This window comes from Bacillus timonensis, from assembly GCF_004799755.1.
In the GTDB taxonomy this organism is placed as follows: Bacteria; Bacillota; Bacilli; order Bacillales; family Bacillaceae_L; genus Ferdinandcohnia; species Ferdinandcohnia timonensis_A.
Window position 1 is genome coordinate 1 of the sequence record NZ_SLUB01000018.1, and the last position, 57,671, is coordinate 57,671.

At 36.7% G+C, this 57,671-nt stretch carries 45 protein-coding genes and 3 pseudogenes (1 of these 48 running past the window's edge); 42 read left to right on the forward strand and 6 right to left on the reverse strand.

The features are described 5' to 3' along the window. Positions 1-175 precede the first annotated feature (175 nt). A complete protein-coding gene (locus tag E1I69_RS11370) occupies positions 176-1,411 on the forward strand; it encodes an IS91 family transposase (protein WP_161974881.1) in 1,236 nt (411 codons plus the stop codon). After that, entirely contained in the window at positions 1,386-1,634 is a 249-nt protein-coding gene (locus E1I69_RS11375) for a hypothetical protein (protein WP_136379735.1), read from the forward strand. The genes E1I69_RS11370 and E1I69_RS11375 overlap by 26 nt, the downstream gene beginning before the upstream one ends. 32 nt (positions 1,635-1,666) lie before the next feature. Here E1I69_RS11375 and E1I69_RS11380 read toward each other — a convergent pair whose 3' ends face one another. After that, positions 1,667-2,407, reverse strand: a complete 741-nt coding sequence (locus tag E1I69_RS11380; protein WP_136379736.1) for a hypothetical protein — start codon at positions 2,405-2,407, stop codon at positions 1,667-1,669. Positions 2,408-2,594: 187 nt separating this feature from the next. Between E1I69_RS11380 and E1I69_RS11385 the strand changes: the two genes are divergently transcribed. From E1I69_RS11385 to E1I69_RS11450, 15 genes and pseudogenes are all read left to right on the forward strand, one after another. Next, complete coding sequence (locus E1I69_RS11385) at positions 2,595-4,718, forward strand: metallophosphoesterase (RefSeq protein ID WP_136379737.1); 2,124 nt, start codon at positions 2,595-2,597, stop codon at positions 4,716-4,718. A 245-nt stretch (positions 4,719-4,963) separates the two neighbouring features. After that, a pseudogene (locus E1I69_RS24935) lies at positions 4,964-5,875 on the forward strand (N-acetylmuramoyl-L-alanine amidase); the annotation flags it as partial. A gap of 489 nt (positions 5,876-6,364) precedes the next feature. After that, a pseudogene (locus tag E1I69_RS25465) lies at positions 6,365-6,928 on the forward strand (N-acetylglucosaminidase); the annotation flags it as partial. Positions 6,929-7,154: 226 nt separating this feature from the next. Beyond that, positions 7,155-8,432: a nucleotide sugar dehydrogenase gene (locus E1I69_RS11395; RefSeq protein ID WP_136379739.1), complete on the forward strand. Its 1,278-nt coding sequence runs from the start codon at positions 7,155-7,157 to the stop codon at positions 8,430-8,432. A gap of 29 nt (positions 8,433-8,461) precedes the next feature. Then, positions 8,462-9,169 (forward strand): WecB/TagA/CpsF family glycosyltransferase, encoded by a 708-nt coding sequence (locus E1I69_RS11400; RefSeq protein ID WP_136379740.1) that lies wholly within the window; start codon positions 8,462-8,464, stop codon positions 9,167-9,169. Beyond that, positions 9,115-9,957 (forward strand): LicD family protein, encoded by an 843-nt coding sequence (locus tag E1I69_RS11405; RefSeq protein ID WP_161974882.1) that lies wholly within the window; start codon positions 9,115-9,117, stop codon positions 9,955-9,957. Before E1I69_RS11400 ends, E1I69_RS11405 begins: the two co-directional genes overlap by 55 nt. A gap of 76 nt (positions 9,958-10,033) precedes the next feature. Next, entirely contained in the window at positions 10,034-11,491 is a 1,458-nt protein-coding gene (locus tag E1I69_RS11410) for an oligosaccharide flippase family protein (protein WP_136379742.1), read from the forward strand. A 183-nt stretch (positions 11,492-11,674) separates the two neighbouring features. Beyond that, positions 11,675-13,021: a polysaccharide deacetylase family protein gene (locus E1I69_RS11415; protein WP_136379743.1), complete on the forward strand. Its 1,347-nt coding sequence runs from the start codon at positions 11,675-11,677 to the stop codon at positions 13,019-13,021. 370 nt (positions 13,022-13,391) lie between these two features. Further along, positions 13,392-14,840 (forward strand): flippase, encoded by a 1,449-nt coding sequence (locus tag E1I69_RS11420; RefSeq protein ID WP_136379744.1) that lies wholly within the window; start codon positions 13,392-13,394, stop codon positions 14,838-14,840. Positions 14,841-14,956: 116 nt separating this feature from the next. Next, positions 14,957-16,051: a glycosyltransferase family 4 protein gene (locus E1I69_RS11425; protein ID WP_136379745.1), complete on the forward strand. Its 1,095-nt coding sequence runs from the start codon at positions 14,957-14,959 to the stop codon at positions 16,049-16,051. A gap of 11 nt (positions 16,052-16,062) precedes the next feature. Further along, on the forward strand, positions 16,063-17,502 hold the full coding sequence (locus tag E1I69_RS11430; RefSeq protein WP_161974883.1) for an O-antigen ligase family protein: 1,440 nt from the start codon (positions 16,063-16,065) through the stop codon (positions 17,500-17,502). A gap of 80 nt (positions 17,503-17,582) precedes the next feature. Continuing rightward, on the forward strand, positions 17,583-18,695 hold the full coding sequence (locus tag E1I69_RS11435; protein WP_136379747.1) for a glycosyltransferase family 4 protein: 1,113 nt from the start codon (positions 17,583-17,585) through the stop codon (positions 18,693-18,695). Then, positions 18,695-19,576, forward strand: coding sequence for a UTP--glucose-1-phosphate uridylyltransferase GalU (galU, locus tag E1I69_RS11440; RefSeq protein WP_136379800.1), 882 nt, complete (start codon positions 18,695-18,697; stop codon positions 19,574-19,576). Before E1I69_RS11435 ends, galU begins: the two co-directional genes overlap by 1 nt. Before the next feature lie 42 nt (positions 19,577-19,618). Beyond that, positions 19,619-20,767: a non-hydrolyzing UDP-N-acetylglucosamine 2-epimerase gene (gene wecB / locus E1I69_RS11445; RefSeq protein ID WP_136379748.1), complete on the forward strand. Its 1,149-nt coding sequence runs from the start codon at positions 19,619-19,621 to the stop codon at positions 20,765-20,767. Positions 20,768-21,113: 346 nt separating this feature from the next. Next, positions 21,114-22,172, forward strand: coding sequence for a glycosyltransferase family 4 protein (locus E1I69_RS11450; RefSeq protein ID WP_136379749.1), 1,059 nt, complete (start codon positions 21,114-21,116; stop codon positions 22,170-22,172). Between the two features lie 107 nt (positions 22,173-22,279). On the opposite strand, the gene E1I69_RS11455 is transcribed toward E1I69_RS11450, so the two are convergent. Both E1I69_RS11455 and E1I69_RS11460 read right to left on the reverse strand, forming a co-directional pair. Continuing rightward, positions 22,280-23,314 carry an LCP family protein gene (locus tag E1I69_RS11455; RefSeq protein ID WP_136379750.1) on the reverse strand — a complete coding sequence of 345 codons (1,035 nt, stop codon included), beginning with the start codon at positions 23,312-23,314 and terminating at the stop codon, positions 22,280-22,282. A gap of 19 nt (positions 23,315-23,333) precedes the next feature. After that, positions 23,334-23,966 (reverse strand): YigZ family protein, encoded by a 633-nt coding sequence (locus E1I69_RS11460; protein ID WP_136379751.1) that lies wholly within the window; start codon positions 23,964-23,966, stop codon positions 23,334-23,336. A 222-nt stretch (positions 23,967-24,188) separates the two neighbouring features. On the opposite strand from E1I69_RS11460, the gene E1I69_RS11465 reads away from it, so the two are divergent. The 20 genes and pseudogenes from E1I69_RS11465 (at position 24,189) to E1I69_RS25475 (ending at position 50,516) form a co-directional block, all read left to right on the forward strand. Beyond that, complete coding sequence (locus E1I69_RS11465; protein ID WP_136379752.1) at positions 24,189-25,328, forward strand: sensor histidine kinase; 1,140 nt, start codon at positions 24,189-24,191, stop codon at positions 25,326-25,328. A 316-nt stretch (positions 25,329-25,644) separates the two neighbouring features. Beyond that, entirely contained in the window at positions 25,645-26,334 is a 690-nt protein-coding gene (locus tag E1I69_RS11470) for a response regulator (protein ID WP_136379753.1), read from the forward strand. 257 nt (positions 26,335-26,591) lie between these two features. Then, positions 26,592-28,739, forward strand: a complete 2,148-nt coding sequence (locus E1I69_RS11475; protein ID WP_136379754.1) for a hypothetical protein — start codon at positions 26,592-26,594, stop codon at positions 28,737-28,739. Positions 28,740-28,750: 11 nt separating this feature from the next. Continuing rightward, entirely contained in the window at positions 28,751-29,593 is an 843-nt protein-coding gene (locus tag E1I69_RS11480; protein ID WP_136379755.1) for a hypothetical protein, read from the forward strand. Positions 29,594-29,595: 2 nt separating this feature from the next. Continuing rightward, entirely contained in the window at positions 29,596-31,587 is a 1,992-nt protein-coding gene (locus tag E1I69_RS11485; RefSeq protein WP_136379756.1) for a protein kinase domain-containing protein, read from the forward strand. A gap of 15 nt (positions 31,588-31,602) precedes the next feature. Further along, positions 31,603-32,289, forward strand: coding sequence for a vWA domain-containing protein (locus E1I69_RS11490; RefSeq protein WP_136379757.1), 687 nt, complete (start codon positions 31,603-31,605; stop codon positions 32,287-32,289). 15 nt (positions 32,290-32,304) lie between these two features. Next, positions 32,305-33,432 carry a PP2C family serine/threonine-protein phosphatase gene (locus tag E1I69_RS11495; protein ID WP_136379758.1) on the forward strand — a complete coding sequence of 376 codons (1,128 nt, stop codon included), beginning with the start codon at positions 32,305-32,307 and terminating at the stop codon, positions 33,430-33,432. Positions 33,433-33,472: 40 nt separating this feature from the next. Then, positions 33,473-34,618 (forward strand): hypothetical protein, encoded by a 1,146-nt coding sequence (locus E1I69_RS11500; protein WP_136379759.1) that lies wholly within the window; start codon positions 33,473-33,475, stop codon positions 34,616-34,618. Continuing rightward, positions 34,619-36,403: a protein kinase domain-containing protein gene (locus E1I69_RS11505; RefSeq protein WP_136379760.1), complete on the forward strand. Its 1,785-nt coding sequence runs from the start codon at positions 34,619-34,621 to the stop codon at positions 36,401-36,403. Beyond that, a complete protein-coding gene (locus E1I69_RS11510; RefSeq protein ID WP_136379761.1) occupies positions 36,403-37,077 on the forward strand; it encodes a vWA domain-containing protein in 675 nt (224 codons plus the stop codon). The genes E1I69_RS11505 and E1I69_RS11510 overlap by 1 nt, the downstream gene beginning before the upstream one ends. 26 nt (positions 37,078-37,103) lie before the next feature. Further along, the gene (locus tag E1I69_RS11515) at positions 37,104-38,522 is read left to right on the forward strand and encodes a J domain-containing protein (RefSeq protein WP_136379762.1); all 1,419 of its coding nucleotides are present in this window, start codon (positions 37,104-37,106) and stop codon (positions 38,520-38,522) included. A gap of 18 nt (positions 38,523-38,540) precedes the next feature. After that, positions 38,541-39,983 (forward strand): AAA family ATPase, encoded by a 1,443-nt coding sequence (locus E1I69_RS11520; RefSeq protein WP_136379763.1) that lies wholly within the window; start codon positions 38,541-38,543, stop codon positions 39,981-39,983. A gap of 269 nt (positions 39,984-40,252) precedes the next feature. Further along, positions 40,253-41,338: a nucleotide exchange factor GrpE gene (gene grpE, locus E1I69_RS11525; protein WP_136379764.1), complete on the forward strand. Its 1,086-nt coding sequence runs from the start codon at positions 40,253-40,255 to the stop codon at positions 41,336-41,338. 26 nt (positions 41,339-41,364) lie between these two features. Next, a complete protein-coding gene (locus E1I69_RS11530) occupies positions 41,365-43,098 on the forward strand; it encodes an Hsp70 family protein (protein ID WP_136379765.1) in 1,734 nt (577 codons plus the stop codon). A gap of 10 nt (positions 43,099-43,108) precedes the next feature. Further along, complete coding sequence (locus E1I69_RS11535) at positions 43,109-44,404, forward strand: tetratricopeptide repeat protein (RefSeq protein WP_136379766.1); 1,296 nt, start codon at positions 43,109-43,111, stop codon at positions 44,402-44,404. Positions 44,405-44,435: 31 nt separating this feature from the next. Further along, on the forward strand, positions 44,436-45,764 hold the full coding sequence (locus E1I69_RS11540; RefSeq protein WP_136379767.1) for a J domain-containing protein: 1,329 nt from the start codon (positions 44,436-44,438) through the stop codon (positions 45,762-45,764). Between the two features lie 67 nt (positions 45,765-45,831). Further along, positions 45,832-47,211 (forward strand): CorA family divalent cation transporter, encoded by a 1,380-nt coding sequence (locus E1I69_RS11545; protein WP_136379768.1) that lies wholly within the window; start codon positions 45,832-45,834, stop codon positions 47,209-47,211. A gap of 132 nt (positions 47,212-47,343) precedes the next feature. Then, positions 47,344-48,294, forward strand: a complete 951-nt coding sequence (locus tag E1I69_RS11550; protein WP_136379769.1) for a DUF4145 domain-containing protein — start codon at positions 47,344-47,346, stop codon at positions 48,292-48,294. A 338-nt stretch (positions 48,295-48,632) separates the two neighbouring features. Further along, positions 48,633-49,577: pseudogene (locus tag E1I69_RS25470) on the forward strand (HAMP domain-containing protein); the annotation flags it as partial. Beyond that, on the forward strand, positions 49,569-50,516 hold the full coding sequence (locus tag E1I69_RS25475) for a methyl-accepting chemotaxis protein (RefSeq protein WP_431731878.1): 948 nt from the start codon (positions 49,569-49,571) through the stop codon (positions 50,514-50,516). The pseudogene E1I69_RS25470 and the gene E1I69_RS25475, both read left to right, overlap by 9 nt. A gap of 525 nt (positions 50,517-51,041) precedes the next feature. Here E1I69_RS25475 and E1I69_RS11560 read toward each other — a convergent pair. Together E1I69_RS11560 and E1I69_RS11565 are read right to left on the reverse strand one after the other, a co-directional pair. Continuing rightward, positions 51,042-52,109 (reverse strand): hypothetical protein, encoded by a 1,068-nt coding sequence (locus tag E1I69_RS11560; protein ID WP_136379771.1) that lies wholly within the window; start codon positions 52,107-52,109, stop codon positions 51,042-51,044. Between the two features lie 135 nt (positions 52,110-52,244). Then, entirely contained in the window at positions 52,245-52,787 is a 543-nt protein-coding gene (locus E1I69_RS11565) for a signal peptidase I (protein ID WP_136379772.1), read from the reverse strand. Between the two features lie 577 nt (positions 52,788-53,364). Here E1I69_RS11565 and E1I69_RS11570 point away from each other — a divergent pair. Then, a complete protein-coding gene (locus tag E1I69_RS11570; RefSeq protein ID WP_136379773.1) occupies positions 53,365-53,736 on the forward strand; it encodes a hypothetical protein in 372 nt (123 codons plus the stop codon). Positions 53,737-53,916: 180 nt separating this feature from the next. Next, on the forward strand, positions 53,917-54,759 hold the full coding sequence (locus E1I69_RS11575; RefSeq protein WP_136379774.1) for a DegV family protein: 843 nt from the start codon (positions 53,917-53,919) through the stop codon (positions 54,757-54,759). A 64-nt stretch (positions 54,760-54,823) separates the two neighbouring features. On the opposite strand, the gene E1I69_RS11580 is transcribed toward E1I69_RS11575, so the two are convergent. After that, positions 54,824-55,060 (reverse strand): hypothetical protein, encoded by a 237-nt coding sequence (locus tag E1I69_RS11580; protein ID WP_136379775.1) that lies wholly within the window; start codon positions 55,058-55,060, stop codon positions 54,824-54,826. A gap of 114 nt (positions 55,061-55,174) precedes the next feature. On the opposite strand from E1I69_RS11580, the gene E1I69_RS11585 reads away from it, so the two are divergent. The 3 genes from E1I69_RS11585 to E1I69_RS11595 all read left to right on the forward strand — a co-directional run. Continuing rightward, on the forward strand, positions 55,175-56,665 hold the full coding sequence (locus E1I69_RS11585; RefSeq protein ID WP_136379776.1) for a DEAD/DEAH box helicase: 1,491 nt from the start codon (positions 55,175-55,177) through the stop codon (positions 56,663-56,665). 64 nt (positions 56,666-56,729) lie between these two features. Next, positions 56,730-57,317, forward strand: coding sequence for a class D sortase (locus E1I69_RS11590; RefSeq protein WP_136379777.1), 588 nt, complete (start codon positions 56,730-56,732; stop codon positions 57,315-57,317). A 179-nt stretch (positions 57,318-57,496) separates the two neighbouring features. After that, positions 57,497-57,671, forward strand: the 5' portion of a protein-coding gene (locus tag E1I69_RS11595) for a late competence development ComFB family protein (RefSeq protein ID WP_207308541.1). It continues 107 nt past the right edge of the window; 175 of the gene's 282 nt are visible here — the first part of the coding sequence; its start codon is at positions 57,497-57,499; its stop codon lies beyond the right edge, outside the window.

The following is a 57,671-nucleotide window of genomic DNA, read 5'->3' on the forward strand; positions in this document are numbered from 1 at the left end:
GTCGGCAGCGTCAGATGTGTATAAGAGACAGACTTTTAATCTTATACTAAAAATAAAAGTGTTCTGAAGTAGACTTCAGAACACCTTTGTTATTGTTTAGGAAATTATAAAATAATCGATTTGTGGATAACTGTTCGGTATAATGTTCGTAGTTGAATTGAAAGGTACGAGTTGGATGATGAAAAGGGATAGTGGGGTCATTAAACAAATACTTAAAGAACATTTCGATGGTTACTGGAAGATGTTTTCTAATACATACCCTGTGTCTTATCGGGATGATATAAAAGAAGCTGTTGAGAAGGCAATCAGATGTGGAACGGCAGACTTAGGCTATGCTAAGTACGAATGCCTTGGCTGTGAATATAATTCCAAACCTGTATTTGTTTGCTTTACTTGTAAAAGTCGTTTTTGTCATAAGTGTGGAAAGAAGTACACTGATGACTGGTCTGAAAAACAACAGGAATTAATATTCGATGTTCCTCATCGTCACATGGTATTTACTATTCCAAAAGAAATAAGGCAAATCTTCTTTGAAGATAGGAAAAAGCTTAATGAACTTAGTAAAGAAGTTGCTCAAGTCTTCCAATTCTACTTCCAAAGAAAAAGTAAAAAAAGAAACCTTCAAGTAGGTGTGATTACTGTTATCCATACATTTGGAAGAGATATGAAGTTTAACCCACACGTTCATGCATTAGTTACAGAAGGTGCAATCGATAACCGCAACGAATGGGTACCAACAGAGTTTATTCCATACAATTTTTTGCGTAAATCGTGGCAAAAGGTTGTTTTAGATATGCTTAAAAAGTGGTATCCATCAAATCAAAAAGTTCAAGAAATGATTTCTGATTTGTACCAACGGTACCCTAATGGCTTTTATGTGAACGCAGAGAAAAAGATGAAGGATGCAAAAGGGGCAGCTAAGTATATTGGAAGATACCTAGCTAGACCAGCTATTGCCGAATATAGAATTACTAATTATGATGGTAAAAACGTTGAGTTTTGGTATGAAGATCATCAAACAGGAAGAAGGATAGATGTAAAACTCCCTGTATTTCAATTTCTTATTAAACTATTACAACACATCCCACCTAAGCATTTTCGAATGGTTGGGCGATATGGTTTATACAGTAGACGTTCGTATAAAAGGGCAAAAGATGTACTTTCTTTATATGCTTTTATGAGAACCAAACAATTAACTTTATTACTCGAAACAAAAAAGAAGAAAAAATCATATCGTCAACGTATGAAAGAGGCATTTGATAATGACCCCTTTATTTGTCCATGCTGTAAAAGGGAAATGGATTTAGTTGAGATCTATCATGCCGACTATGGATTCATATATCATTATATGGAAGACATGGAGGTTGCGAAGGGGTGGAAGAAGAATGTCAAAAAACAAAAAGCAGGATGAAAATGAGGAAGTCTTAAAGTGGTTAGACGAAGAAGATCCATTCGGATTAAATGAAGAAGATGTGTTTATCACATTTAAGTGTATTGATTGTGGAAAAGAGGACGAAGTCCCTGATTTTGTTGTAGAAGAGTTTGCCTTCGATTTAAAGAAGGGAGAAGTGGTGGAGGTAGTCTGTCCTTTTTGTGAAGGCACTATGCGTGAAGCGAGAAAAGATCCCAAGTGAATAATCTACACTTGGGACGTGATTAAGTCGCGTTAGCGATTTTGTTCTTTTGCATATTTAGCTGCCCTTTTAAGAAGATTGTTACGTCTTTCTTTTTTAGATGTTTCATAATGACTCTTTACCTTTTCAGCATAACTACTATCAAACCCATTGATCTTTAATTCATTTGTATATTCGTTATAGATAATATCGAAGGCTGCATCAGCACTAGATTCCAGAGTCTTCCCTGCCGATGTATATTTAGCATAAAAATATGGATATGAAATTGTTTCGTTATTTTTTCTTTTTGCTTGATATTCGGCAATGGCTAAAGATATAAGCTTATCAACTCGTGAATTTGCCTGATTCTCCAAATCTTTAAATGAAGGTTCATATTTAGCCGTGATATTTGAAGCTGATGGTTTTTCCTTGTTTTTTGTATCCGTTGCAGTAGAAGCGGAAGTATTCTTGTTTTCCTGCTTCTTTTCAATGTTTACATCAGTATCTTTATTATTTGATGAAACAATGGTCTTTTTATCTCCATTAGCAGATGGACTTTCCGTCGTTGGTTGCGAATTTTGTTCATCAGTAGCACTGTCCTCGATAGGTGCTTCGTTCTGCTGTTTTTTTTCTGTATCAGAAGGAAGGGTAACATCAAAGGTCTTTTCTGTAATTTCATCAACCTGTGTATCTGCGGTATTATACTCCTTCACCTCTAAAATGTAATAAAGATAACTGCCTGCCCCAATCAGAAGGACAAAAACACAAATTAAAACTATTTTCCACTTTTTCATTTTGCTTCCCCTTTTAAAAATATAATTTTAGATTGATAGTACCATAATTTATAAAATAAAGAAGAAAAAATATAAAACACTTCTAATGGAAAATAGTGTAATATAATATTGCTTGCAAAAATGACTAGATTACCATGTAATTATTATCGTAGATAAAATAATATTTATATAGATAAAGAGGGAGAATATGAAAAGAATAGCTTGTTTAACAATATTATTACTCAGTTTTCTAATGGTTTCTACAACTGTACTTGCTAATACTGATACTGATGAGCAAATCACAGCGGACGAGGAAGTTATTGAGGAAAACGATACGATTATCAGTGAGGATACTCCGCTTTTACAGTTTCCAGTAATTAGCGATATTCATATTTGCAGTAAACAACAGCCTGTTTGGAATGGCACATATTGTGATGGGAGCCAAAGTGTTAAATTTATAAATGCTTTAAATGATTTTAAAAATCTAGCTCCTGACTATCAAGCAATCGTCACAAATGGTGATATTACAAATCAAGGACTAGAGGTTCAGTATCAAGAGTTTATGTCTATTCTAAATAATCCTGGTTATATTGCCCCGTCCGTCGAAAAAGTAATTACAATGGGGAATCATGAATTCTATGAACCTCGATATTGGCCAAAACCAGGATTGACCGATGAACTTCTGGTTCGGCGTTATATTCAAAATACAGGTGTTCCAAATGTCTATTATGATAGATGGATCAAAGATTATCATTTTATCGTGTTAGGAAATGAGAAGTCTAGTCAAAATAATTATGCTCTTCTTTCTGAAACACAGTATAAGTGGTTAGAAGAAACATTGCCAATTCAAGCAGACCCTTCTAAACCCATTTTTGTTTTTTTACATCAGCCAATTGATGGTACTGTCTATGGCAGTGACAAATGGGGCGGAGGGCTACGTGATGGCCGTTTGACCAATATATTAAAAAAATATCCTCAAGTTATTCTATTCACTGGTCATAGCCACTATTTTTTAAATCATCCAAGAACTGTCTATCAGGATGGTTTTACTATGGTTAATACAGGTGCGGTTGAATACTTATATTACGATGGTGGAGCGGTAAGGGGTCAATCACAAGGGATATTGGTCAATGTATACAATGATAAGGTAGAGATAAAAGCAAGAGATTTCACAAAAAAAGCTTGGATTGGTGAGTATGATTTTAAGGTACCTTTTGAAAAAACAGTATTTGATAACGAGCCCCCGGTATTTGATACCAACGCAAAAGTTACAGTGAGTGGGATTACACAAACAAAAGCAATAATTGAGTGGGACAAGGCTACTGATAATTCACTAGTAGAACGTTATGACATTAAGCTAAACGGCAAAATTATCAAGTCTGAATATCTGGAATTTTGGAAAGGTCCTAGTAAAAGCAGATTTTCTTTAACTTTAGATGATTTAGAGGATAATACAGAATACCAAGTTGAAATAAGTGCAGTCGATGGATGGAAAAATAGGACGGTGAAACCACTAACTTTAACTTTTAAAACCGATAAATTTAGCGGCTGGGTTGTTAGAAGTGGCGAATGGTACTACTATGATCCAACATCTGGAGATGAGAAGGAAGGTTGGTTCAAATATAATAATCAATGGTACTTCTTAGATCAGGATGGAAAGATGGAAACAGGCTGGATTACTTTTAACGGCAAGCGTTACTTCCTCGATTCAACTGGAATCATGCAGACTGGATGGGTGAAAACAGAAGGTAAATGGTATTACCTAAATCAAGATGGTTCAATAAAAACAGGCTGGTTCCTTTCTGGAGATTACTGGTACTATTTAGATCAGAATGGAAAGATGGAAACAGGTTGGACTACTGTTAACGGTAAGCGTTACTTCCTTGATTCATCAGGGGTTATGAAGACCGGGTGGATTCAAACAGCGGGGAAGTGGTACTATTTGAATCAAGATGGATCGATGAAAATGGGTTGGTTTTTAGATAAAGGAAAGTGGTATTTCCTTAATAAGAATGGAGACATGAGTATTGGTTGGTTAAATACAGGGGGGCAGTGGTATTTCTTAAATGCTAGCGGAGCAATGCAGACTGGTTGGCTATATACAGGAGGGAAATGGTACTTCCTAAGTGATAGTGGTTCCATGAGGACAGGTTGGTTAAAAGATAAAAATATTTGGTACTATCTCCAACCTAGCGGAGCAATGCAAACGGGATGGCTTCAACTAAGTGAAGGCTGGTATTATCTATCAGATAGTGGATCCATGAAAACAGGGTGGATTCAATTAGGTGGTACGCGGTACTATTTAAATCAATCAGGTTTATGGGTGAAATAACTCCGATAAAAGGTACCTAAAATATATATTTTAGGTACCTTTTTCTATTAGTCTAAAAAAATAGACAAATTTGTATAAAAATATAAGAAATTGTAAAAAGGGTAATTTTTTAAGCGGAATCTGTCGATATTTATGTTATTATTGTAATTATGAAAAAATCAGATTTCTAGATTGATAGAAATAAAGGTTAGGAGGAATGATTTCAAAAATCTCTTTATCTATTATTTATTTCAGGAGGGAAAAAATTGAAAAAGGTATTTTTCATTTGCTTTGTCGCCGTTGTTACACTTTTTTCTGCTAACACAGCTTACGCTGGTTGGGAAAAAAGCGGAAGCAGCTGGTATTATAAAAATTCCAGTGGAAACTATCAAAGTGGCTGGTTATATGATGGAGGCACCTGGTATTACTTAGGAAGCAATGGAGTAATGAAAACAGGTTGGTTGTATGACAAGGGAACTTGGTATTATTTGAAATCAAGTGGAGCAATGGCCACTGGTTGGGTTCAGGTTGGAGGCACCTGGTATTTTTTAAACGGTAGCGGTGCTATGAAAACTGGCTGGTTAAAACAAGGAGGAACTTGGTATTTCCTTCATTCCAGTGGAGCAATGGCAACAGGCTGGATCCGCGACGGAGGCACTTGGTATTACATGAAAGGTAGCGGAGCAATGGCAACAGGTTGGCTCTTAGACGGTAATAAGTGGTACTACCTTTCAGGAAGTGGTGCGATGCAGACTGGTTGGCTCTCGGTCGGTGGTGCAACATATTATTTAAACAGTAGTGGTGTCATGCTTACTGGGCAACAAGTCATTGATGGAAAGGCTTATGTTTTCTCTTCAAGTGGTGCTTTAACAGCATCCAAGGTGACAGGTTGGGTAAAAGAAGGTTCTAGCTGGAACTATTACAAAAGTGACGGAACGAAAGCAGTAGGTTGGCTCCAGGATGGTAACAAGTGGTACTACTTTAATAGTAATGGGGAAATGAGAACAGGCTGGCTTCTTGATGGACAACGTTGGTATTACATGGGAGCAAGTGGTGCTATGGTTACAGGCTGGGCTACAATAACCGGAAGAGAGTATTACTTTAATCCTAGTGGAGTAATGAATACCACTAACTTTACTTCGGGTGGAAAAAAATACACATTTTTTGCAAGCGGTGCTTTAAAATCAACCACTAGCTATACTACCTACAGCAAGTCATTAGATGAAATGGTAAGCATTCAGTCTAAAGTTAATGCACAAACAGACTTGTACCGGAACGAACCATCCTATGTACACAAGGAGAATATAACCTTAGTGGAAGGAAACCCAAATAAGGGGAAAATAACTGGAAAGAGCAGCATTTATGTTTATGAAGGTACAAGCAAGGATTCAAGAGTCGTTGGTAGTATAAAATTTGATGAAAAATCTGAAGCTGAAGTATCGATTAAATCATCTCATGGTGACTGGTACGAGGTTGTATATGGCCCATGGAAAAATGCAAAGGATAACGACATTAAATATTATGTCAATCCATCTAATTTCTCAGAGGATGATTTTCAGTTCCTAAGTCTTTCACAGAATACAGGGATTTCTGCTAGCGAGATAAATAGTAAAATTCTTTCTAATTCAGGTATTCTTACTGGAAAGGGACAATCATTTGTCGATGGAAGTAAGCAATATAAGGTAAATGAGTTATATTTAATTTCACATGCACTTCATGAAACAGGTCATGGAACGTCTGCATTATCTAATGGAAGCATTGAAGTTGGGGAAATTGAGCAAAATAAATATGTTTCATTTCAATCTGGAAAAGCTTATGTTGCTGAGTATTATTACGATGGACTTAAGTGGACTTGGAAAGTAAATGAAGAAACCAACTTTGATCGGAGCAAGGCGAAAAACATCAAAAAGACATATAATATGTTTGGAATTGGTGCGGTCGATAGTGCTCCAGCTACCCGTGGTTCTGTAACTGCATATCAAAATGGTTGGTTTACTCCAGAGGCTGCCATCATTGGCGGTGCTAAATATATTGGAGAAAAATACATTCATCATTCTACGTACAAGCAGGATACGTTGTATAAAATGAGATGGAATCCAGCGACACCTGGTACTCACCAGTATGCATCCGATATTGGTTGGGCTACAAAACAGGTAGACGATTTAGTTCGAATGTATAAAAATCTCGATTACTACACGCTATACTTTGATGTACCAGTTTATAAAAATTAAATTGCGAAATAAGCCCCTAATTTCGGGGCTTATTTTTTTTATAATATTTCTTAATTTTTCAATGTTTTACGATTATGTTAAAATAGGAGTATTGTTTCAAATTATTATTTGTTTTTTGGTACAATATACAGTAAAGTTTATTAGATGGAATATAATAGTTTATAAAACGTATTTTACTTACATTCATCAAGTTGTGACGTAATTGGCGAAAGGAAGAAATAAATCAATGGAAAAACTATGTGTTATTGGCCTTGGTTATATAGGTTTACCAACTGCAGTCATGTTTGCAAATAACGGAAAAAAAGTTCACGGCGTCGATATAAATGAGGATGCAGTGGATAAAATAAGAAATAAAGTACTTCATATTGAAGAAAATGGGCTACAAGAACGATTAAATACAGCAATTGATAACGGAAATCTAACGGTATCTACATCTCCTGAGCAAGCTGATGTATTTATTATTGCTGTTCCTTCTCCGATAAGACCAGATAAAACGGCTAATCTAGAATATGTACGAGAAGCAACAAAATCGATTGTCCCATATGTTCGTAAGGGTAATTTGGTTATATTAGAATCAACTGTTCCTCCACGCACTGTTGAAGATATTATGATTCCAGAATTAATTGAGTCTGGCTTGGTGATTGGAGAAGACTTATTTATTTCACATTCACCTGAACGCGTTATTCCAGGGCGCATTTTTGAGGAACTAGTTAATAACAGCCGCATTGTGGGTGGGATTAATGAAGAATCAGCCGAGAGAACAGCAGAACTGTACCGTACCTTCGTAAAAGGGGAAATTATTAAGACGGATGCAACAACTGCTGAAATGGTAAAAGTAATTGAAAACACATATCGAGATGTAAATATTGCATTTGCGAACGAACTCGCTAAGATTAGTGAGAAAATTGGTGTGAATGTTTGGGAAGCAATCAAGCTTGCAAATCATCATCCAAGGGTAAATATTCACACTCCTGGACCAGGAGTTGGTGGACATTGCATCGCGGTCGATCCATGGTTCTTAGTTGAGCTGGAGCCTGAAACTTCTCAGATTATTCGACTGGCTAGAAATACAAATGATTCAATGCCTGAATTTACAGCTAAGAAGGTTTTGAATGTTGTAGAAGAACATCAAATCGGTAATCCGAAGATTGCTGTATTAGGACTGTCGTTTAAAGCAAATGTTGATGATATGCGAGAAAGTCCTACATTGGAAGTCTTACATCATCTAGATACCTTAGGTATTGAGTATTCAGTGTTTGATCCGCATATTCGTGAAGTAAAAGTAAAAAATCAAAGTGTTGATTTTAAAGAAGCATTAACTGGTGTGGATTTAATCTTAATCCTTACTGATCATAATGAATTTAAGGCACTTGCTCCTGAAGAAGCATCAGATTTGGTTCGTTCAAAGCTTGTTATTGATACAAAAAATTGTCTTGACCACAATCGTTGGAAAGAAGCCGGTTTTGATGTTAGAGTTTTAGGTGATTCAAAAAACCTTAACTAAACTATAGGATTAATTGGAATGGTGGTAAAATGAAAGAAACTTTTCTTGGAGTAGACGTTTGTGGTTATAATTACGATGAACTTGCTGCCATATTATTAGACAACATTGAAAAAAATAAGAAGTCTTTTTTAGTGGCAATTAATCCTGAAAAAATCATGAAGGCACAAGATGATGAAAAATTAAAAACACTTTTAAATCAAGCTGATTACCAAATTCCGGATGGTTTTGGAGTGATTCTTGCATCGAAGCTGAAGGGCGGACAGGTTAAGAGCAGGGTTACCGGTATTGATATGATGATGAAAATTTGTGAAGTAGCAGCCACACACAATAAGAGGATTTTTCTTTATGGAGGAAAGCCCGGTATTGCAGATGCTGCGAAGGTTGAATTAGAGAAGCTTTATCCTGGGATTCAAATTGTTGGTACACTAAACGGATATGAAAAAGAGGAGCAAGTCATTCTTAATACAATCAATGAAAACTCTCCCCATATCATTTTTGTTGCTTTAGGTAGTCCAACACAGGAGTATTGGATTGTTAATCATATGGACTCGGTTTCCCCAATCATTTTTCAAGGGGTTGGAGGTTCTTTTGATGTAATTTCAGGAAATTTAAAACGGGCCCCGAGGTTTTTTCAAAGATTGGGGCTTGAGTGGTTCTATCGTTTGCTTAAGGAACCGTGGCGTTGGAAAAGGCAGGTAATCTTACCGATGTTTTTGGTAAGAGTGTTAAGAAAATAAGTCACATTGAAGTAGAAATAGATGGGTGGTCAACTACATTGTCGTCAATCGTAGATAATTTATTGAAACAATTACGAACAAGTAAATTTTATGGTACAGCTAAAAACAATAAAGTTCTCCGTAGTATTAAAACGAAATATGATAAAAGCCAATATTCAAAAAGACAGGAAAGTGTTCATATTCATGGATTAAAGACTTTACAGATTATGAAGGAAGCATTTGCGGAAATCGGTCATGACTTTTGGCTAGATTATGGCACTTTACTCGGTTCTGTAAGAGAAAAGGATTTTATTGGGCATGATAAGGATCTTGATATTGGAACATTTAATTTCGATGATACAATCAAAAAGAAATTAGAGTCAATTCTAAAAGCGAAGGGGCTTAAAAAGTATAAGCAGTATGAAATGGATGGAAAAATCTTTGAAGAAGCCTATCACTATAATGGGGTTCACATTGATATTTTCTACTATCATAAAGCTGAAGAGAATTTGATTTGGTGTTACTTCAGTGAAATAGGAACAAAAATGGAATTTGAAAACTTCCCTGAATATCAGCTTGCAAAAGGGTATCTTACACATAAAGTGGTTTCTCATTTTGATGGGTTAATGGATTATGAATTTAAAGGGGATACCTTTAAAATTCCGATTAATTATCATGAATATCTAGTTGATAATTATGGTACGACTTATATGCAGGTAAGAAAAGATTGGTCGTCAGGAACCGAGCCAACAAATATTACATTTGTTCCGACAGACAGTGTTACCGTAAGAGAATATATTGGCAATTAATAATGAAGATCACCTCCTCGATTGATGAGGTGAATTTTTCTATTCTCTCCACTTTTTATGAAGGCTAGGAATATGTATGCAAAAATCTTTGTTTAAAAATGCGATTTATAAAATTTTATTAAATTTTTTCAACCTCATTCTGCCAATTATCATTGGTCCCTATGTGTATCGAACGTTAGGTGCTGATTCAATTGGTAGTGTTAAGTTTGCGGAATCCATCTTTAATTACTTCTTTATCTTTGCTACTTTTGGTATCTATCAATATGGATTGAGAGAGGTAAGTCGAGTTAAAAATGATCCCCAAAAGACAGCATCTTTATTTACAAGCTTATTTACGTTTGGATTATTAACAAATATTGTATCAATGTTGACGTATGCTCTTGTTTCCTATCTAGGCTATGGCGCTGATAGCTTATTTCCTATCTTGATGGTTATGTCCGTAAACTTCATATTAAATATTTTTTATGTGGAATGGGTGAATGAAGCGTTTGAGGACTACAATTTTATTACGGTAAAAACCATTGCCGTTAAGCTTGTTTATGTAGTTCTGTTATTCACCTTCATTAAAAGTTCAGATGATTATCTTTTATTTGTAATCCTGCTTTCCATTTCTACGTTTTTGAATAATATTATTAGCTTTATATATGTAAAGCGAAGAATTAAGTTTGATTTTAGTAATATTAAAATTTTGCCACATCTAAAACCATTATTTTTAGTGGTGATTTTTTCCAACGGAAATATCCTGTACTCGCAGCTGGATCGATTTATGCTAGGGGAGTTTGTGAGTAAGGCTTCGGTTTCCTTTTATGTTATGTCTCAGCAAATCATGACGATTATTAATGCAATTATGCTAAGTGTCATCCAGGTAACGATACCACGGTTATCCTTTTTACAAGGTGAGGATAATGAAGAAAATTACATTTCTTTATTAAATCGAATTGCTAAAGTATATTTTTCAATTTTATTTCCAGCTTCGATTGGGTTGTTTATTATTTCGGATGTGGGCGTTATCGTGTATGGCGGAAGTGAATATGCTGGAGCTGGTGGTGTTCTCGCAGTATTCTCCCTTTATATGATTACTTTAGGCATTGAATCTATTTTAGCGAACCAGGTCATTTATATTAAGAAAAAAGAAAAAATGCTCGTATGGTTTATTTTTATAAGTGGATTTATAAACTTATTCCTGAATATTTTGCTTGTCTACTTAGGGATATTTACGGCAAAAACCGCAATTATCACAACTGCCATTGCAAATGTTTTCTTGATTACATTTGAGTATGTATACATTAGGAAATATTTAAAGGTACCATTCAATATGCTAAGCATTCGGAATATGAAGTACTTGTTCTATAGTCTCCTGTTCATTCCGGTTTCTTATGTAATTAGGTTGTTCGTTACAGATACATTATATCTGTTCTTAGTGTTGATAGTGGTGAATGGGCTTCTTTACGTCATTATTTTATTTATAACAAAAGATGAAGTCGTTCAACTTTTACTATCAAAAATAGCAGGAAAAATTAAAAGAAAAAAATAGTGGGATATAACATGATTGCTGTCGGCTAAGGTCGGCAGTTTTTTTTTGCCAAAATACAAATTTTTTTCCTTGTGATCGAAGAAAAATGTAAATTTTTTTAAAAAACATGATAAAATTCTACTAGGTCTTTTGGTTTATGGGTAGTGATGAATAAGATTGAATTAATCGAAGTGGGGTTTCAAAATGAAATTTGTAAAAACTATGATTGTTTTATTCTTTACATTTAGTAGTCTAGTTATTTTCGCGAATGACAAGGCGTACGCAAATCAAATTGATGATAAGACTGGAATTCCTATTCTACTCTATCATCATATGTTACATAAGAAGGAGAATAAAAACTTCAAAAGCAGTTCTGCGGTAATCAGTGTTGAGGCTTTTGAGGAGCAAATGAAATACCTTTATGAAAAGGGATACTATACAGCAACATTAGATGAACTTATTTCATATATGAGGGGGGAAATAAATCTCCCAACTAAGACCGTAGTCATTACATTTGATGATGGACATAAAACAAATTATATATATGCATACCCCATTTTAAAACGGTATGGGTTTAAGGCTGCCAATTTTTTAATTACCAGTCGTATTTCTGATTCACCTGTACCTTTTAATCCAAATGGACTTCAGTTTTTAAGTTGGCCTGAAATTAATGAAATGAAGGATGTTTTTGATTTTGGGGGCCATACTCATGATTTGCATCATAATGCTGGTGGAGGTCATCCTGCATTAGTTAGCGTTGAAGAAAATAAGATAGTAGAAGATTTACAGACTAGTAGAAGTCTAGTGCCTACTGAATATTTCGCATATCCTTTTGGAACATATAATAAAGATACAATTGAACAATTAAAAGTAGTGGGATATCAATATGCATTTACTACGGACGAAAAAAATGCTAGTAGGAATACTGGGGTTTATGAAATTGGTAGGAAGGGAGTTTACCCGAATACCTCCCTGTCGAAATTTAAGAATCTCATAAATCGTGAGTACTTTAAGAAAGGTTGGTCTAAAATAGGTGATCAATGGTACTTTGTGAAGGAGGGGCAATCCTTACAAAAAGGATGGATGAAAACTAGTAATAAATGGTATTATTTTGATCAAAATGGCCTAATGAAGACAGGCTGGATAAAGGACCAAAATAAATGGTATTACCTTAATAATTCGGGAGCAATGGCTGCTGGATGGGTAAAGGATGGCTCTATTTGGTATTATCTTGATAGCAGTGGCGCGATGAGAACAGGATGGCTAAAACAAGGAAATGCATGGTATTACCTTGATAGCAGTGGTGCAATGAGGACTGGATGGTATAAGGATGCTAATAAATGGTACTATCTAGCAGGTAATGGGGCAATGAGAACAGGATGGCTTTTTGCTGGGGGTCAGTGGTATTATTTGAACGCTAGTGGCGCAATGGAAACCAGCTGGCGAATAGTAAATGGGACTTGGTACTATTTCTATAATGATGGTCGAATGGTTTCGAACACATCGATTGGCGGATACCAAATAGACGCTAATGGTGCTTGGATAAAATAATGATTTGATAGGATTTGCTGCCTCGATAGGCGGCTTTTTTTCTTTAATAAATAATTTACATTAAATTCGAACATTGATATGATTAGGTTTGTTAAATTTTGAATGTTTTTAAAAAATAATTTCACTATAAATAATTTTATATCATGAAAGATATATTGAGCCGATAAAGCTTTTATTAAACATATGAGGAGATACAATCAAATTTGCTTCTCTTTGTTAAAGTTGTAAGCCAATCCATTCGTAATCGGTGTTCCTTTAACGAAGATGCCAAACAATTTTATCTAAATTGTTATCATTTCTTCATCTTATGGAAACATACTTTTGGTAGTATAAACCGTATCTCTTGAAACTCCTTAAAGGAGCTGTACATATGTCAACCTTAAAAAAGAACTTCTTTTATGTTTTTTTACAACAGTTTTTATTAATTGGCTTACCGTTTTTAACCATTCCCTATGTATCCAGAGTACTAGGTCCGGATGGTGTTGGGCATTATAGCTATAGCTTTTCGATTGTTACATTGGTGATTACCATTTTTTTATTGGGGTCAAATTTATATTCAACAAGAGAAATTGCCAAGGTCAAAAACCAAAAGGAAAAATTATCAAGAACATTTTTTGAAATTATGACCATCCGAATTTTATTGCTTAGCGGTGCTTTACTATTATATGTCATTAGTTGTCTAACTTTTTTTAAAGGGGATATCATTTTTTATTTGCAAACACTTCATTTGATAGGAGCTTTTTTTGACGTTACTTGGCTTTTCCAGGGACTTGAATTGTTTAAAAAAGTTGTGATCCGTAATATAAGTGTTAAGTTTATTGGATTCGGAAGCGTTTTTTTGTTTGTCCACGATAAGGAAGATGTTTGGCTGTATACACTCATAATGGGGGCGTCTGTTCTTATTGGCAATATATTGCTTGTCTTTGGTATTCAAAAGTACGTCTCATGGGTTACGTCCTTTTCAAAGGACGATCTAAAAGTTCACCTTCTTCAAATGCTTCTACTTTTTATTCCCGCACTTTCAGGGATGATTTACTCTGTCATGGATAAAACGATGTTGGGATCGTTATCTACCGTGCAACAGGTTGGATTTTATGAGCAATCTTATAAAATTGTATATATGATTACCTCTATCCTAAATATTACGGGTATTGTCATGCTTCCACGTGCGTCTTCACTAATCGCAGGTAAGCAATTTGATAAATTAAAATCTGTCATTCAAAGTGGGATTACCATTAATCTATTCATTTCAATTCCAATGACCTTTGGACTATTCGCCATTTCTGGCAATTTTGTGAATTGGTTTTTAGGATCTAGCTTTAAAGAAAGTATCGTGATTTGTATGATTATGTCCCCCATCATCGTATTTAAATCAATTGGCGTGATCTTCGGATCATGGTATCTAGTGCCGATGGAAAAAAATAAGGAATATACATTGCCGATAATGATTGGTGCAATCATTAATATTATCTTAAACTTTATCCTTATTCCTCCTTTTGGTGCTGCAGGGGCAGCTGTTTCAACGGTATTTACTGAAGGATTAATTGTTAGTATCCAGGCATGGTATTTAAAAGGGGAGCTACCTATTCGCGAAATACTGAATAAAAGGATCTTTAGGTATCTGCTTCTTTCTTTAGTAATGGTTTGTCTTATCTATGGAATAGATACAGTCAGTGATTTTTCGAATCTTATTATGATCATAATTAAAGTACTTGTCGGCATAGGCGTCTATATGGGAATTCTATTTTTATTAAAAGATCAATCGTTATTTATGCTATTGGATTATTTTAAAACGAAGAAAGCAAAGGCGAATTCTTAGCTTTTCTGTCTATAATTGTATACTTATGTATTGATTTGTCGACCAATTAACGATATCATTTAGTAGATTTAGGGTAAGTTTTGCTGGAAGAATTGGTAGTAATAGAGGGGTTTAAATTGGAAAAAATACTTTATATGCTGAACTACCCAGGAATTGGTGGTACAGAAAAATATGTTTTAGATTTGATCAGGGCAATTGGTGCTAAAAACTGTGTATTTATTTATTCAGATGATGGACCTGGATTAGACATGTTTAAACAAACAGGCATTAAAATGTATCAGGTTAAAATGAGAGGGCCATTTGATATAAAGGCTGCCCGAAAGATTAAGCAAATCATCAAAAACGAAAACATTCAGGTTGTCCATTGCCAATTTTTAAGAGAAAATTATATTGCACTTCTTTCAAAATTAGTTGGTAGTCGGACCCGTGTTATCTGGACGTATCATGTGGACGTACCAATGAACCCATTGATCCGGTTCATAAATCGAATTTTTACCGCTTTTAATCGACAGGTTATTGCCGTTTCACAGTTTATGGTAGAGCAGCTTGAACAAAAGGGAGTTTCTCCTAAAAAAATCCGCTTAATTTATAATGGTGTCTTACCTCCAGTCCATTCAAACCTTTCAATTCTTAATGGAAAAACTGTTAGAGTTTCAGTCGTTGGCAGGTTAAGGGAGGAAAAAGGTCACAAGTTTCTCTTGAAGAGTTTAGCAGAAATGAATCGATTATACCCTTCGGTAAAATGGGAGTGCAATATTTTTGGAGAAGGTCCGTTAGAACAGGAACTTCAAAAATTAAGTGAACAACTAGAAATTAGTGATAAAGTCATATTTAAGGGTTTTGCAACAAATAAGGATGACATTTACTTAAATAGTGATATTATTGTTGTCCCTTCAAGCAACGAAGCTTTATCCTATGTTGCGATTGAAGCACTTGCTTATTCACGGGTAGTGGTAGCAACTAATGTCGGTGGATTACCCGAGGTGATTATTGACGGTGAGACTGGAATCCTTGTCGACTATGGCAATACTGAGCAAATGGCATCGAAACTTGCAGAAGTTATCACAAATAAAGATTTATATTACCGGCTATCGGTGCAAGGTTATTCCTATTTCCATGAGCATTTTACAATTGAGAAAATGATTCATGACACAACCAAATTATATAATTTACGTTTTCAAACAAATGTTTATAATAAAGAAAATATTTGAGGTAGATGACTATGAAATTACTCCAGAGAGACCTATATGTCCTTCTTTTAAGCGTTCTACTTGTTAGTATAGGCTTAGTTATTGCGGATTCAAAACTGGCAATTGTAATCACTCTTATCTTAGCTATTCTTGCTTTTCGTGCTAAACACCAAGGAATTTTGATTCTTGTTTTAGTTGTTGCAACACGTCCGTTTTTAATTGAACTAAATCCAGGTTTTAAGATTTTGGGAGATCTCCTAATTTTGGCACTGTTAGTACGAACTTTTTATGACTATCGACATGATATAAAAAAGCTTTTTACATTTCATCCTTTTGAATTAGCTTTCTTTGCATTTTGTATTGTAGGTACAATATCAGCATTGATTACTGGGGTTGGAATGGGTGCATTAATCACTCAACTAAGAGCATACTTACTGTTTTATCTTATTTTTTATATTGTAGTAAGAATGGAAATTACAGAGGAACTAATCAGAAAATTTGCCTTAACGACATTTAGTATTGCTGTAGTATTATCCTTACACGGATTTGTCGAAAAAATATCAAATAAAACCGTACTGATGCCAGAAGCTTGGGAAAATTGGTATCTTTCATGGACAAACTACATTCGTGTATATGGTTTACTGAAAGGCCCAAATGAACTTTCCCTTTTCCTTTTAATATCCTTTTTCATATCTCTTTATTTAGTAAAGAAGTACCAGGGGAAAATACGAATTTTCCTATATGTCGGATTAACCTTGATTGGTACTACCATTTTACTTACGTACTCTCGAGGTTCTCTGTTAAGTTTAATCGTCTTTTTAGTTGTATATGTTTTCATTAATAGAAAAATTAAACCGTTAGTTCCTATTGTACTAATTACTCTTATCTCATATGGCTTGTTCTTTGTGATAGATCAAGTTTCATCTGTTTATTATGATGCTTATGTTGCGGAAAAATGGGAAAATACGAATGAACAGAATAAAACAGATGAGCAGGGACGTTACAAGGATACATTTTCTAAAGATACTTTAGAGCAAAGTAGTGAAAGTGGCCGAATCTATTATGTTCAAAAGGCTGTAGAAATTTTTAAAGATCACCCGATTATGGGTACAGGTTTTGCAACATTTGGTGGTAGTGCTACACTAAAGTATTCATCCCCTATATATGAAGATTATGACATAAATCGAAACTTTTACTCTGATAACCAATACATCCTTATTCTTGCTGAAACAGGTATATTGGGTATTTTAATGGTTGCCTTAACTGCTATCTTTTTATTGACATACACCTGGAAGTTACGTAAAGGATACTATTTCTCCCCGTTACTATTGTTCTTAATGGTGACAATAGTAATGGGGTCCATGGTCTATAATATTTTGGAAAATGATTCCTTTATGTTCTATTTCTTTGCTGTAATGGCCTTTGCATATCGGGTCTACAAAAAAGATATAGTAGGCTTAGACACAAAATAATAATTGCGTAGAGCTCCTCCTCTACGCTTCTTTCTATTAATGGAGTACCTTATGATTTATTCAAAGAAATGAGGATCACTATGAAAATTTTGCTTGTATCAAACATGTATCCCAGTACTCAATTTCCCAGTTATGGGGTGTTTGTAAAAAATACGGAACAAATTTTATTAAGTGAAGGTTGGAACGTATCGAAAGTGGTTCTAACAAAAAAAACGAGTAAATGGCAAAAGCTGCTGTCTTACTTCCTTTATTACATAACGATTATTGTAAAGGCCCTATTTGGCCAATATAACATTATATACGCCCATTATGCGGCACATAATGCATTACCACTTCTTATTGTAAAAAAGCTTAATAAAAATGCTTTAATCTATACAAATGTACATGGAAGTGATGTTGTACCGGAAGTAAAATCGCAGGAAAAGTATCAGCCGAATGTTAGGAAACTTTTGCAAGCTTCGACTAAAGTTATCTGCCCGTCCCATTATTATCGCGACCTAGTATCAGCTAAATATGGGATAGAGAAGTCGAAAATAGAAGTGTTTCCTTCGGGTGGCGTTAATAAAGAGTTATTTTATCCCATGCAGGACTCGAATCAAGCTATGAGAGAATTACAGCTTGACCCAGATTTTCAATATATCGGATTTGTTGGTAGAGTAGATGTTGGCAAGGGATGGGATATCTTTTTAAAAGCAATTTCGGAAGTAAAGGGCCTTGGTTTTATGGAAAAACGCAGATTTATTTTTGTTGGAAAAGGTGCTCAACAAGATAAGTTTGAACAAATGGTTGATGAATTAGGGCTCAGGAACGAAATGGCATACTATCCATTGCTTCCACAGGAAAAATTAAGTAAGGTGTATAATTGTATAGATGTTTTTTGTTTCCCAACAACACGTAAAGGTGAAAGTCTTGGATTAGTGGGGCTTGAGGCTATGGCGTGTGGGGTTCCCGTTATCGGAAGTGAAATCGGCGGTTTATTAGATTATATCGAGGACGGAAAAAATGGATTTTTATTTGCTGCTGGAGATAGTGATGCATTGAAGGATAAGTTAATTAAATACTTTCAATTAGATGAGTTCGAAAAGCAAAATCTAAAACAAAATGCAATTAATAAAGCTAGTGAATATGAAGTTGAAGCGATAAAGCCAAAGCTGATTCAAGTATTTAAACAAGAAATGAGGGTATCAGATTGATGATAAAAAAGGCTGTTATTCCTGCTGCAGGATTAGGAACTCGATTTTTACCAGCAACTAAGGCATTACCAAAGGAAATGTTACCAATTGTTGATAAACCAACTATTCAATATATTATCGAGGAAGCTGTTGATTCTGGAATTGAAGACATCATCATTGTAACGGGTAGAAACAAGAGAGCAATTGAGGATCATTTTGATCATTCAATCGAATTAGAGCTTGAACTAGAGGAAAAAGGAAAAAAAGAGTTATTAGCATTAGTTCAGGATATTTCAACCATGGTAAACATCCATTATATTCGACAAAAAAAGCCACTAGGATTAGGTCATGCTGTTCTATGTGCAAAACAATTTATCGGCAATGAACCTTTTGCAGTACTCCTTGGAGATGATATAGTTAAAAGTGAAGTACCATGCTTGAAGCAGTTGATTAATACATATGACACCTACAATTGTAGTGTTATTGGTACAAAAATTATGCCCGATGAGGAACTATCCAAATATGGTGTCATTACGCCTACAGAGGAAATTGAAAAAAACATTGTAGAGGTAAAAGATATGGTGGAAAAACCACGAGAGAATCCACCTTCGAACTATGCCATTATGGGTAGATATATTTTAAAAGCTGATATCTTTTCCTACCTAGAGAAAGTAGATGTTGGTCACGGTGGAGAAATCCAATTAACGGATGCTTTGCGTAATATGGCGAAGGATCAAAGAATACTTGCACAGGCATTTGATGGAGTTCGACATGATGTAGGTGATAAATTTGGATTTATTAAAGCTACAATTGAATTTGCACTCGAAAGACCGGATTTACAGAAGGATTTAATTCAATATTTAAAAGGTCTCGAAAAAAGTAATTATAAACCTTCAAATTGATAGAATTATTTCAAAAATAATAAACTATAGTAGGTGATTAGGTTGGCGGAGAGATTAAAAGTAATGACTATCTTTGGCACTCGCCCAGAAGCCATAAAAATGGCTCCGTTAGTTCTTGAACTTCAAAAATACCCTGAAGAAATTGAAACAATTGTAACTGTGACAGCCCAACATAGACAAATGTTAGATCAGGTGCTTGAAATTTTTAAAATTACTCCTGATTATGATTTAAATGTCATGCAGGAACGACAAACTTTAATCGATATTACTACAAAGTCCTTAATCGGTTTGGATAAACTGATGAAGGATGTAAAACCAGATTTGGTTTTGGTACATGGAGACACCTCTACTACATTTGTATCAAGCCTTGCAGCATTTTATAATCAAATTTCAGTAGGCCATGTGGAAGCAGGCTTACGCACAGGAAACAAATATTCCCCATTCCCTGAAGAAATTAATCGGCAAATTACAGGTATCATTGCGGACCTGCACTTTGCACCGACAAAAAAAGCTGCACAAAATCTTTTAATGGAAAATAAAAAGAAGGAAGCTATTTTTATTACAGGTAATACTGCGATTGACGCATTAAACACAACAGTTTCATCAACTTATCAAAATCCTATACTTGAAAAGGTGGGTGAAGATCGATTACTGTTAGTAACAGCCCATCGTCGTGAAAATCTTGGACAACCGATGAGAAATATGTTTAAGGCGATCAAACGACTTGTTACTGATCATGAAGATGTTCAAGTCGTCTATCCTGTTCATCTAAATCCTGCTGTGAAGGAAATAGCAGATGAAATTTTAGGACAGGATGAACGCATTCACTTAATCGAACCATTAGGTGTGTTAGATTTCCACAATTTCGCAGCTAAATCCTACATGATATTAACTGATTCTGGTGGAGTCCAGGAAGAAGCGCCGTCACTTGGTAAACCCGTTTTAGTTTTGAGGGATACAACTGAAAGACCTGAAGGAATTGAAGCAGGAACATTAAAACTGGCAGGCACAAGTGAAAAAACCATCTATAACCTAGCTAGTGAATTACTTAATAACCCAGTTGAATATAATAGAATGTCCATGGCATCCAATCCGTATGGGGATGGAAATGCATCTAAGCGAATTGTTGATTCGATTCGTTACCAGTTTAAATTAACTGAATCAGTTCCAGACTTTTTTGAAGAAATATAAGGCTGTAATTCTTGATACGGTTTTATCATAAATTTCATAAATTTGGGTACTCAAAAGCAGGTTTACATGAAAAAAAGCCTCCAATAGTCGGAAATAGCGACTATGGTGGCTTTTTTTAGTATGACAATTTGGTAACTTTTATTAGTAATCTACGTCTAAACTATATGAGTCTATAAATTTCTATTTCTGAATTAGTTGTATTGTGGTATAATCCAATTTGAGTCTGAAAATCCTGTCGATTCTCGAAATCGTACAAAAAAAGTTGCGTTTAATACGAAGAAATATTATGAGGAATTAATTAAAAAATATAAAATATGGAAAGAGTAAGGATTAGGAGGACATATAAATGATTTATGTAACAGCTTTAGTATGTTTTGTAGCTTCTATCCTCGTTACCCCTTTAGTAAAAAAGCTTGCATTTAAAATTGGAGCAACGGATAAACCAAATAAACGAAAAGTACACCAAAAAATTATGCCTCGCCTAGGCGGATTAGCCATTTATATAAGTTTTTTAATCGGATTTTTCATTCTCCAGCCTGAAAGTCCATACAAATATCCAATCCTGATCGGTAGTATAATTATTATCATTACAGGGATTTTGGATGATATGTATGAAATATCTGCAAAATGGAAGCTTTTTGGGCAATTAGCGGCTGCAGGAATTTTGATTTTTAATGGTGTGGATGTAGAAATTGTAAACCTGCCGTTTATTGGTCAAATTGATTTAGGTTTTATGACAATTCCTTTAACCTTGCTTTGGATCGTTGGAGTTACAAATGCCATCAATTTAATTGATGGTTTAGATGGACTTGCTGCTGGAGTATCTGCAATTGCACTTATTACTATTTCAGGAATGGCCATTATTAAAGGCGATGTTTTTGTAATGATGCTAGGAATTATCGTGATTGCAAGTACACTCGGCTTTTTAATTTACAATTTCCACCCGGCAAAAATCTTTATGGGTGATACTGGTGCGTTATTCCTAGGATACATGATTGCTGTACTATCCTTGTTAGGATTTAAAAACGTTACGTTTATTTCATTTATCGTGCCAATCATTATTTTAGGAGTACCTATATCAGATACTTTCTTTGCTATTATTCGACGCATCATAAACAAGCAGCCATTGTCTGCACCAGATAAATCCCATTTACACCACTGCTTATTAAGAATAGGCTATAGCCATCGGAAAACAGTTTTACTGATTTACGGTATGAGTGCATTATTTGGACTTGTAGCGATTGTGTTTTCGCAGGTTACTGTTTGGGTATCGTTTTTCATACTATTGCTTTTAATGGTGTTCATTGAATTAATTGTTGAAAAAATTGGTTTGGTTGGGAAAGAATATAGACCAATCTTAAATATGGTCCGTGAAATTAAATACGCAACTGCTAGAAATAAATAGACATAAATTCAAAACTATATTCATAGCTCTGCTGTGGATATAGTTTTTTTATTGCTTAAGAAAAAAGCTTGCATTCAACCTAATGAAAGGTGACTGCAAGCTTTTTATTATTCATATAATGTAGACGATTCGTCGTCATGAGCATCGTTACGTTGACCTGTTACGTCAATTTCCAAATGATCTCTTAATGTTTTAGACAGTGTTTTTAACTCTTGTTGATTCACTTCATAATAATATCCATAATCTGTCCATAAATCTGAACCGGCTAAAACATTTGATTCAATTTCTAGTGTTTGACCGGATGTTGCATAATCATATAAAGAAAGTAATTCTCCAAATTCAAAGTTCATCGTGATATTTTCACCTAATGCATCAATAACCGAACCGTATTTAGAAATGGATCCAACAGAAATAGCTTTATCAATAATCCCTTTAATGACCAGTTGCTGTCTTTTTCCTCTTTCGATGTCACTATCAATCTTTCTTGTTCTGACTAATGCTAACGCCTCTTCACCATTTAACTTCTGTAATCCTTTTTCTAAATGGATGGCATCTGGTCTATCCTTACTATCCTGTTCTGTGAATGTAACTGGAACATCTACCTGGATACCATTTAATGCTTCAACAACATCAATAAATGCATCAAAATTCATCTTTACGAAATAATCAACTGGAATATCCAATAATTCCTCAACAGTAGCAATCGTACCGTCTACCCCATTATAAACGTGAGCATGGTTGATTTTGTCCTTTCGACCTCTTAAAGGATCGTAAACGAATGAGTCACGTGGGATACTCACCATTTTAATTGATTTTTGTTTTTCATTTAATGTGGCTAATATTAAGGCATCAGTACGGGTTGCATCCCCTTGGCTTCTTTTTTTACTGTCGTCAACCCCGATAAATAGAATCGAAATATTATCGTGCTTTGGATTAACTGGTTCAACACGTTTTTCGGACTTAATACCACGATTTAGCTCTGTTTTAGAATCTGCCGCTACGTTTTTCGCTTTATTTACCAGATATGCACTATAAGCTCCACCTGCAACAAGCAAAATTAAAAGTGGAAAAAGAATATATAAAAAAACTCTTCTTTTACGTTTCTTCTTTCTTACCTCATAACGTTTTCTTTTTTTGTCCATTGTCTGTTCTCCTCAAGTTTTATATTTCTTCTTCCAAATACTCCACAACACCCTCCGAAATCTCGGCTTGTCCATTGGTTAGTTCGGTCATCCATTCAGTGAATTGTGGTGTTTGGCTTTCTTCTACATAGGTTTCGATTTCGACTGCATCAATATACTTGATTTCTTTGATTTGGTAAATAGAAGAGCGGAGTTCGTTTTCAACCTTACCAAGCCATGTGTAATCAATTTTTGTATGCATCACTCTCATGAGTTTACGTTCGACGATGCCTGTTGCTTGGAGACCTTCTGAAGTTGACTTTCCGTATGCGCGGATTAGTCCCCCTGCTCCTAATTTTATTCCACCAAAATACCTAGTTATGACAACAACTGTATCTTTTAAATGTTTTTTCTTCAAGACTTCAAGGATTGGAACGCCAGCAGTCCCACTTGGTTCACCGTCATCGTTTGCTTTTTGAATTTGATCGTTTTCCCCAATGAGATATGCGGAACAATTGTGGGTTGCGTCCCAGTTTTGCTTTTTTATTTTTTGAATGAATTCCTGCCCTTCCTCTTCTGTTGTTGCGCGGTCAATATATGCTATAAAGCGTGATTTTTGAATATTTATTTCATGCTCGCCATACCCTTTTACTGTATAATAGGAATGAAGCATTACGTGTAATACCTCCTAACGGGGCTTCAAGAAAACTGTAGTGCGACAAAATTCGGCACTGACCGAGTTTTTGGAAATTTTTTGCCCATTCTTCTATTATAAAACGACATAATTTTTACATCAATGGTTTGTTTTTGGCATAGGCCAAATGTAATACAAATGTAAATGATATGAAATGCTGTAAAAAACAAATCAGTATATAATTTAGATGGAGGTGGAAGCATGGCCACCAAGGGACTTGATATTAAAGTTCTTGATTCAATATTGGAAAAAATGGTGCACACCGTTGATCATAGCAAAGAAGAAATTTTTCGAATTGGTGAGCAATCTCGTAACGAATTTTTAACGTTAACGGATGAGCTAAAGGATATTAAGGAACGAGTTGGAACAATTATTCAAGAGGTAGACCGCTTGGAAAATCACTCTCGTTTTGCAAGAAAACGGCTTTCCGAGGTAAGCAGCCATTTTAAAAAGTATTCAGAAGAAGAAATTCGAAATGCATATGAGAAGGCTCATGATTTGCAGATGCAGTTAACTGTAATTAGACAGGAAGAGAAACAGCTGCGCGAACGTCGAGATGAGCTTGAAAGACGATTAGTGGGTTTAAATGAGACAATTGAACGTGCAGACCATCTTGTCGGTCAAATTTCCGTGGTTCTTAATTATTTAACGAGTGATTTTAGGATGGTAGGAGAAATGATTGAGGACGCGAAGCAAAAGCAGGAGTTTGGTCTGAAAATTATTGAGGCACAGGAAGAGGAGCGCCGGAAGCTTTCTCGTGAAATTCATGATGGACCTGCCCAGATGCTTGCGAATGTGATGCTGCGCTCGCAAATTATTGATAAGGTCTACCGAGAGAGTCCAGATCAAGGTGTAAAAGAAATTCATGATTTGCGAAAAATGGTTCGTTCCGCGCTATATGAGGTTCGTCGGATCATTTATGATTTGCGTCCAATGGCATTGGATGATCTTGGATTAGTCCCTACCCTCAAAAAGTACCTATCCACGATCGAAGAATATAATGGAGACACTACGATTTCATTTACATTTATAGGATCCGAGCAAAGAATCCCATCAAAATTTGAGGTGGCTTTATTCCGAATGGTTCAAGAAGCCGTCCAAAATGCGTTGAAACATGCGGAAGCTCGTGAAATCGCAGTTAAGCTTGAGATAAGTAGACATCATGTAACAGTAATCGTAAAAGACAATGGAAAAGGCTTTGATATCCGAGAGAAGAAAAAAGACTCGTTTGGGTTAATTGGAATGCGCGAGCGAGTGGATTTACTCGATGGCAATTTAACAATTGATTCAAGTGTGGGTGCAGGAACGATTGTGATGATACAGGTGCCGTTTGAGGTTTAACTTTATTAAGTCTCGGCTAAATAAGCTGCCATGTTTTTTTAAAGGGAACTTTTGAGCAGTAAGGTACGTCACTTCTTGTGGGACTAAAATCGGGCGCAAAAAAGCTAAAGAGCATTTGATGTGATTTCCCTTTTCTATATGTGAGAATATTTCGGTTATTTGATGATACGTTACAAGAAATGGTTAAACTACTATATGCTGCTTATTTATATAGGAAAAATAAGAATAAACTTACTAATATGTTCTGTTAATACTGCTTATGGAGTATTGACCGAAATTGCCTCGATTGTCAAAATGAAAGGGGGAGGCGTTATTCATGAAAACAAGCATAGTTATAATTGATGATCACCAATTATTTCGCGAAGGTGTAAAACGAATACTAGATTTTGAACCAACCTTTCAAGTGGTAGCAGAGGGTGACGATGGGGAACAGGCGGTGGCGCTAATTGAGCAGCATAAGCCTGATGTTGTCATCATGGATATTAACATGCCTAACTTGAACGGAATTGAAGCAACGAAACAATTAATTGACACTTACCCTGATACGAAGGTTATTATTTTATCGATTCACGATGATGAAAGCTATGTGACGCATGCCCTTAAAACTGGAGCAACTGGTTATTTATTAAAAGAAATGGATGCGGATTCTCTAGTCGAAGCGGTCAAAGTCGTTGCAGAAGGTGGATCATACTTGCATCCAAGAGTCACACATAATTTAGTGAAGGAATTCCGTCGTCTTGCCGTCGCAAGTGGACAATCTGGAGCAGCGCATTCACACCTGGCTACGGAAGTTCGTCGTCCACTCCATTTGTTAACGAGAAGAGAATGTGAAGTTCTTCAACTGTTAACGGACGGAAGAAGCAACCGCGGCATTGGTGATGACCTATATATCAGTGAAAAAACAGTTAAAAACCACGTAAGTAACATCTTACAAAAAATGAACGTAAACGATCGAACCCAGGCTGTTGTTGTAGCTATTAAGAATGGCTGGGTTGAGGTTAGATAATTTAATAGATTAGTAGAAAGCTGAGTTCTCTATTGGGAGCTCGGCTTTTTTTGTTGTTTTTAAAAGATTAAAAGATTTTGGTCGAAAAAATGATGATTTTTAGATTTTCGTTCTTTTACTGTAGGTCTTAACACCTACCATTTGGGTAATTTATGAAACTTCATACAAAAGATTGGAAATAAAATCTGTTTTCTTATTAAAAAAATTTGGTAAATATGATAAATTTGTACTATATCATTCGACATAAGGAGCAACATATGACAAAATACTACCTTTTATTAGATGAAAGTGGTGACTTTATACAAGATATAGATGGGAAAGAAGTCCCATCGATTGTGGGTGGGTTGTTATTTTCTCCTGAGAAGGGGCTAACCCTCACTAAAATTGGTGAAATTTTTGAACGATTGTGTAATAACCACGGAATAGATTCAAGACATTTCCATAGTACTGATTTACCTAAAGTCTTATTTTCAAGATTTACGCTTGACTTATTATCTGATTTAAAAGAGAACGGTGCTACTTATGTTGTTTTTGAAAATGTGGAGCGAATTAACATTGTCAATGCCACGACTACATATATTAACATTCTCTCAGAAGGACTCATTCAACTCTTTCAAACTCTTTCCACTATTGAAGAATCCGTTGAATTTGAAATTATTGCTGCTCGAAGGATGGAACAAGTAAACGATGAAAATGGGAAATCGTATTTAAGAAGAATTACTGTTGAAGAATACCAATTGAGACTTGAGGAGAAGCTTGCAATCGGTCTAGCAAGAAGAAATCTTGCTTCCTCCATACACAATTGGAAATGGTCTTTTTCACTTGGCTCAGCAAGAAACGATGACCATTTGAAGGTAGCGGATACCATTTGTCATGCTTATTTCCGACAAAAAAAGAAATTTACGCCAGACCAACAAGTGATGCTACTTCACTTACTTGAAGAAGGACATCTTTATACATTGTTTGATCACGAATCATCCATTTCGATTAAAAGACTTTTATCAAATGGAATGCTGGGGATGGCCTTGTTTGAGTGGGTAGTTGCGGAACGCTTTTCCAATCGCGTGGATCAGAGTCGATTCCAAGAGAATGAGTTCCTCGATTTAATTCTTACTCGGTTACAAAAGTTGCCGCGTCATTCCTTAAAAGCTGAGCTACAGGTTTTCCTTACGACATTACAAAGTTTGAACCATGTCGAACGAAATTTTACGAAGGCAGAGGAAACGTTAAAAAAGGTAACCATTGCCCTAATACCTAACATGAAGGAAAGAGGTATTGCAGCTCATTCATTTTATCTCGATTCATACTTAAGTTTATTTACAACAGCGACCCATCAAGGACATATCAAACTAGCGGAAGAACAAATCTCCAACATCCAGCAAGTTCTCCCAGAGCTAGGTAAGAAATGGGAAAGTTATGACTATGTCATTGATTTCATGCTTCGTGAAGCAGTCCACGATTTAAATAAATATGATTTTGAGCGTGTTATTGAGAATATGACGAAATTAGAAGAGTTTATCACGCAGATGCTTTCGATTCTTCCGATAGCGGGTGAGATTCCTTATTTCCAACAGGATGACTTGTATTCTGATTTGCTTGGGAAAACCTTAGGGAATCGACTCCAGGCTTATTTTATGAAAGCAGTTAATAGTAGTACTTCTATAGAAGACTATGAACATGCAATCCGTGATTCTGGGTTAGCCCTGGAGCAGTTTAAAGAAGAACACCATGCACACAGGCAATTCCAATATCGTGCGCAAATTGAATGTAATCGTGGAAACCTTGAATCCTCATATGAGTATTTATGTCGTTCCTATTCATTACCTTCGACAACTTCTTATGCGGAGTTTCTACGCACGATTTTGGAACAACCGAAATCTAGTTTTCTATTTGGACTTATGCATTTCACACGATTGATGGCAGCTAGTTCTGAAGTGCATCAACACGCCGATGATATGTACAAAGCGATAATATCGACTGACGTTTTAAAGCATCCTACTATGACGTCAGAAGAAAGCTTTCACCCGATGCAAATTATTCATTGGAAGATTGCTAGTTATCTATCGAAAAGTGCGAGCTATTCGGCAGCACAAACCTATTATCAGAAGGCCATTGCGATATGCAATGATGATCCTGAATGCTTAACCCTTCGATCCATAGGACTAGGAATTGCATGTGAACAGGCATCCTTTCTTTTAACAGGAGGGACAAGGGTGCAAAAAGAAGCCAAACATGCTTTAAAACTAGCCATTAGGTTGTATGAGCAGTTTATGGAGGAAGCTATTCCTTCTAGCATGAGGGATTACTTTGAACGTTGGAAACAAGAAATAACGATGCTAGAGCGATATACTGACAATGAAAAAAGCAGAGTGCTATATTCACTCTCCACAAAAATTCCATATTAGAGGTGTAGAACATGGTAAATCAAATTTTAGGAGCGACTGAGGAATGGTTAAGTCGAGAGCTAGGATCACTTGCTCCATCATTTATATGGTCGGAAGCTGAACAAAAGGAAATCTATGAAATTCATGATGTAAAGCGTTGGTTTGCCTTTTTAAAAGAAAAAGGGGTGATTCCCAATCATTTCCGATTAGAGGCTTTCACGATCCCGCGTCTCGATTCGTTTGATGGAGATGATATGCTGGTCGTTTATCAGGAAGGTGCTCTATGGACAGGGTATCCACTTACCCGTTTTACAGCCTTTACAGGAAATTGGAATAAGCAAGGAATGCTAGACTTCCTCAACATGCTATTTCCGTCCATGTTTGTTACCGAAGACAATGAAATGGATTCGGACGCAGCTGTAAGTGACGCGTCAAAAGCTGAAGATTTGACTAGTTGGGGTTCAATCAATGCGGATACTTCTGATATCGTCAATACGCCAACCATTGAAATAGAGGAGTCTTCTGACCTTGATGAGTTCGATGATGAAGAGGTCAATTATGTGGTTGCTAACTATGATGAGGCAGATTTTGATGATGAATTTGAAGACGACTATGACAGCAGCTTTGATGAGGAATTCGAGGTAAGCAAAGAAGCATCAGAAAATGTGGATGCTGAATATGTTTCACAGCTAGTAGAAGGTATTAGCGAAAAGCTAGGGACTAGTATTTCAGCCGTGGAAGAATGTGTCCAAGAAGCAATCGACTTGGCAGCTCAAAAGAAAGGCTCGAAAAAGCTAGTACGTATGATGTTGGAAGTTGAGGAAAATTTAACAGATTTGCAAAACATGCTAACTGCAGAACCAGATGAGGAGTAACCATGAATATTCAAGAGATTGTAAAAGACTATAAGCTCTTTATTGACACAAGTACATGGATGACACCTCATGCGAATGAGTTTATAGAAAAAAAGTTAACTTCCATCCTGTCAGCTTCAAGTAAGCAAATTATTCTTCCCTATCGAATCATCCAGGAAGTCAATAAAATGATGGATCATGAGGAGCGAGAAAAGCGGCATAGGGCAAAGAATGCAGGGAAATTACTTCAGATTTACTTAAATCAAGGAATGGCGGCTGTTTTTGGGAACAAAAGTGACCCTTTTGCTGATCAAACCTTTCTCTATGTCTTTCAACAGTTTCGAGTGAAATACAACTTAGCACTTATCACACAAGATCGTGGCTTGGCACATGATATATTAAATCTGAATAATCAGCATGCTGTCCAAGGAAAACCGATTTATGCTTTTCGAATCAATGAAACGGGAAATATCGAGAAATGGGATTTTGAACGAATTTCATCAAGACCCCAGCAACCCACTAATGGAACTCGTCCAATGAGAGAGAAAAGACATCGATCAGATCCGCCGCCAAAGCCAAATGAAAAATTTGCGTTGGGAACAAAAGTCATTACACAAAAAGAAACAAAGATGCCTGTAAGCCGCGTTCCAGATAAAAATGAAACGGTGTATTCCAAGGTATATGGAACTCTTCGCTTAAAAGAAGAGATTGGAGCGGGTGGAGAAGGAAAGATTTTCTTATCTTCAAATGGAATGGTTTGTAAGATTTATAAAGAAGATCGAATTACCCATGAGCGCTATTATAAATTAAAAAGAATGCTAGAAGTCCCAATTAGTAAAAAAGGGATTTGTTGGCCAAAGGATATCATAACGAATAGTAGTAATGAGTTTGTTGGCTACATCATGGAAACGGCGGAAGGAAAGCCGATGCAAACATCAATGTTTTTACGACCAGTGTTAAATAAGAATTTTCCAAACTGGACACGAAAAGACTTAGTTCAACTTGCGATAACGATAGTCAATAAAATTATTTATTTACATGAACGGAATATCATCATTGGAGACATCAATCCAATGAATATCCTCGTTAAGAATGAAAAGGAAGTTTATTTCGTGGATACCGATAGCTATCAGATTGAAAATTATCCATGTCCTGTTGGCACCATTAACTTTACGGCACCGGAGCTGCAAGGGAAAAACTTTTCAACCTTTTTACGGAGCTTTACACATGAATATTTTGCAGTAAATACGCTGATTTTCATGATTATGCTTCCGGGTCAGCCCCCTTATTCACATCAGGGTGGAGGAACACCTGGAGAAAATATTAAGCAAATGGGCTTTCCCTATCCACTTGGAAAGGAAGGGAAAGGAACTGTACCAGATGGTTCCTGGAAATACATTTGGAGTCACTTGCTTTACGACATTAAAGAGGCGTTGTTCCATACATTCACTGGAAAGAAGAGAGCTACACCAGAGGAGCTACGAGATATTCTTGTGAAGTATAGACAAACAATCTCTAAAGGGCATCTGAGTGATGAGCTGTTCCCAGATAGTATGAAAATTCCACCTGGAATGGAAGCTGTGCTTGTATGTAGTGATCAAATGTGTAAAAACCCACATATTAAAGTACATATTGATTTTAAAAAGAAGGTTGAAAGTGGTGGAGGACGTTACATTTGCGATAAATGTAAGTTCAGAAGGAAGATTTGGCGTGCGTGGGAACAAACAAGGTCTGGTCAAGTTGGAAATGCACATTCAAACCCAGCGGTTTCGGAGGTAAGGACAAGCAAACCGACGTCAAGACCGTCAAGTACACCACCCAATCATAATCGTCCTAGACAGCCGAGAACGGTTCCTGTAACGAATCCATCTAGTCGGACAGGCACAAATCAGCGGCCTACTAGAACCAATACGGTACCAAAACAACCCGTACAAAATTCGCCAAAGCCGAATTCACAGCAGCCTAAGACTTTTTTAGATAAAGTAATTAATACTTTAAAATTCATTAATAAATAATTGGAGGAATTCATTATGTCATTCCATTCACAAGAAGAGTTTACACTTTCACAAATTGAGCTTTATGAAAATCCATCTACGAGACTACCAATTTGTCTTGTATTAGATACTAGTTATTCCATGAATGGCGAGCCTATTAAAGAATTAAATAAAGGTGTGAAGTTATTCATGGAATCGATTCGAAAGGATGATATGGCATCTGCTTCTGCCGAGATCTCCATGGTTACATTTGGTGGAGAGGTTAAGCAATTATTTGATTTTGGTAGTATCCATCGTCAAACAATCCCACATTTATCGGTAAATGGATTGACTCCAATGGGCGAGGCAGTCAATTTGGCAGTGGACCTCTTGGAACGAAGAAAAAACATGTATTCTCAATCAGGAGTTAGTTATTTTCAACCATGGATTGTGATTATGACAGATGGTGCGCCAACAGATGATATTTCATTGGCAGCTAGACGTACATCAGATCTAGTTAATAATCGAAAATTGACTATTTTTCCATTGGGAATTGGACCGAACGCAGATATGGAAACATTAAAGATGTTTTCTCCGAATCGACCACCATTGAAAATCAAGGGTCTAAACTTCGTTGAATTTTTCGAATGGTTGAGTAGTAGTGTATCCGCGATTTCTGCTTCTACGCCTGGGGAAAAAGTAAATCTTGATGTTGATGCAATTAAACAATGGGCAGTTCTTTAATAAAGGAAGATATACATGACGATAACACATTGGAAGTTTGCTAGTGCCCAAACGGTTGGGCGCGGTCATATTAAACAGCAATTACCGTGTCAAGATTATACATTTTGTGTACAGACACAAGACATGACCATTTTAGTTTTAGCGGATGGTGCAGGTTCTGCACCGTCTTCTCATATCGGGGCTCAAACCGTTGTTCATAAGATGATGACCATTTTACAAAACCATTTTGAAGAAATGTTTGAGGAAGACGACCAACAATTGCTTCGAAAACGAATCATTGGGATTCTATTGAACGAATTAGAAGGTATTGAGAATTTTAGTGGAAACATAAAGGAATATGCCTCAACCCTGCTTTATGTAGCCATAAAAGGGGATCGTTACCTAGCGGGTCACATTGGCGATGGTGTGATTGGGCTACAGGTAGCAGGAGGAAGTTTCAAGGTTCTTTCTAACCCGGAAAATGGGTTGTTTGCGAATACGACCTATTTCATCACTTCTGATGAGGCATGGAAGTATCTTCGCCTTTACAAGGGTGAAACGCACGCGAAAACAGGCTTTATCCTTATGTCAGATGGAACAGCTGACTCTTTATTTAATAAAAAGAAGCAAGGGTTTGCGCCGGCAATCCCAAGGATGCTCGATTGGCTACGGAACCATCCAAACCAAAAAATTGCTGAAGTTCTTGAAACGAACTTGGATTCAGTCATAAAACAACAAACCCAGGATGACTGTAGTATTGCACTAGCTGCTCTAACAACCTGGAATCCAGAAGAGTTGCTGGAAGCATCGCCTGAGTATTTGGCAGACTTTATTGGAATACACAGTATGTTGGCGGCTGAAGGAATGGAAGCAGATCAGGAAAGCTCTACGACAACTGAATTAGCTGAACCTCTTCAACAAGTTGAGGATGAATACATGGACGTTGAATCCGAATCTGACGAAGAAGTTGAGGAAAACGAATCAACCGAGGACAATCGTGTCTATGAAGAGATAGTTGCTGTTGAAGATTCTGATGTACCTGTTGAAGAAACGGAAAGCATTTCGGAGGACGAAGATACCTCAAATTTGGTTGCTGAAGACCCTGAAAAAGAAGATCAAGAAAGTGAAGAAGATTTAGAATCAATTGAAGTGGATCGAATTTAAACGACCCATAAGAGACGGACGAGAAATGGAAGGGTGAGACATGGAAAAGCTAAAGAAAATGCAATTTATAGACCGAAAAGCAATCCAATCCATTGATCGATTATTACTTTTATTTAGCTTAGGATATCTATATTTATATTTTCAATATGGCTATACCATTAATTTAATAACAACCATTTTTATTATTGCCATTCATTCATTTAATTTTTTATCAAAAGCCCAATCAAACGTATTGTATGCAAGCTTTGGTTATAGTTTAGTATCATTCAGTATTTTGTATCATTATTATCCAAATGTAGCTGAAATGAGATTTCTTTTCTTTATTCCATTTATTCTATTTTTCGTTGTTCTATTTAGTGATTTCTCCAGTAATTTACTTACTGGGTTTTTACTAGGCTATTGGATATTACTTTTATATTTTGCATTTACGTCGGGCACAACCGGAATTCAATCAATCCTATTTAGCTATGCAAATTATCATTTCGTTTTAGAACATATTCTCTTTTTATTCATGACGGCTATCATCATGTATTTATTTTCTAAAATTTATCCATACCGACAAACAACGAAGACAATCAAGATTGCTCAATTAGTTGTATGGATCGGAATTCCGTTTGTTTTATCGGTAGTTAATGGCGCAAATCCTGCTGAGGAGATCAAAACAGCGGCCATTTACCTTGTATTAGCTATTATCATGTATCGTTCATTAATTCAGGATAAGACAATGCTAGCTTCCATTGCTTATGCAATTGTCACGTTTATTGTCTGTACATTCGTTAGACAGCATTTTGGGATCGAAAACTTTTATTTTATCTTACTGGCAACATTACTTGTTTTGTTACTAGTGAATTATTTTAAGGTAAACGTGCGCTTTTTAATAGGATTTGTGTTTTCTTTCTGGTTAATCCAGTTGATTATCCTATATCAAGGTTTTGAAAATGGAGTTTTGCCAACATTAGAAGTGATTTTCTCGAAGGCTGGAATTCTAGCAACTATGAAGTATGTGTGGCTCCCGGTAATTGTTGGATTATTATGGTCACAAAAAACATCCTTAATTGATTCCTTGATTAATCGTTTAGAACGAATCAACCAGAATATCAAGCAACGGAAAATGGATCCGGTGGAGCGAGAACCAGTTCGCAGTAAACCGGTCGATCCAAGTACAAAGGGTTGGGAAGAGTTATAGATGACGAAAACAACTGTAAATTCAATTGATCTATTAAAAATTACCAATCAATATCGTATTTTTATTGATACTTGTGTGTGGATGTACCCGCCATCAAAGGATTTTCTTACAAAGGTGTTACCGGAAGCCTTATTTGTTCGAAAAGCCACAACGAAGATCCCATACCGCGTGATTGAGGAAGTAACACGAAAGGCAAAGGACCCTGACAAAGACACGAGGAAACGAGCCAAATTTGCTGCGCGAATGATTAATCTTTACATACGGGCCGGATTAGCTCAAGTGCTAGGTGATAAGGATGATCCTGATATTAATGACAAAACGGTTTTATATGTTTTTCAAAAATATAGTGATCGCTATCTCTTCTGTTTATTCACAAATGATACAGGCTTAGCAAATGATGTGTATCAGTTGAGAAATCAACGAGCGGTTGATAATAAAGAATTCCTTATATATGGAATAGGAAAGGATGGATCGCCGTATCAGTGGGACTTTGCCAATGAAATGCGAAAAGACCCTGTTTTTTTTCATTATAAGAATAAACCCAATTTTAAACGTGAAGCGTCGGTCGACCGCTCGCTTATAGAAAAGCATCCTTTAACCGTAAGTAGTAATAGTAGGATAAAGAGTGGCGATAAGGTTCAAACAGTCAAACATGGCGAATTGACGATTGGTGAGCTACTTGGCACTGGACAAGATGGGACGGTTTTTCGAGTAAAGAAGGGGCTTGTCTGTAAAGTTTTTCATAAACATAAATTGACGGTCAACATGTATCAGAAAATAGTTAAAATGCTAGCGATGCCAGTTCATCTGCAAGATGTCAACTGGCCACTTGATCTGATTTTTACAAAAGACAACCTGTTTCTTGGTTATGTAATGAAGGAAGCAAAAGGGATATCCCTACAGAAACTATTAAAGACAAAGGCCCATTTAACAAAAAACTTTCCAGACTGGGATCGAAAGCATCTTGTGGAATTGGCTTTATCCTATTTACGAACAGTCGGGCACCTTCATGAACACGGGATTGTGATGGGAAGTGTAGACCTAGATCATATCCTTGTAAAAAACGAAAAAAATATTTCTTTGATCAATACAGATGGTTACCAAATGAACCAATTTCGTAGTGACCGCTCTTTAATTAACTATACGCCACCTGAATTTCTTACTCAGAAGGATGAGGTCTTAAAGGGTAAAAGTCATGACTATTATTCAATTGCTGTTGTTTTATTTGCCATCTTGTTTCCTGGAAGGCTACCATACACGTTCCAAGGGTCAAATGTAAAGGCGGAGCATATTCTTTCTAAGCGTTTTGACTTTCCGTTTCAACCAACCTATATCCCAAATTATGAGAAAAGCCCTTGGGCTTTAATTTGGGGAAGTCTGCCTTTTCATTTACAGCAGCTTTTCTACGAAACCTTTGTTCAGGACCAACGAATTTCAATAGAGTTTTGGGAAACAGCGTTCCGGTTATACCGAGATAGTCTGAAAAATGAAGAACGACCAACTGCTCTTTTTATTAAAGATACGGATGATTTAAAAGAAGAAACAGTTTTTGCTAAATGTATGGCCTGTAAATCATACTTGCGTATTCCAGAAAGAGAATATACACGGATAACAGCTCATAATCCAAATCCATTATGTGAAAGATGCCATCAGCTCTATAAAATAAAGGTTCCATTAGAGACAAGGCAGTCCAAGCAGAAGGAAACCAAGCATTTCTGGACGGAAAAAACCACCTTTCTTGAAGCAATGTCCACCTTTAGAAGTGAAATGAGGAGTGAAAAATAGTGGATGATTTAAGTCTAAAAAGTGAGGAACTGCTTAATAATCCTTCAACAAGAATGCCAATTTGCTTAGTGTTAGATGCAAGTGGTTCAATGACTGGAAATCCACTTAAGCAATTACGCCTAGGCCTTCAGCAGCTTTTTAATGATTTATTACAAAATGAGGTTTCAAAGGCATCTGTTGAACTTTGTATCATTACATTTGGAGAACAGGTAAAGACGGTACTAGAGTTTCAACCAATAAAACCAACCATTCGTTTGAAAATAGCAACCGGTGGGGCTTCTCCAATGGGAGAGGCGATGGTGAATGCCATATCTGAGGTGAAAAATCGTGTTGCACTATATAAAGCCCACGGTCTTCCATATTACCAACCTTGGATTGTGTTATTATCTGACGGTACGCCAACAGATGAAATAGAAGATTCTATTGCCCAAACCGTAAATGGTATTAAAAATGGAGACTTTACTTTATTTCCAATTGGTATTGGCGATCATGCTGATTTAGAGATTTTAGAACGTTTTTCACCAGCACGGCCACCACTTGTTTTAAGTGAAGTGAAGTTTAAGGAATTTTTCTCTTGGTTAAGTGAAAGTGTCAACCGAGTATCTGAATCCCAGCCATTTGAACAAATTGAATTACCTCCAATTGAGGATTGGCATGAATTGAAGAAAAAATAACAAATGGTGTGAGGTGAGAATGTCAATTGGAGCAAAATTATTATCAGCTATTAGAGATAAACAAGACATCAACAGATGCAGATATTAAAAGGGCTTATTTTAGGATCATTAAAAAATACCCTGTAGATCAATATCCGGAAGAGTTCAAAACGATCCGAATCGCTTATGATACATTGCGAAACTCACAAACTCGCAAAGAATACGATGCGAAAATGCTACATGGTGACTTGGTGGAACAGCTTAAAAACGAGGCGATGAATGCCTATACGAATGATGAGTTTGAAGATGCAAAGAGATTGTTTAAAGAGGTTTTAACCATTGTGCCAACCTTGACTGAAACCCGTAATTATTATGCACTCAGCTTTTTATTTACCGAGGAATACCATCAGGCACTTCAGCATTTTAAAATGGTTGTCCATGAAGAACCGGAAAATACAACCTATCAGTTGAACTATGGGAGAGCACTTGAAAAGTGTGGGAAAGAAGAAGAGGCCATTCGTTTATATAAGAAAATGTACATCATGGAACCAGACAACATGGATCCTTTGTTTCAGCTAATTGACCTTTATTTAAATAGAAATGAAACGTTCAATGCGCTCAAAACATTAGACCAAGCGATTTCCAGTCAATCAAAGTCAGGGGGCTTTCACGCCTTTTACTATCTATTAAAACGAATTAAAGTATCTGTACGGATTCGAAATAAAGTAGAGTTGATGAAATCTCTTGATTTATGTCGGGACCTTTTACTGAAACACGAATCTGAGCAAGGAAATATGATGGGAGACTTAACAGACCTCGGTCTTGATTTATATAAACGGAAGCTTTATGGGTATGCAAAACCAATTTTTGAATTTGTTCAAAAGGAGAACTCTGAGCCAAATGAGAAGTTCGATTCCTTAGTCAGTGAAACAATTCTTCGAGCAAATGTTTATGACGAGTTTGATTTACTTGAACGAGATGAGAGAGTAATTGATTATGTGAAGCACGTCTTTATTCTCTACCTCCATGGTGGGGATTTTACGGAAGATGAATTTGATCGGTATACAGAAAATGCCTATGACAATCTACATGATAGCTCAGTATATAATGCTGAAGAGACGTTAAAATCGATTAAACGAGTACTTATCAAATATCCGAATCTCTTTCAAGAAAGAGAAAAAGTATTACATAATTTTATGGAGACATGTAAGCATTCGATTCAATGCCATGATGAGTTTGAGATTCTTAAAAACGATTCTCATGTATGCCATCCAGTAAAACGATTAGTCGCCTATTATCTGATTTATTTTGATTCAGAAGATGAAAAAAGAGAAATGTTTGCTTCAATTAAAGATGATTTTATGGATGAAACGGATCGTTCATTAAAAAGATCTATTGATCGTTTAGAGTCTCGTTATCCAGCTCTTTACGGATTAAATGAAGATTTCTTTCGAGATTTTCAGTAGTGAGAGGAGTAGACCTACTTGGACCAATCAAGGCTAAAAATGTTATTTGAATCCATGAATGCTCTTGATGAAGAAATAAGAGAAGCCATCATTGCGGAAGACACTTCACTTGTCCATTACCATCTGTTTAGAGCTTACAGACTGATTGAGAAGGTACATTTAGAAAATAAGAACTCCCTTCTCCCGTTTTATCAATTTTTAAGCAAATGGCATCAACGACTAGCTCAAATGTATGAGGGAAAAGGCTATATAGAGGAAGCTGAACGTGAATGGTTATCCGCGATCTCCTTTCATGTAGGTGAAGCCGATCAAAATCCTTATGTGCAATATGCGCACTGCACACTAGCAACCCAGAATCTATCGGTGAGTCGTGAAATTAAGGAGCATATGCCGTACATATCTAAGGAAAATGTGAAAAATGTTCAAACCGCGTTACGAAAAGCGAAGTTTTCACTTAAGACGGCTACTAAAAAGTCTGCTATTAATGATTCCACAAGCTATATCCTTGGTTGGATTGATGAAATGGAAAAGGCGATTGAAGCAAGGGATGACTTAAAGGGTGATGAGGTACATGAATTTAGTAAACCCGTTGTCGAGGATGTATTAAGGGAACTAGATTCGTATATTGGTCTTGAAAAAGTGAAGCAGCGAGTTCGAGAGATTTGTAATTTAGTCATCTTTAACCAATTACGTCAAGAACAGGGACTGAAAGTGAATCAACCAAGTCTACATATGGTATTCACCGGCAACCCAGGGACCGGTAAAACATCGATTGCCAGAATTATCGCCAAGGTATTTAAAGCACTGGGTGTGTTAAAAAAAGGTCATCTTGTAGAAGTGGGTAGAGCTGATTTAGTAGGAGAATATGTAGGACATACTGCTGTAAAAACACTAGGCAAACTAAAGGAAGCAAGAGAAGGTGTTTTATTTATTGATGAAGCCTATTCCATTGTTCGTGGTCAAGGGAATGACTTTGGAATAGAAGCGATCGATACAATCGTCAAGGAGATGGAGGATAAACGGAAAGAGCTGGTGATCATTTTAGCTGGTTACCCTAATGAAATGGAACGTTTCCTTCAATCGAATCCTGGTCTTCAGTCTCGATTTAATAGTCACATCCTTTTTGACGATTATAGTATTGATGAATTACTAGAAATAGGTAAGATTATGCTTCAACAAAAGCAATACCAAATGACAGATGATGCTGCACAGGTTTTTAGAAAAATTATTGTGCAAAAGGTAAGTGAAAACCCAAAACGACATGGGAATGGACGTTTAGTTCGAAATATTATTGAAGAGGCCATTTTATGTAAAGCGAACTATGTGGTGACGTGTAAGCAACAAAACCACCCGTACGGTAAATTAGACGAGATTGAAAAGATTATTATGCATATGGTTCTCAATAATATGAATACCTTGTCCGATGCTGAAACTCTGATAAGGGGCAAAATGGGTGTCTAACTTTATTCAGCAGAAGTCCTCTACTATCTGTAGAGTGGTGGGATGAATGAAACGAGTGCAAACAGAACAGTGGGGCAAACCTGGCTGAATATAGTTAAAGCCTCCGGCGGATGCCACGATTTTTCAAAGGAAATTTTTCGAGCATAAATTGGATCAAAGACTAAGAACGCTACATCTTGTAGCAACGTCTTTGTGACCCACCTCGTGTGGGCCTAAAAATCGGGCGCAAATACGCCAAGGCGCATTTGATTAAATAGGGGGCTGATTAATTGAGTTCTAGAACTGGACCAGAGGATATTAATGAACTTTTGGAGTTAATGAAAAAGATGAGTCCAGAAGACATAGAAAAAGAACGAGCGGAACCAATTATTAAAGTTAAAGTTCATTACCATTACAACAATTTGAGAGCATCGACGTACTATCGACCAAGAGTGATACCAATAATACCAATCAATCAGATTAAGCAGAGTGCTCCAAAGCAAACCGCTAAGCAGCATACTCTACCTCTTGATGTCGCGAAAAGCATACTTGCTTATCATAAATTAGTTTCAAAGTTAGTGATATTTACCTTATTCAAATTGTCAATTGATGCCATCGATTATTTCAAAATAAGCATCAAATATGATGTGGAAAGCAGCGATTTTCCCATTGAAAAATGGGAGAAGGAATTAGACTCTATGAAACAACAGTTAATCAATAAATTACCGATTTATTTTGAGGAAGGAGAGGGCATTTTGAGCGCTACTATACAAGAAATCCTTGAGCGTGAAAAGGAAAGCTTACAGCCTCTGGAGGAATTTCACTATAATCCTGGTGCGACACAGCCTACTTTTTTAGTTAAGCTTCAAGAGTCATTAGCCGAATTACAAGAACAAATTAAAGGTGACTTTAAAAATAGCAATCGAATTACGTATAAGCTTATGCAGGAATTTCAACAACAACTAGAAGAATTTGGACAAATTTCAGATGATGACCAAGGTAGCAAAATTGAAGAAATAAAGAATGAGTCCATTAAAAATATGGAAAAGATGAAGCGTGTTGCCATTGAAATCTTCGATATGCTCGATCTCGTATATCAATCAACATTGCAGGTCAATGAAACGAAATGGACCAGCGAGATTGAAAAAGCAATCAATAAAGTTATCTCCATACTAGAATCACATGGAATTGTTGAAATTCCAGTAATGGGCCAGTTACTTGATGGGAAAACGATGGAATGTATTGGAACGGTATCTCAGCATGAGGTTCAGGTACCAATGGAGAAATATCAAGTATTTGCAGTCCATCAACGTGGTTTCTTGGACAAGAATACGGGTAAGATCCTGCGAAAAGCAAGTGTAACATCAGTCTTATAAACTATTAAACTTTGGAGGAGAACAACATGGCAGTTATCGGTATAGACTTAGGTACAACGAACTCAGCAGTAGCATACTTAAAAGGCGAAAAACCAGAAATCATCCCAAATACAGAGGGAGGTCGTACAACTCCTTCCGTATTCCAGCTTAGCATCAATGACGAAATCATTATCGGACAAAATGCGAAGAATGCGATGCCAGGTATGCCTGATCGTACCGCAACAGAGGTAAAACGTCTTATGGGAACAGATGAAATGGTTATGGTTGGTGGACAGAGCTACCGACCTGAAACCATTTCCGCTCATATTTTAATGCACTTAAAGAAAAGTGCGGAAGATTACTTAGGTGAAATGGTAACAGAAGCCGTTATTACAGTTCCAGCCTATTTTAATGATGCACAGCGAAAAGCAACTCAAAAAGCGGGGGAAATTGCTGGTTTAAAAGTAGAGCGTATTATTAATGAACCGACAGCAGCTGCAATTGCTTATGGATTAGAAAATATTGATAAAAATCAACATATTCTTGTTTATGACCTTGGTGGAGGTACTTTTGACGTATCCGTCGTTGAAATTTTCGAGGGTGTTGTAGAGGTAAAGGCAAGTGCTGGTGATAACAATCTTGGTGGGGTTGACTTTGACAATGCACTAACCGATTGGATTATTGAAAACTTTAAACAAACGGATGGAATTGATTTATTTAGCTTTGGAACTCCTGAAGAAATCAACCAACGAAAGGCCAGAATTAAGCTTGAATCTGAAAATATTAAGAAAAGCCTATCTAGCCAAACAAATGTAAATATCAACATTCCGTTTATAGCTATACACAACAACGCTCCAGTCAGTGTGAACATGAGCATTACTAGGGAAGAATTCGATGCGCTCATTAAAGACATGGCATTAAAGACATTAGTTGAAGTCGATAAAGCTTTGGAAGATTCTCGCTTAGGCGTCTCAGATATCGATGAAGTAGTACTAATTGGGGGATCGACAAGAGTTCCTTTAATCCAGCAACTAGTAGAAGATAAGTTTGGTAAAAAAGCAAAGAAAGACATCAATCCAGACGAGGCTGTGGCGCTTGGAGCAGCTGTTCAAGCAGGTATTAAAACTGGCCAAATCGATACCTCAAAAGGAATCATGGTCATTGATGTATGTCCATACACATTGGGAACAGAAGTAGTGAGACAAATTGGTGGTCAAACCGTTCCTGGATTCTTTGACCCAATCATTCCAAGAAACAGTACGATTCCGATCACGGAAAGTAAGCGATATTACACAGTTAGCGATAACCAAACAAGTGTAAATGTGAATGTATTCCAAGGAGATAACCAATACACGGATCAAAACATTTTCCTTTCTGATTTTATTTTAGAGGGAATTCCAGCAGGACCAAGAGGGCAAGAAGCTATTGATGTCAAGTTCTCTTATGACATTAACGGAACACTTCAGGTTGAAGCAACCATTGTGAGCACTGGTAGGAAGGCTTCCGCGATCGTGAAAACACAAGCGGGAACAATGACAGAGCAAGAAGTGAGTGCTGCGAGGGCTCAAGTTGAAAGCGACTATGAGAAATCTGAATTATACCAAGAAGTAAAAAGTGTAATAACACGTGGAGAACGTATGTTAAATAGTACGGAAGGGTTGGAGAAAGAAAAGTTAATGTCTGCCCTTCAAAATATTAAAATCGCCTTAGAGAAAAACGATCGTGCATTAGTTCAAAAATATGAAGAAGAGCTAACAGATCTATTGATTGAATTAGTATAGGGGTTGTACGATGAAGCAACTAACTAGCAAATATAACAAAGCTATACAACTACTAAAAGAAGGCAGATTAGAGGAAGCAAAAGGGATGCTGGAATCCATTCTTGCTTCCGCTCCTTTTCATTCCGAGACAAACTGGACGGCTGGGTTAGTTGAAATCATGATGGGTAATCCAGTCGCTGGATTGTCTTATTGGGAGCGAGTAAGTGCTGAGCAATTTCCACAGATCCACGAAAGAAAAGAACAGATCCTTTCGACATTAGGAGCTTATGAAGAGGTTCGTACGGTTTATAATCAGGCATTATCCTTTGTAAAAGAAGGGAAGGTGAAGGAAGCTAAAGGAGTTCTTTCTCCACTCTTGCAGCGCGATTCTCCCTTTCCACTCCCACAGGATGTGTATCGACTCTATTTCATTATTCTTTTTGAATCAGGAAAGATGGACCAAGCATTTGACTTTTTCTCAAGTTCACCCATTTGGATTCAAAAATCTCCATCAATCAAGCGGTTCATTACGGCTGTTAAGGATGGATTACTTACTGAAAAGACAGTGAAAGAGCGGGAGAAGTCGTCTGAACTGGCATTGCAAAGAAGGAAAAAACGTAAACAAAAAAGGCTTATTTTATCCGCTAGTGCTTTGGCTGTAGTGGTTGCTGGTGGAATATATATCAGTAGTCAAGACTGGAAATCAGTCCCGACAAACTATGAAGTTTCTTCTTCAGGCGAAAAACAGGCAAACACAAATTCCACAGAGTTTGAGAAAAAAATTGCAGAGCTTGAATCACAGCTAACAAATGTGGAGTCTGAAAAAGAAAGCTTAAAGAAAGAACTTGAGTTGGAATTAGCAAAGGTATCAGAGTATGAAACAACGGAGGCCTTATACAAGAAGGCTAATGTTGATTTAACATCCTTACGATCAGAAGAAGCAAGACAGGAGTTTAATAGTGGCTACTCTTTCTATAAGAAAGGTGACTACGAGCGAGCAAAAGAAAAGTTTGAGTTAAGTCATCAGCTCGATTCAACCCAGTATTTTAGTGATGACAGCTTGTACTATTATATTCAAACGGAACAGAAGTTAGGTTCACTTTCTGGAGATTCAGAGTTATTCCAACAGTTCTTTACGAATACATCTGAACACTATTTGGAGTCACCTTACCAGGATGATCTATTAGTCGTTCAGGCAAATGCTTATTATCGTGAAGGAAAAATGGACCAAGCTTTAGATATTCTTTCTAAGGTCCAAGAACAATTCCCTAACGAATGGACAGCATCGTACGCGAAGAAACTATCAACTGCTATAAAAGAGAGATAAATAAAAAGACTTTCATCTGTGGGGGCAATGAATGAGCGTGGGAAATTACTATACATTATTAGGTGTAGCTGAAACTGCCACAGATCTTGAGATTAGAAAAGCCTATATCAAGAAAATCAGGCAATTTCCGAATGAAACGCATCCTGAGGAGTTTCAGCTTTTAACCAAAGCATACAAAACATTATCAGATAAGGAACTACGTCGTTATTACGATGCTCAACTTGAAGAACAACGATCTGTAACCCGGATTACTTCAAGCCCAGAGCATGTTCAACCAAGCTCACAACAACCCGTACATCCAGTTGTTCAAGAGGAAACAAAGAATCAACCGGAAGATCCTAGGACAAATAATCAGCCAGAAGCAACCGTAAGAAATAAAAAGAAATTGCCAATCCTACAGATTTTATTAGGATGTGCTGTGCTTTATATTCTTTACATCACTTTCGCGCCAGAAAAAGAAGTTACCGCGCCAGCCGAGAGTGAACCTGCTAGAGTGGAAGTGGAGTCTACAGTTGAAACAAACACATCTACTGATGAAACTGAATCCGCGGATGGTACTGTTACGGAAACTCCTGAAATAGAGGAAGTAGAAGACATGATTCCTTCCCAAGAACAGGTGGAGGATTTCCTACATGACTATTTTTTATACTCTGTTGAAGTCATAGACGGAGTCCATTTTTCAGAGGTAGAAAGATTCTTAGATCCAACTGGTAAGAAGTTAGAAGAACAGCGGTCCTACACACGTTATTTAATTGAGAAAGGAATTACGGAAGACCTTGTTCAAATGCAGGTTAAGGATTTCCAAGCTGAGGATGGTTTTATCGTAGCCACAACCGAGGAAGTGTATGATATTTATTACTCGGACGGTAGTGTAAAAAGGAAATCCTTTGAAAGTCAATATCGCTTGAGACTGGAAGGACAGCAGCTATTGGTTCATGAATTAATATTTACCAACGAAGTGAGTAGTGAAGACTTAAAGGGGCCAGAATTAAACGTCGACATTACTCTTGTTGAGGAGTTCCTATACAATTACATGGCTGATAGTGTAAATGCCATCAATTATCAGGACTTTTCCTACGTTGAGTACTATTTGGCAGCTAATAGTAAGAGGTATTCCGAACAGTTGGATTACACTCAGTACTTGATTGAAAAAGGGATTACGGAAGAGCTCTTGAGCTTTGAGCTAGTCGATGTAAAAGAGATTGGAAATCAAATCTATGAAGCAACCACGAGGGAATCATACACTATTTTTTATGGAGATGGGACCTCTTCTGATAAGAAATTTGAAAGTAGATTTCATATCATTCAAAGTGACGGCAGTTTTGAAGTGTCCGAATTAATCTATACAAAGGAACGTTAACATTTGAGAGAGAAGCTAGAGAGGTCTTCGGCTTCTCTTATTCTATTAGATAAAGAGGTGGTCCTATATGAATCCCGAGGTTAAAAAGTATGTTACATTCCTAATCGTGCCATTCTCTTATGATAGGGAGTATAAAGCGGCGGTTCGTAGTTTGAACCCTGACTATTTTCAACAAAATAATATCCAAACAGAACGATTATTTGAACATGTAGAGAAGCTCGTTTCTAGTGGGAATCATCCCGAGACAATCGGTTCTCATTTTTCGATGACACAAAAAGCCCGTTCAAAATTTGGATTACCCAATAAAAATGATTTCATGCTTACGTTACGAACGAAGCAAGAACAGTATGAATTCAGTATTCCGGCCATTGAACTCTACTTATTTGAAACTCAGGTTGGTTTTTGGGTAATAAAACTAGGACTACCAAAGAATATTCAAGTGGAAACGCTCATTGAAACCATTTACTATGCAAAAAAATTGGAACAATACGAATACAATCTTTCCTATACAAAAAAGATTGGAAGGGACGAGTTTTACGAACAGAATGTTCATCTAGGCTTATTGATTCACGATTTGTCTCAGTCACTTGACGTTTCTTCTTATTTTGAAGGAAAAGAAACTCCAACACATGCACTAGTATATAGTTCCGCGAAAATCGATTTGGAAGAAGAAAATAGTTCGTTTTTAACATCGTATCTCTTTCAATTACGAAGGAGCTTTAAATCAACATATAAGCCAAGCATTATCGAAAAAGACTTCAATAAGAATCCTGGATTATTACCGTTGTTTGATAATAGCTACTGGGGAATATCTTTTGAAGGACTCGCAAATATTGTCACGAAGACAGATGATGCAAAGACAGAAGAGTTTTTTCAATCAACCTATATGCATCAAATAGAAACAACCTATTTTTATATATACATTCTTGCTCTTCATCAAAAATATGCCCTCTTGCGATTATCGATTGTTGCTTCTAAACTATCTTATGATTTACAACAGGTCGGTGAAGATAACTATACGGAGCAAAACTTCCTAATATCTGGGCTTCGAAATCAAATCGTACGGTTCATGCTTCGCAGTTCATATAATCAGGTTACAAACATCACTCACTATGGACACTTATATGAAGTGATTAGGGAGAACCTACGCATTAGTGATTTATTCGGAGAACTTCACGATGAACTCAATGCGCTCTCATCCTATACCGATGCAGCCGAACAACGAATGCATCAAATTGCCGAGGAAGAGAAAAAGGTTGCAGCAGAAAAGTTTAATAATAAAATAACCGCTATCTCTATTTTCTTTTTACCAGTCACAGTGATTACAGGATTTTTTGGAATGAACCTCGATTTCATTACCGACATCGCAGAGCATTGGTGGATTTTAATCTTGTCTACCTTAGTGGTCTATCTGATGGTGCTGCTCTGGATGAAGGAGAATAAATAGTTTAAAAGAGAAGCCTAAATCGTTCGTGATTTAGGTTTTTGGCGTTATGAGGGAATGGCTAATTCGTTTAATGGGAAGATTGCCAACTTTATAGTAAAATTTAATTACTAGTAATTAGGATGTGATAATCGAATGAAGAATAGTGTATTTCATTTTATCGGAGATTTTTCTAGCCAATTAGAGGAATTGGCATTACGGGTTGAGGCACTTTTATGGGATCAACCACAGGCGGCGATGACACAGGCTCGTTTGTTTGGAGAGCTATTTGTTAATATGATCTTTGAGCAAGAAAATATGAGTGAAGTGTATCCGCTGAAATTAGTAGAAAAGATAAATCGCTTATATCGACATGATGTGATTCAAGATGACATGTATAAAAAGCTAGAATTCTTAAGAAAAAATGGGAATATTGCCTCTCATCAAGTATTAGAGATGGACCAAGAAGTGGCGAAGGAAGCACACCGAGCCATTTTTGATTTAGGTGTCTGGTATGCAGAAGTCTATGTTAGTCATATATTCAGTGCACCTTCTTACGAATTACCATCTAAGCAAAGCCAAGATTTTGATGTTATGAAACAATGGATGGATGAGTACATAAAAGAAACGCAGGCAAGGATTTCCGAAATAGAAGAACAACTGAGTCAGTTGAAGATAGAAAAGAAACAACACCCTGTTGTTAAGGAGAAGAAGAGTTCTACGCAAAATCGGGCTAAAAACAGAATTGTCCCTTTAGAACGATTTCAACCAACCTTTGAAAATGCAAACTTTATTTATCGGAACCTTTCAAAAAAAGCTGCTGAATTTCAATTTGAAAATTTTACAACGGGGTATGTGTATTTATTAGATAATGTTACACCTACAATTGTCATCCATCCCTGGTTGGTGGAACAGGCTAAAATGTTTGAAGAGGTTCAGACGAAGCCGGTAAGAAGTACTGCCTTACGAAAATTCCCTAGACCAGAAGAAGACGGTCAACTTAAGTCCAATTATGGATATCCGTTCACATTCCAAACAAAAGGTGAACTAAAGGTTTTATTGCAACGAATTGCAGAAGAATTTGAATCTAAATATATGATTAAATAGAGGTACCTTAGGCTAATTTCCTTGTGGAGGTTAGCTTTTTTGTTGGTTTGGTTAAGTATTGGTAGTTTTGAATTGTAATAGATTTGTCAATCTTTTCAACTTAAACATCCCTAAACGTATGCCGATAGAATAATAGGGAGCATATAGTGCGCAACGAGATGTAGCTTGTTGTGCTTTTATTTATTGGTTTACTTGAATATAAATTGGAAAGGAAGTCATCTATGAAAAACAACCAGGAAAAACGAAAACGAAAGCATTTATTTAATTTTACGATTGGCAAGAGATTGTACATAACGTTTATCTTAATTATCCTATTACCAAGTTTTATGATTGGTTTTATGTCTTACAATAATGCGCAGAAGGAAATTAAAAGCCAGATACTTGCAACCTCCACAGCAAGTGTAAATCTTCTGGATGGTTATATTACAGATAACTTATCTTCAAAATATAATGATGTTGAGTATTTCGCATCCAAGTTGAATGCAGGGTCTTTTGCCGAATCAGAAACATCAAACACAATTGAGACATTTACACAATATTCACTGCTTCATCCTGATATTGTGACGATTTTTTCAGGAACTAAAGATGGGAACATGTTTTTATATCCTCAAGCAAATCTCCCAGAAGATTTTGATCCAAGAGAGAGGGAATGGTATAAACAGGCCATCGCTAACCCGGGTAAAGCGATTATAACAGAGCCATACGAGGATTTGGCTACTGGTAGCATTTTAGTGACCGTTGCACAAACGATAAATGATGGTTCTGGGGTTATCGGTATAGACATTAATTTAGAATCCCTAAAAGAAATCACATCGAGTGTGAAAATCGGTGAGAAAGGATACGCCTTTATCCTTACTGCAGAGAAAAAATATTTAGTGGATCCAACTCAAGAAACTGGATCAGTCCCACAAGGGGAAACGTACAGCAAATTAATATATGAAAAGCAAAACGGAATTCTTCATGATGAATTTCAAGGAAACGAATATGAAACCGCCTTTGTGACGAATGAACTTACTGGCTGGAAAATTGCAGGTGTAATGGAACAAAGTGAGATTGATCAAGCCACTCAAGGAATTCTTCTGTCAACATTTTGGGTAGTAGCCATTTTTATAGTGATTGGGATGGTCATTGCCATTTTAATAGTGAGAAGTATTACGAAACCTCTGAATACATTAGTGCAGGTTACTGATAAAGTAAGTAATGGTGACCTTACTCAATCTATAAAAGTGAAAAACAATGATGAGGTTGGACAATTAGGGAATAGTTTTAATAAAATGTTGGAATCATTGAGGCAATTATTAACACATGTAGAAGATAAATCACAGACATTAGCTGCATCCTCTGAGCAACTGACTGCAAGCTCAGAACAAAATACGAAGGCAACTGAACAGGTAGCAAATGCGATCCAGGAGGTTGCGGTCGGAACGGAACAACAGACAGACATGGTAAGAAAAGCAACTGAGGTCGTAACAGAAATGAATATAGGCATTCAACAAATAGAAGTGAATGCTCAAACGGTTTCTCGCACTTCAGTTGAAGCGATGGGAATTGTAGAAAATGGTGAACAGGCAATCAAGGAATCCATTCAACAAATGCAAAACATCAATACGTCTGTATCTGATTTAGGAAAAATCATTTATTCATTAGGAGAACGTTCCGAAGAAATAAATCAAATTGTTAATGTGATTTCTGATATCGCGAGTCAGACGAATCTTTTAGCTTTGAACGCAGCAATTGAAGCAGCAAGAGCGGGAGAGCATGGAAAAGGCTTTGCGGTTGTCGCGGACGAAGTAAGGAAATTAGCGGAGCAGTCCGCAAAATCGACCGAAAGTATTCGCCACCTGATCGGTACTATTCAAGAAGATACAAAACAAGCGGTTGAGTCGATGAATCATGGAACGGAAGAGTCCGCAAAGGGAATAAATGTGGTGAACAATGCTGGTTCATCCTTTAAGCAAATTCAAAAATTCGTAGATGATGTATCTTCACAAATACAAGAAGTTTCAGCATCGATTGCACAAATGACACAAGGTGCACAACAAGTAGTTGAAGCGGTAAGTGAAATCGATGAAATTGCGAGAAAGACAACTGGCCAGGGCCAAGAGGTATCCGCAGCCACAGAAGAACAATTAGCTTCCATGGAAGAAATTGCGTCTTCAGCAGCATCGTTATCCTTTATGGCCGAAGAGTTACAAGATGCGGTTAGGAAGTTTAGGTTGTAATGACTTTTACTATCAAAGATTAAAAAACTAAATATAGAAGAAACTTTTCATACACTGTGGTAAATAATAGCTACAGTGTATTTTTTTGCATCAATAACATGATACAAACATAGATGATATCACTTTTCAAAGTTAACATAGAAGAACAACTTGAAAGCAATCGCTCACTTATTAGCAATTACTGGACAGAAATGATTGAGGTTCTTCAATCATATGGGATATTTTCAATAGGAAACGCCAGTGGAAGGTTTTTCAGGATATTATCGAAGTTAGATTGTAAAAGATTTATATGGGAAACATTCGATCTATCGCTTTTGTTTGAATGAAATTTATTATAGGGCAAAAATTGAGAATAACAAATTCAGGAATAAATTAAAATTTCAGAGAGAGCATTATGCTGTTTCGGATTTTTAAACGTTACCTAAGCAAATCCGCTTTAACAGCTGAAAGGGTCAATCCTAACCATACTTACAGTGCAGATGACCCTTCCTCGATAGATGTGGTAAAATCTCAAATATTAATACTCTATTTTTTTTCTGCTAACCAATCACTTTCAATTTTCCAGTTTCCTTCGCCTAAATTTGTGAAAGTTACGTCAATTGTTTTAACACCACCATTAAAGCGAAGTCCATATACAAACTTATCCCCAACTTTAGCATTATCAGATGTAAAGTATTTTAATCTCCACATTTTTCCGTAATCCTGATATACGGCTGCAATCGTCATTGCGGAAGGCTGTTCATATCTTATAGTTTGCCCCGAATGATCAGCTGACAATTTCAACCCTAATTGAGTAAAATTTGTGTTATTTGTATCTATTTCATAATAAACATATCTAGACTCAACTTTTTGATCAAGCTCTTTTTGAATTCTGTTAAGTTCAGCCAATAATTCTGTTTTACCACTTGTAACACCATTAATAAATCCTTCTGCATCATCTAATAAAGCTTGAACAGCGTCAGATTCCGCTTTTGAAAAGTTCCCCCGATTAAAACTAGTATCACTATGAACTGTATCTAATGCTTTTAAAGCAGTCTCTGCATCTTTAAGCAATTTTGTTGCTTCTTCCTTACTATTTCCATCGACCTGAGTAGCTACAACCTCTAATTTAATATTCCCAGTTTTACCTGCGAAATCAGCATCGTTATCACTGTGTGGCCAATCTACCATTACCCGAAAGTCCTCAATATCTTTTTGTGGGATAAAGGGATTTGCATAATCAACATTGACCCAATCATTTCCAACTTTATTTTGTAAAGTAAGGTTTACTGGTGAACTGTTATCAGCTGGAAATAGATCTCCAGTTAAAGTGAAATTCACCTTATATTCAACGGGTACATCTGTATCAGTTTTGTTGACCTTGAAACTATAAGCTTCGAATGCATCCATTCCAGGAATTAATTCTTCACCAAGGTTAAATTGACCGTCTCCAATCGGATCTCCTTTTGAATCCACTGCAGTAACATTAAAATTTGCAGCAGTTGCCATGTTTTTGTCACTGGTGAAACTTTTAGAAAAGTACGCCACAGTTCCTAGAACAGCAATTGCTACAATCAATACTGCAAACAAACTAATAATAGACTTCTTTTTCATCGCATATTCCCTCCATTGTTTCATTTCTTTTTCTGTAACCTGTTGTGTTTATAATCCATTTTTCTTAATGATTATTATTTGTTCACCTCCTTATAAATAGATGTTTATCCAATTATGGGATTCATCATTTTTTACTTAAATTTCACTTTTCTCCTGTCCGTCAACCGCCATAATCTTTTTTATCATCCCAATAGTTAAACTTAATAAGGGAACGGAAACTAATAGAATCAAGCCAATAGGACTTTTTATAAAAGTTGCTATATACCCAGCTTTCGGTATATGAAATAACAATGAACCTACAAGTTGTTGATGTGCGACAAGTCCATCATCCTTCACATTATTTGCATCACCTTTTGTTTGGAAAAATACTTCTCCCTCCTGATCAACTAATTCTATGACTCTATGAGTCACCAAAGTATTTTGGCTATTTCTATATGTAATGACATCATTGACCTTAACCTTCGCAAAATTTATTGGCTTAACTACTATAACGTCACCTGGTTGTAGCAGTGGTTCCATACTACCGGTTAACACGGTCATGACCTTATACCCTAATATTGAAGGTAGATGTCCAGGTTCTTTTTTTGACTGTAATATAGAAAAAAGTCCAGAAATGCTTATGATGATTAATAATACAAAGAGAATATTTCCCATCCTTTTGAATGCTTTTTTAAACATATTAACTACGCCTCCATGGCTAATCGATAAAATTTTATTGTGATGGTAGGATGCCTGTCCAAATCTTAGCTAACAGCAAGTTTATTCCTAACAATCTATTACTATTCGATTGGACAAAACCCCTAAATTGTAACATCTTGTATTGTTCTCATTTGAGAACAATTAATTTAATTATAGTTGTTTATATATATTATATCAAGGGGAATCAGTAAAAATATTCTCTATAAAGAACATATCCAAAGACGAGAAATCGTGTATTCAGCAGCTTCGTTATCCAATATGGAGGAAGAGTTACAAGATGCGGTTAGGAAGTTTAGGTTGTGATGATTAACTAGTTTTTGTAAAAAATGGATGTTGTTTTGGGGTATTATTCTTATATAAATGCTTCGGTACGTTAATGAATAATCAAAAACAGATTACATTTTCAACACAGCGGGTTGCTAAACAGCAGTTCGTTGTGTTTTTGTGATTAGGATAAATTACCTATGTTGAATGCCGAAATTTTCGAATAATTATTGACCTTTTGTTTTTCTATGTTTAAAATCTATGACATAAGACCTAAGAAGGTGGATATGAATTGAAAGTTGAAAGCGTTATCCGTTTGGTAAACATAATGGTTGCCGAAAAGAATTTCCCTAATGCTAGAAAAATGATACTTAAAGAGTGGAATCGGTTAACAGAGGCTCAAAATTATGTACTTTTAAATTCTAATGCACAGCAGTTTGTAAAAATAATTAAAGAGGAGCTAGAGCAAGGTACCTTTGGAACTCTAACGGATTCAGATAAAGAAGTTTTAATTTTAGTCAACAGGTACATTAGAGATCTTCAGTTCCGTACTGCAAGAAGGATTTGTGAAAACCATCATTCACTATTAGAAAGACCTGAAGCTCAAAAATGGCTAACCTCAGAGGCTAGGTACATGTATGAGATTTGGAAAAAGTCTGTGTAGGTTCATTCGGAGAAAATCCTAGTATGGATCTTTGAAAAGATTCTCGATTATTCATGAAAGATTGCCCGCGGGATTTTAACACTTACCTCAGTTTAAACACTTAACTATAAACAAGTGACATCCCCTTCCTTTTCATTTAAAATGGAAATAATAAAGAACCGGGACAGGAAGGTAAAAATTATGAAAACCGCGATTGTAACTGATAGTACAGCTTACATACCAAAGGAACTTCGTGAAAAACTTAATATACATATGATTCCGCTAAGTGTCGTATTTGGCGAAGAAACCTATCGTGAGGAAGTTGATATTACGGCAGAGGCATTCTATGACGAGCTAAAGGCACGTAAGGATTTGCCAACTACATCTCAGCCTCCGATTGGAGAGTTTGTTGAGCTTTTTGAAAAGCTAGGGCAGGAATATGATGCTGTTATCAGTATTCACTTATCGAGTGGAATTAGCGGAACCTATCAGGGATCTGTAACCGCTGGAGATATGGTTGAGGGTGTAAAGGTGTACTCATTCGACTCCGAAATCAGCTGTATTGTGCAGGGTTTCTATGCGCTGGAGGCAGCGGAAATGGCGAATGAAGGAAAGCCAGTTGAAGAAATCATGGAACGATTGCATGAGATTAAGAAATCCGTTCGTGCTTATTTTATGGTGGATGATCTCACCAATCTTCAGCGTGGTGGCCGTTTGAGCGGGGCAGCTGCATTTGTTGGCAGTTTGTTACAAGTGAAGCCAATCCTAAACTTTGAAAATAAAGTGATTGTTCCTTTTGAAAAAATCCGCACACGTAAAAAAGCGTTGAACCGGGTGTTCGAATTATTTGATGAGGATGCAAGCAAAGGTGTACCCATGCGTGCAGCGTTGATTCATGCCAATATCGAAGAAGAAGCTTTGGAACTGAAGGCAGAATTAGAAAGGAAATACCCACATGTTGAATTTTTACTAAGCTATTTCGGACCTGTTATCGGGACCCATCTTGGTGAGGGTGCGATAGGGTTAGGGTGGTATAAGAAATAAAATTGAGGCGCCGTGCTGAGGTGCGGCGCTGTTTTTGGGCAAAAAAAGAAATTAGGATTTACTCCTAATTTTTTAGTAATTGTTCATTTTGAGGGGTTTCCTCTTTCTTTTCTTCTACAGAAGCGTTTCTGTACTCATAGCTGCTATAAAGACTAAGCACCACAAAATAGAGTAATAACAGAACAGTCCACGTTGAGGACGTAATTTGAATTTTCTCCTGAAATAAAACCGCCAATGCTCCAATGAGTAGAATCGAACCGATGCAAAGCAATAACCCGTGCTTTATAACCCATTTCATCATGTCAATCCCAACCTTTCACTATCTAATCTCCCCAATAATTGGTTTCTTAAACATGAATTAGCGAGAATGTTTTTTTGAATTATCTAGGACATAAAATAATGATGGAGGTCATTCATGCGATTTTTACTAGAAAACAACATATTAATCCCCGAACCATTATCGGACAAGTCAGACGCCAAGCGCATTACTGATATTGAATCAAGCTACCCACAGCCACTAAATCCCACATTTGAGTACTCCACTGAACTCCAACATTTACTCTACGGGAAGCAACTCCTACTTGATGAAATTCCTTTTTCCCTTGAAAACATACATCAACACTATTTAAATGGTTATTTGCAATATCGAAGATGCATTTCGAAAACAAAGGATGGGTATTCATGTGTTCGGTGTGGCAATGCTGATCAAAAGCTTTTCGCTTCGTTTGGATGTGCAAGGTGCAAACAGGATTGTGCATATTGTAGGAAGTGCATCAATATGGGGCGGATGAGTGAATGTTCCGTTTTGGTGAGTTGGACTGGACCAAGTCCAATTTTTGAGATTCCAGAAAAGCCACTTGTGTGGGAAGGAACGCTTTCTCCAGGACAACAAAGGGCATCATCCGAGCTAATTAAAGCAGTTCAGACGGATGACCAGTTGCTTATCTGGGCGGTGTGTGGAGCTGGAAAAACTGAGATTCTTTTTGAAGGGATCGGAACTGCTCTTCAAACCGGTAAAAAGGTTTGCCTCGCCACACCCCGAACTGATGTCGTAATTGAGCTTGCACCAAGGATCAAATCTGCATTCCCTGAAATTGATGTCATTGCCTTATACGGTGGAAGCGAGGACCGCAACAAGACAGCCCCGATCACACTTGCTACGACCCACCAACTTCTTCGTTTTTACAAAGCTTTTGATATGATCATCATTGATGAGGTCGACGCCTTTCCGTATTCGGTTGAGCCAATGCTTCAGTATGCTGTTAATCAAGCAAAAAAGGATATCTCATCGACCATCTACCTTACCGCAACACCCAATCAAACTTGGAAAAAGGAAATTCAAGCGGGTAAAAGAAAAGCTGTAACCATTCCCGCACGATACCATCGTCATGCATTACCGGTACCAGAATTTATATGGTGTGGGAATTGGGAGAAGATATTGAAAAAGAAGAGGCTTCCCGGAAATGTGATGGCGTGGGTTAAGAACCATCTCGAGATCGGCAAGCAAGCCTTCCTATTTGTTCCGAGGATTACTTATTTAGAAAATATCGTAAAAATTTTGCAGACCCTTGACGCTCGAATTGAAGGTGTCCATGCCGAGGATCCCGACCGAAAAGACAAGGTGGCACGCTATCGCTCTGGTGAAATTCCGATTCTTGTGACCACAACCATTTTAGAAAGAGGCGTAACCGTCCCAAATATTGATGTCGCTGTCTTAGGCGCAGAGGATAAAATTTTTACAGAGAGTGCGTTAGTCCAGATTTCTGGCCGTGTGGGTCGTAGTGCAAAATATCCAACCGGTGAGATTTTATTTTTTCATTACGGTAGAACAAGAGAAATGATTAAGGCAAAAAAACATATTGAAAATATGAACAAAGAAGCCATCCAACATGGCTTCATTGATTGATTTCAAAACCCATTTTGATTATGATTAAAGGTAACGAAGTAAGAACGGATAGGCGGTGATTCCGGTGAAAAAGGTTGTTTATACAATTGCACTACTCTTCATCATCGGCGGTGTTTCATTGACAGGTTACTCGATTTTTCAAATATGGGATTCAAATCATGCTCAAAAGGAAGCATTGGTTCAAGCGGAAGAGCTCATTTCCACACCTCCAACCGAGGAAAGAGCTGAAAAGAACATTGTCATTCCCACCTTTGAAAAAGGTGAAACAATGGGTGTTTTAGAGGTACCGAAGCTTGGTGAGAAAATGCCAATTGTCGAAGGAACGGATGAGGAAGAACTGGCAAAAGGGGTTGGGCATTACCTTGGTACCGCGTTACCAACTCAAAACGATCAAATCGTATTATCTGGTCACCGCGATACACTGTTTAAACGATTTGATGAGCTGGAAATCGGCGACACCTTTGTGGTGAAATTAGAATACGGCGACTTTACCTATGAAATTGTCGATACGAAAATTGTGGATGCGGACGACCGTACCGTCATTAAATCAACAGCACCAAACGAGGAGCTTGTTGTGACCACCTGTTATCCATTCGGGTACCTAGGTGACGCGCCATATCGATACATTTTTTATGGAAAAAAGATAGATTGAATCAGAACCCCATGGTTGGACAAAAGAATCCGGCTTAGGGGTTTTTGTATAGTGCAAAAGTATTATTCTCAGTAGGATGAAGGGGAATTTACAATCGTTTTTAATCTTAGATAAAAACATTTCCAAATTATGTTTATTATGTGATAATAATAGAAGAAAGATAGAATGGAGAGGTTCGTGTGAAGGTTTTTAATGCAATGGAGCCGCTTGTGGCTGAAGCAATCAATGAAAACTGGTCTGAATACAACTTGCCTTGCAAATGTGAACAATGCAAAAACGATGTATTTGCCCTCACGTTAAATAATCTACCACCGCGTTATGTATCGAAGGAAAATGGAGTGGCGTATGTCCGCG

What these genes read in the sequence shown, in the direction of transcription:
- E1I69_RS11415 (WP_136379743.1), top strand. Translation starts at nt 11,675, where the DNA reads ATGAAATTTGTAAAAACTATGATTGTTTTATTCTTTACATTTAGTAGT.
- E1I69_RS25475 (WP_431731878.1), top strand. Translation starts at nt 49,569, where the DNA reads ATGTTGGAATCATTGAGGCAATTATTAACACATGTAGAAGATAAATCA.
- E1I69_RS11375 (WP_136379735.1), top strand. Translation starts at nt 1,386, where the DNA reads ATGTCAAAAAACAAAAAGCAGGATGAAAATGAGGAAGTCTTAAAGTGG.
- E1I69_RS11370 (WP_161974881.1), top strand. Translation starts at nt 176, where the DNA reads ATGATGAAAAGGGATAGTGGGGTCATTAAACAAATACTTAAAGAACAT.
- E1I69_RS11385 (WP_136379737.1), top strand. Translation starts at nt 2,595, where the DNA reads ATGAAAAGAATAGCTTGTTTAACAATATTATTACTCAGTTTTCTAATG.
- E1I69_RS11530 (WP_136379765.1), top strand. Translation starts at nt 41,365, where the DNA reads ATGGCAGTTATCGGTATAGACTTAGGTACAACGAACTCAGCAGTAGCA.
- E1I69_RS11490 (WP_136379757.1), top strand. Translation starts at nt 31,603, where the DNA reads ATGTCATTCCATTCACAAGAAGAGTTTACACTTTCACAAATTGAGCTT.
- E1I69_RS11550 (WP_136379769.1), top strand. Translation starts at nt 47,344, where the DNA reads ATGAAGAATAGTGTATTTCATTTTATCGGAGATTTTTCTAGCCAATTA.
- E1I69_RS11565 (WP_136379772.1), bottom strand. Translation starts at nt 52,787, where the DNA reads ATGTTTAAAAAAGCATTCAAAAGGATGGGAAATATTCTCTTTGTATTA.
- E1I69_RS11500 (WP_136379759.1), top strand. Translation starts at nt 33,473, where the DNA reads ATGGAAAAGCTAAAGAAAATGCAATTTATAGACCGAAAAGCAATCCAA.
- E1I69_RS11400 (WP_136379740.1), top strand. Translation starts at nt 8,462, where the DNA reads ATGAAAGAAACTTTTCTTGGAGTAGACGTTTGTGGTTATAATTACGAT.
- E1I69_RS11410 (WP_136379742.1), top strand. Translation starts at nt 10,034, where the DNA reads ATGCAAAAATCTTTGTTTAAAAATGCGATTTATAAAATTTTATTAAAT.
- galU (WP_136379800.1), top strand. Translation starts at nt 18,695, where the DNA reads ATGATAAAAAAGGCTGTTATTCCTGCTGCAGGATTAGGAACTCGATTT.
- E1I69_RS11460 (WP_136379751.1), bottom strand. Translation starts at nt 23,966, where the DNA reads ATGCTTCATTCCTATTATACAGTAAAAGGGTATGGCGAGCATGAAATA.
- E1I69_RS11380 (WP_136379736.1), bottom strand. Translation starts at nt 2,407, where the DNA reads ATGAAAAAGTGGAAAATAGTTTTAATTTGTGTTTTTGTCCTTCTGATT.
- E1I69_RS11420 (WP_136379744.1), top strand. Translation starts at nt 13,392, where the DNA reads ATGTCAACCTTAAAAAAGAACTTCTTTTATGTTTTTTTACAACAGTTT.
- E1I69_RS11575 (WP_136379774.1), top strand. Translation starts at nt 53,917, where the DNA reads ATGAAAACCGCGATTGTAACTGATAGTACAGCTTACATACCAAAGGAA.
- E1I69_RS11580 (WP_136379775.1), bottom strand. Translation starts at nt 55,060, where the DNA reads ATGATGAAATGGGTTATAAAGCACGGGTTATTGCTTTGCATCGGTTCG.
- E1I69_RS11455 (WP_136379750.1), bottom strand. Translation starts at nt 23,314, where the DNA reads ATGGACAAAAAAAGAAAACGTTATGAGGTAAGAAAGAAGAAACGTAAA.
- E1I69_RS11485 (WP_136379756.1), top strand. Translation starts at nt 29,596, where the DNA reads ATGAATATTCAAGAGATTGTAAAAGACTATAAGCTCTTTATTGACACA.
- E1I69_RS11560 (WP_136379771.1), bottom strand. Translation starts at nt 52,109, where the DNA reads ATGAAAAAGAAGTCTATTATTAGTTTGTTTGCAGTATTGATTGTAGCA.
- E1I69_RS11470 (WP_136379753.1), top strand. Translation starts at nt 25,645, where the DNA reads ATGAAAACAAGCATAGTTATAATTGATGATCACCAATTATTTCGCGAA.
- E1I69_RS11545 (WP_136379768.1), top strand. Translation starts at nt 45,832, where the DNA reads ATGAATCCCGAGGTTAAAAAGTATGTTACATTCCTAATCGTGCCATTC.
- E1I69_RS11540 (WP_136379767.1), top strand. Translation starts at nt 44,436, where the DNA reads ATGAGCGTGGGAAATTACTATACATTATTAGGTGTAGCTGAAACTGCC.
- E1I69_RS11395 (WP_136379739.1), top strand. Translation starts at nt 7,155, where the DNA reads ATGGAAAAACTATGTGTTATTGGCCTTGGTTATATAGGTTTACCAACT.
- E1I69_RS11450 (WP_136379749.1), top strand. Translation starts at nt 21,114, where the DNA reads ATGATTTATGTAACAGCTTTAGTATGTTTTGTAGCTTCTATCCTCGTT.
- E1I69_RS11475 (WP_136379754.1), top strand. Translation starts at nt 26,592, where the DNA reads ATGACAAAATACTACCTTTTATTAGATGAAAGTGGTGACTTTATACAA.
- E1I69_RS11480 (WP_136379755.1), top strand. Translation starts at nt 28,751, where the DNA reads ATGGTAAATCAAATTTTAGGAGCGACTGAGGAATGGTTAAGTCGAGAG.
- E1I69_RS11495 (WP_136379758.1), top strand. Translation starts at nt 32,305, where the DNA reads ATGACGATAACACATTGGAAGTTTGCTAGTGCCCAAACGGTTGGGCGC.
- E1I69_RS11585 (WP_136379776.1), top strand. Translation starts at nt 55,175, where the DNA reads ATGCGATTTTTACTAGAAAACAACATATTAATCCCCGAACCATTATCG.
- E1I69_RS11435 (WP_136379747.1), top strand. Translation starts at nt 17,583, where the DNA reads ATGAAAATTTTGCTTGTATCAAACATGTATCCCAGTACTCAATTTCCC.
- E1I69_RS11430 (WP_161974883.1), top strand. Translation starts at nt 16,063, where the DNA reads ATGAAATTACTCCAGAGAGACCTATATGTCCTTCTTTTAAGCGTTCTA.
- E1I69_RS11465 (WP_136379752.1), top strand. Translation starts at nt 24,189, where the DNA reads ATGGCCACCAAGGGACTTGATATTAAAGTTCTTGATTCAATATTGGAA.
- E1I69_RS11505 (WP_136379760.1), top strand. Translation starts at nt 34,619, where the DNA reads ATGACGAAAACAACTGTAAATTCAATTGATCTATTAAAAATTACCAAT.
- E1I69_RS11535 (WP_136379766.1), top strand. Translation starts at nt 43,109, where the DNA reads ATGAAGCAACTAACTAGCAAATATAACAAAGCTATACAACTACTAAAA.